We start from the raw sequence: 56,936 nt of genomic DNA on the forward strand, positions 1-56,936 counted from the left end.
CCCCTCATGGGAACGGCGCCTACCGCCAGCGACCGGTTTCCATCCAGCGCAGCATCGCCCGCATCGGCAGTACCCACAACCACGCGATCCCGGCGACAAGATAGAAGCCAAGCTGCACCAGCCAATGCCAGCCGCCGATCGTGCCGGACAGCATCGCCACCGCCACCGCCCACAGCATCAGCAGGACGAGAATGGCGAGCACGCCCACCGGTTTGCGCCAACTCGGCTCGTTCACAATATATCTCCAAAAATCCGAACGTCGCATTCGGTGACGATCGCGTGCAGCGGCACGTCCCACGGATCGGCCGGCAACACCGCCACCGCCTGTACCTCCCACGCGATACCGATTCGCCGCGCGTGCGGATATTCGGCGAATGCCCGGTCGTAATGCCCCGCCCCCTGGCCCAGCCGGTTGCCGACCGCGTCGAACCCGACCAGCGGCGTCAGGATGATGTCGGGCACCACGCTTGCCGCATCGGCCGGCGGCTGGCGCAGCCCGAACGGACCGGCGACCAGGGTCGCCGCCACCGCGAACCGGATTGGAGAGGTGCGGTCGATCACCACCGGCAGCGCCAGCGTAGCGCTGGCCGCCCGCACCGCATCGTCGAACGCCGCCGGATCGGCTTCGCTCCCGATCGGCACATAGCTGGCGACGACCAGCCCGGGCCGCAGCGCATCGAGGAACAGGGCAGGGGGCAGGATCGCACCGCCACCACTGGCGACGAACGTGTCGCGCAAACCACGCAACCGCGCGCGCAGAGCACGCTTGTCGTTCATGACTGCATGGGGTGGCGGGACCACCATGGGCCGTTTGCCGGAGTATCCACCGACGCACAGTACGTCAGGTGGGGATCATGTACGTCAGACCAGGATCTGCGCAGGGACAACCCCCTTGGATGAAGAGATAGCCTCAGGGATAGTTCAAGGCTCGCACCGGGCAGTACCCGCCGACCCCTATGTAGGACGCGCGGCGGGGCAGGGCAATGGCATGTGTATAGCTCTCCCTCGCCCCTGAAAGGGGAGAGGGATGCGCAGACTTGGCGTTTGCGAAGCAAATGCTTAGTCGAAGCTGGGAGAGGGGTAAGCGCTTGCGAAAGCAAGCGCGCGAGCCTTCAGAGCACTCGGCTCGCTCTAACCTGCACTACCGTTCCTCACTCCCCCGCCGGCTCCTCCAGCGCCGCCGCCACCGCTTCCAGACGTTCGGCGATTCGCTCCAGCACCGCCGGGGGCAGCCCCGCCGCCGGGTTCGCCTCGCGCTCCGACAACTGGTCCGCCAGCATCAGCGCGATATACAGCAAGGTCCGCTCGGACGATCCGCCCGACGCGCGCTGCGCGGTGGCGGCATGCCGTTCCAGCATCGCGCCGAGTGCGCGCAGCGATGATTCCTCGCCGTCGCGACATGCCACCAGATGCGGCCGCCCGGCGACCGTCAACGTCACCTGTGCCATCAGTCCGCTCCCGCTTCCTTGGCGATCAGCGCGTCGATCGCGCCGATCGCATCGGCCATCCGCGCCTTCAGCACAGTATGGCGCCGTTCGAGCGAATCGGTGGCGAAGGCACTCACCTGCCCGGCGCGTTCGATGCGCGCCAGCGCACGTTCGATCCGCTCGATCGCGGCGGTGTGGGGATCGTCGGTCATACCAGGAAGCTGGGTTTGCTAAACATGTTAAACAAGATGCTACCTTGCCGGTTGACGGATCGTCGCCACGGTTCCAAAGGCTCGCGCGACACCGTTGTTTCCAGCGCCCAACAGGAGTGCGCGTGACCATTTCCCAGCTCGAACTCGCCAACGCCATCCGCATCCTGTCGATGGACGGTGTCGAAGCCGCCAATTCGGGGCATCCCGGCATGCCGATGGGCATGGCCGACGTCGCGACGGTCCTGTGGTCGAAATTCCTGAAATTCGATCCCGCCGACCCGCATTGGGCCGACCGCGACCGGTTCGTCCTGTCGGCGGGGCATGGATCGATGCTGATCTACTCGCTGCTCCACCTGACCGGCTATGCCCGGCCGACGATCGGCGACATCGCCTCGTTCCGCCAGCTCGGCAGCCCGTGCGCCGGCCACCCGGAGAATTTCGAGCTGCCCGGCATCGAATGCACTACCGGCCCGCTGGGGCAGGGCCTCGCGATGGCGGTCGGCATGGCCACCGCCGAACGCCACCTCAACACCGTGTTCGGGGACGACCTGGTCGATCACCGCACGTGGGTGGTGGCCGGCGACGGCTGCCTGATGGAAGGCATCAACCACGAGGCGATCGGCCTTGCCGGGCATCTCGGCCTCGGTCGCCTGAACGTGCTGTGGGACGATAACCGCATCACCATCGACGGGTCGACCGACCTGTCGACCAGCGAGGATATTCCCGCCCGCTACGCCGCGACCGGCTGGCACGTCGTCGCCTGCGACGGCCACGACTTCGCCGACATTGAACGCGCGCTGGCCGAGGCGCTGGCCGATCCGCGCCCGTCGCTGGTCGCCTGCCGCACGGTCATCGGCAAGGGCGCGCCGAACAAGGGGGGCAGCCACAAGGTCCATGGCTCGCCGCTGGGGGCCGAGGAAATTCTGGCGACCCGCGCCGCCTTGCTGTGGGAACATGAACCCTTCCATCTGCCCGAGCCATTGACCGATGCGTGGAAGGCGATCGGCGCGCAAGGACAGGGCCTTCATGCGGCATGGAACGATCGGCTGGCAAGCCGTTCGGATCGTGCCGAATTCGAACGCCGCATGGCCAACCGCCTGCCTGACGGCTGGTCGCTCGGCGATCACATCGCGTCGCTGATCGCCGAGCCGAAGAAGATCGCCACCCGCGTCGCCTCGTCGCTGGCACTCGAAGCGATCAACGCCGCGCTGCCCGAAACCATCGGCGGCTCGGCCGACCTGACCCCGTCGAACAATACCCAGACCAAGGCGCTCGTACCGCTGACCGCAACCGATTATGCGGGCCGTTACATCCATTACGGCATCCGCGAATTCGGCATGTCGGCGGCGATGAACGGCATGGCGCTGCACGGCGGCGTGCTGCCCTATGGTGGCACCTTCCTCGTGTTCGCCGATTATGCCCGCCCCGCGATCCGCCTCTCGGCGTTGCAGAATGCCGGCGTCGTCTATGTCATGACCCACGACTCGATCGGTCTGGGCGAGGACGGCCCGACCCATCAGCCGATCGAGCATGTGATGAGCCTGCGCCTCATTCCCGGCCTCGACGTGTATCGCCCGGCCGACGCGGTCGAGACGGCGGAATGCTGGGAACTGGCGGTGCAGCGCCGCGACGGCCCGTCGCTGCTCGCGCTGTCGCGTCAGAACCTGCCGCAACTGCGTGACGACGCGAGCGAGAACCGCTCGGCAAAGGGTGCCTATCGCCTCAAGGCCGCGCAGGCCGACCGCCGCGTCATCCTGATCGCCAGCGGTTCGGAGGTCGAGATCGCGACCAACGTAGCCGCCGCCCTCGAAGCGCAGGGCGTCGGCGCCGACGTCGTGTCGATGCCCTGCTGGTCGCGCTTCGACGCGCAGGACGCCGCCTATCGCGAGGACGTGCTGCCCCACGCCCGCCCGAGCGAAATCCTCCGCGTCTCGATCGAGGCGGGAACGACGATCGGCTGGGAACGCTACACGATGGTCGACGGCTTGCGCTTCGGCATCGACCGGTTCGGCGCATCGGCCCCGGCGGACAAGCTCTACGATTATTTCGGCCTTACCGCCGATGCCATCACCGCAAAGGTGCTGGCGCGGCTCGCGAACTGAGGGAGACGAGGATATGACGAAGGTAGCGATCAACGGGTTCGGACGCATCGGCCGTCTGGTGGCGCGCGCGATCCTCGAGCGCCCCGACAGCGGCCTCGACCTGGTGGCGATCAACGATCTGGCCGACGCCACGTCGAACGCCTGGCTGTTCAGCCGCGATTCGATCCACGGCAAATATCCGGGCGAGGTGTCGGCCGACGGTGACGATCTGGTCGTCGACGGCAAGCGCATCCGCGTGACCGCCGAGCGCGATCCCGCCAATTTGCCGCACGGCGAACTGGGCGTCGAGCTGGTGCTCGAATGCACCGGCTTCTTCACCGATCGCGCATCGTGCCAGAAGCATATCGACGCCGGCGCGCGCCGCGTGCTGATCTCGGCACCGGGCAAGAACGTCGACCTGACCGTCGTCTACGGCGTCAACCACGACAAGCTGGAGGCGGGCCACACGATCGTCTCGAACGCATCGTGCACCACCAACTGCCTCGCGCCGGTCGCCAAGGTGCTGAACGACAGCATCGGCATCGAACGCGGGCTGATGACCACGGTCCACGCCTATACCAACGACCAGAAGATCCTCGACCAGATCCACCCCGATCTGCGTCGTGCCCGCGCCGCCGCGCTGTCGATCATCCCGACGACCACCGGCGCCGCCCGTGCGGTCGGCGAAGTGCTGCCCGAACTCAAGGGCAAGCTCGATGGTTCGGCGGTGCGCGTGCCGGTGCCGACCGGCAGCCTCATCGACCTGACCTTCACGCCGAAGCGCGACACGACGAAGGAAGAGGTCAACCAGTTGCTCAAGGACGCCGCCGAGGGTGCGCTCAAGGGCGTGCTGGAATATTCGACCGACCCGCTGGTGTCGGCCGACATCGTCCACACCCCCGCCTCGTCGACGGTCGACAGCCTCGAAACCGCCGTGCTCGACGGCAAGCTGGTCCGCGTCGTGTCGTGGTACGACAATGAATGGGGCTTCTCGAACCGCATGGTCGACACCGCGACCGCGATGGCGAAGCTGGGCTGAGCGCGATGGCGGGCGGTATCCTCAAGGGCATCGCCCGCCACGCCTTCTCGCGCGGGCCGATCGAGCTTGTCCCGTCGGTCCGCGTGACCTGTGAGGGCGGGCTCGACGGCGATTTTCGCGGCAGCCTGAAACCCGGTCGCAACAAACGGCAGGTGTCGCTGATGGAAGTTGGCGACTGGGCGCAGGCAATGACGCTGATCGGCCACGACCTGCCGTGGTGGGAACGCCGCGCCAATTTGCTGGTCGAGGGGTTCGACCTGCCGCAAACGCTGGGCGCGCGCATCCGCGTCGGCGCGGTGCTGCTCGAAATTACCAAGGAATGCGATCCGTGCAGCCGCATGGAGACGATCGCCGAGGGCCTGCGCGCCGCGCTCACCCCCGACTGGCGCGGCGGTGCGCTGGCGCAGGTGGTCGAGGGCGGCACCATCGCCGTCGGCGATACGATCGAACTGGAATAACCCCGTCAGGGCATCGCCCGGGAGTAACATAATGAGCCGTAATTTCAAGACGCTCGACGACATGGGCGACCTGACGGGCAAGCGCGTGCTGGTCCGCGAGGATCTGAACGTGCCGATGGCCGATGGCGCGGTCAGCGACGACACCCGCCTGCGCGCGACCGTCGGCACCGTCGGCGAACTGGCCGATCGCGGCGCGATCGTGCTGATCCTCGCCCATTTCGGCCGGCCCAAGGGGCAGCCGAACCCTACCATGTCACTCGCCCCGGTCACGAAGCCATTGGCGGAGGTGCTGGGTCGCGAAGTCCGCTTCGTCGACTGGGACGGCGCGGCGGACGCGATCGCGACGATGCAGCCGGGCGATATTGCCGTGCTGGAGAATACCCGCTTCTTCGCCGGCGAAGAGAAGAACGATCCGCAACTCGTTGAGAAGATGGCCGTGCTCGGCGACTATTACGTCAACGACGCCTTCTCGGCGGCGCACCGTGCCCATGCCTCGACCGAGGGGCTGGCGCACCGGCTCCCCGCCTTTGCCGGGCGGCAGATGGAAGCCGAGCTGGACGCGCTCGACAAGGCGCTGGGCAACCCGCAGCACCCGGTCGCGGCGGTCGTCGGCGGCGCCAAGGTGTCGTCGAAGCTCGACGTGCTGAAGCATCTGGTCGGGCAGGTCGATCACCTCATCATCGGTGGCGGCATGGCCAACACCTTCCTCGCGGCGCGCGGCGTCGATGTCGGCAAGTCGCTGTGCGAGCATGACCTGACGGGCACGGCGGACGAGATTTTCGACGCGGCGGAAAAGGCCGGCTGCACCATCCACCTGCCCTATGACGTCGTCGTCGCGACCGAATTCCGTCCGAACCCGGCGACCCGCACCGTCAACGTCCACGAAGTCGCCGCCGACGAGATGATCCTCGACGTTGGTCCCGCCGCCACCGAGGCGCTGGGCGATGTGCTGAAGAACTGTCGCACGCTGGTATGGAACGGCCCGATGGGCGCTTTCGAGACGCCGCCGTTCGACGTCGCGACGGTCGCGCTCGCCCGCACGGCGGCGGCGCTGACCACCGACGGTTCGCTGGTGTCGGTTGCTGGCGGCGGCGATACCGTCGCCGCGCTTAACCAAGCGGGCGTCTCGGGGCAGTTCAGCTTCATCTCGACGGCAGGCGGCGCCTTCCTCGAATGGATGGAAGGCAAGGAACTCCCCGGCGTGGCGGCGTTGGCCCGCTGATCCCGACCGCCAAGGCTGATCGTCGCATCCGCCTTGGCGGCCCACCGCCAAAACCACCCACGATCGTCATTCCGGCGAAGGCCGGAATCCATACACGCTGACTTGTCGCCTCCAGCGAGGGCGGCAGTTGCGCCAGAAAATCTGGTTCACGCGGAGGTGCGGAGGAGTTACGCCAGCGGTGACGCCCCCCCCCCCCGCCAGCGGCTTCAACGTCCGTGGCAACCGGACGCGGCGTCTCCCGATCGCGCACCACGCGCCCGGAACGAACCTCCTCCGCGTCTCCGCGCCTCCGCGTGAACCCCATATTCTTTCTCTCGAACCGCCCGTCCCAAAGCGCACCCGCTCTGCGCCTTTGCGCCTCTGCGCGAACAACTCCTTCTTCAAAGCCCCCAGCAACCTCTAACAATCCGCTTGATCCCGCCTCCGACCCCCGCTACCCGTTCAACACGTTAAACGGAAGGCGGCCCCCGCGTGCTCGGCGTACGACTCGATACCGAACTGGAAGAACGGCTGGCGAATGTCGCCCGCTCGCAGGGCCGCTCGAAGAGCGACATCGCCCGCGACGCGGTGCGCCGCTACGTCGAACTGCATGACGAGGCGTTCCGCGCCGAAGCCCGCCGCCAGTCCGAACGCGCCGCCGCGCGCGACGACGGCGCCGACTGGGCCTTTTTCGACCGGGTGGAAGCGGAGGACGGCCGGTGGAAATAAGACGCGGCATGATCGTGCTGGTCGAGGGGCCCGAAGCACTGGCGGTCAAGCGTCGCCCGTTCCTCGTCGTCCAGTCGGACCTGTTCAACGAGGCCCATGCCTCGGTCACGCTGGTCCCGATGACCAGCCTGACCGGTGGCGAAACGCTGTTCCGCGTACCCTTTGCGCCCTCCGACACGACCGGCATCACCGTCGAGAGCGAGGCGCAGGTCGACAAGATCAAGACGCTGCGCCGCAGCCGCATCGTGCGCGTGCTGGGGCAGGCGACCGCCACATCCATGGAACAGGTCGACCAGGCGCTGCGGCGCTGGCTGGCCCTCTAAAGCAAGGGGACCGACATGAACACGGCCGAAATGACCGCGAAGATTGCCGACGGACAGGGTTTCATCGCCGCGCTCGACCAGAGCGGCGGATCGACGCCCAAGGCGCTGAAAGGGTACGGCGTCGAGGATGGTGCATGGGAAACCGACGAACAGATGTTCGGCCTGATCCATGACATGCGCGCCCGCATCATCACCTCCGACGCCTTCACCGGTGACAAGGTGATCGGCGCGATCCTGTTCGAACGCACGATGGACGGGCAGGCGGGCGGCAAGCCCGTACCGCAGGCGCTGGCGGACAAGGGTGTCGTACCCTTCCTCAAGATCGACAAGGGGCTGGAGGATGAGGCGAACGGCGTCCAGTTGATGAAGCCAATGCCCGAACTCGACACGCTGCTCGCCCGCGCTGCGACGCTCGGCATCTTCGGCACCAAGGAACGCTCGGTCGTCAATCTCGCCAACGAAGCCGGTATCGCCGCGATCGTCAGGCAGCAGTTCGAGGTGGCGCAGCAGGTCATCGCCCATGGCCTGATGCCGATCATCGAACCCGAAGTGAACATCAAGAGCCCCGAGCGCGCCGCCGCCGACGCGATTCTGCTCGCCGAACTGGTGAAGGCGCTCGATGCGCTGGACGGCGACGACAGGGTGATGCTGAAACTGTCGCTGCCCGAACAGGCCGGCCTGTTCCAGCCGCTGGTCGACCATCCCCGCGTGCTGCGTGTCGTGGCGCTGTCGGGCGGGTTCGCCCGCACCGAGGCTTGCGCCGAACTGGCGAAGAACCCCGGCATCATCGCCAGCTTCAGCCGCGCGCTCCTCTCCGACCTGCGCGCGCCGATGACCGACGCGGAGTTCGACGCGGCACTGGGCGAAGCGATCGACGAGATTCACTGCGCCTCGACCGAAAAGACGCTGGTCGCGGCGTGATCGCGATGCGGGCCGGGATCACCATGGCGGCGCTGCTGCTGGCGACGATTTCGGTCCGCCCGGCTGCCGCCTGTTCGATGATGCGTGGGTACAAGGTGCCGACCAACCTCGAACTGGCGGCAACGGCGGATACGATCGTCATCGCGCAAGTCGATGGCGAGCGGAAGGGCAAGGACGCCTTTGGCGGCGTGGTGCTGGCGACACCGGTGACGTTGCTCAAAGGGGCGGTGCTCCCGCCGAGAATAGAGATTGACGGTGCGCATCTGTCCGACAGCCCGGACATGATTTTCCGCAACGACCCGCGCGAGTTGCGCCGCCCTAATCCCGGCGCACTGATCGGCGGATGCGTCCGCTATATCTTTCCGACCGATGCCCGGTTGCTGCTGTTCCTGAAGCATGACGATGCGGGCAAGCTGGTGCCCTATCGGTCGTCGTTCTCGCGCGATGCGGAGGATGTCACTGGCCCGGAGGCGCTCTGGGCGAAGGCGGTGCGCGAGTATGTCGCCATCGCTGCCCTGCCCAAGCCGAAGCAGCGCAAGGCGATGGAGGCGCGGGTCGCAGCGCTGAATGCCACCGGCGATGTGGATGATGCGGCGATCGCCGCCGACCTGAAGGTCGAGCTGTCGCACCGACGCCTGCCGCCGTTCGACTGATTTCCCGCTTCCCTCCGCGCCGCCGCCGGGGCAGGGAAGCATGATGACCCAAGACGAAGATCCGCTCGGCGCGCTTTCCCCCGATTTTGCGCAACAGTTCGTCCGCGATGTGCGCCGTCCGCCGTGCCAGCTTTACCTCGTCTCGCCGCTCGACGTGACCGGCACCTTCCCCGACCGGCTGCGCAGCGCACTGGATGCCGGCCCGGTCGCCGCCTTCCAGTTCCGGGTGAAGGATGTCGACCAGCATGCCGCCGCGCGGCTCGCCGAACCGCTCCAGCGCATCTGCGCCGATCACGACGTCGCCTTTCTGGTCAACGACAGCATCAGCCTGACCAAGCGGCTCGGCGCGGACGGCGTCCATCTCGGGCAGGACGACGGCGATCCGCGTGAGGCCCGCGACGTGCTGGGGCCGAACGCGCAGATCGGCGTCACCGTCCACGACAGCCGCCACCTCGCGATGGAAGCGGGGGAGGCGGGGGCGGACTATGTCGCCTTCGGTGCCTTTTACCCGACCACGACCAAGGCGGTGCGCCATGTCGCCGAACCAGTCCTCCTGTCCTGGTGGTCGGCGGTGTTCGAACTGCCGTGCGTCGCGATCGGCGGCATCACCCCGGCCAATGCCCGCCCGCTGGTGACGGCGGGGGCCGACTTCCTCGCCGTGTCGGGTGCGGTGTGGAACGGTGACGAGGCTGCCGCGATTCGTGCTTTCGGCGAGGCGCTGGCGCGCTGACGAAACCGCGGCGGTCGTCGATCGTTATCCTGCCTCAACGAAATAGGTTTGGGGCAGCGTATGAAGCGATTGGCACTGGCGGCGATCCTCCTTGGGGGGGCAGCCGTGGCGCAGGCCCCTGCGCCCAAGCCCGCGTTCGATCCGAACGTCCTGCATGCCGAGGTGCTGCTCGACCGTCACGGCTTTCCCACCGGCGTGATCGAGGGGAAGGCCAACGCCGCCTTCGCCAAGGCGCTGCGCGGGTTTCAGACGGCGAAGGGCCTGCCCGTCACCGGCAAGCTCGACGCGCGCACCACCGCTGCGCTCAATCCGGCGATGCGCCCCGCCACGGTGACGCTGACCCTGTCCGAGCGCGCGCTGGCCGGGCCGTACACCAACCCCATCCCGAAGGAATATGCCGATCAGGCGAAGCTGACGACGATCGGCTATCGCTCGCCGCTCGAAAAGCTGGCGGAGATGTTCCACACCACGCCCGAAACGCTGGTCGCGCTCAACAGCCGCGAAACCCTGCTGCGGCCGGGCACGCGGGTGGTGTTCCCCAACGTCCTGCCGGCGTCGCGCAGCTACCCCGGCAACCTGTCCGACCAGTTTCGCCAGACGCTGGCGACGCTGAACGTCGACGCCACCCAGCCGCAGGCCGACCGGGTGGTGGTCGACAAGTCCGAAGGCTGGCTGCGCGCCTATGCCGGCGATCGCATCCTCGCCCAGTTCCCCGCGACGATGGGGTCGGCGCACGATCCGCTGCCGATCGGCGAATGGACGATCAAGGGCGTCGCCGCCAATCCCGACTGGCAGTATAACCCGGCGATCCTGCGCACCGCCGACAAGTCAGACTCCAAGCAGATCGTGCCGCCGGGGCCGAACAATCCGGTCGGCGTCGTCTGGATCGATCTGTCGAAGGAGCATTACGGCATCCACGGCACCCCCGAACCGCAGAACATCGGCAAGACCGAGAGCAACGGCTGCATCCGCCTGACCAACTGGGACGCCGCCCGGCTGTCGCTGATGGTCAAGCCGGGCACCCCGGCAGTCTTCCAGCCATAAGGGTAGGGGAGGGGCGGTATGAACCGGATCGGCTGGGCCTTCCTCGGCTTCTTCGGCGTGGCCATCCTGCTGGCGGCGTTTCTGATCGACACCGACGACGAACGTCCGCCGGCGTTTGCCGCGCCCGCCGTCGTCGCCCCCGCCGCCCCTTTGCCCGCCGGCGTCCTGACCGTACCGGTGGAGGGCGCGCCATGGCGGGCGATCCGCGATAGCTGGGGCGAAGCGCGCGGCGACGGTACGCGCGGCCATACCGGCACCGACATCATGGCGCCGAGCGGAACTCCGGTGCTGGCGGCGGCCGACGGCGTGGTGGAGAAGCGGTTCTTCAGTGCGGGCGGCGGCGGGATCACGCTGTACCTGCGCTCCCCCGACCGGCGGCTGTCCTATTATTACGCGCATCTGGCGGGGTATGCGGCGGGCATCGCGGAGGGCGCGCGTATCCGTGCCGGACAGGTGATCGGCTATGTCGGCGACAGCGGCAACGCCGGGCGTGGCAACACCCATCTGCACTTCGGGATCGAACGGATCGACCCTGCCCAGCCATGGTATCGCGGGCAGGCGATCGATCCCTATCCGCTGCTTGCCCGTGGCCGGCGCTCGGAGTAAGGGCGCGGCTTCGCTTTTTCCAACAGGTATGGTTCTCCATGAAGATCAGCGGCGTCGACATTCGCCCCGGCAACATCATCGAATATGAAGGCGGCATCTGGCGTGCGGTGAAGATCCAGCACACCCAGCCGGGCAAGGGTGGCGCCTATATGCAGGTCGAATTGAAGAACCTGCGCGATGGCCGCAAGAACAATGTCCGCTTCCGCTCCGCCGAAAGCGTCGAGCGTATCCGCCTCGATACCAAGGATTTCCAGTTCCTGTATCCCGAAGGCGACATGCTGGTGTTCATGGACAAGATCACCTACGATCAGGTGTCGCTGCCGCGCGACCTGCTGGGCGATGCCGCCGCGTTCCTGCAGGACGGCATGGATGTCGTCATGGAAATGTACGACGAGGAAGCGATCAGCGTCCAGTTGCCCGACACGATCGAGGCGACGATCGTCGAGGCCGATGCGGTGGTGAAGGGCCAGACGGCATCGTCGTCGTACAAGCCCGCCGTGCTCGACAACGGCGTGCGCGTGATGGTGCCGCCGCATATCTCGTCGGGCACGCGCATCGTGGTCGATGTGTACGAGCAGACATATGTGAGGCGGGCGGATTGAGCCGAGCGGACGGACGGAATAGCGAGCGCTATTCCGCCGCTCCGCCGGCTCGGCCGGCGCGCGTAGCGCGACCGACGACGCGGGCTTGGCCCGCGGCGCGACCAGTATTCCACGGGAAGTAAGATCATGTCCGCCCAATCCGGCCTCATCACCGTCATCGAACGCGCCGTCCGCAAGACCGGCCCGCGCCTGCGCCGCGATTTCGGCGAGGTCCAGCATCTCCAGGTCAGCCGCAAGGGGCCGGCGGACTTCGTCTCGATCGCCGACAAGCGCGCCGAGGAAACGCTGGTCGAGGAACTGCGCAAGGCCCGGCCCGACTGGGGCATGCTGCTGGAGGAAGGTGGCGAGATTCAGGGCGATCCCACCAAGCCGCGCTGGATCGTCGATCCGCTCGACGGCACCACCAACTTCCTCCACGGCCTGCCCCATTTCGCGATCTCGGTCGCGGTCGAGGAGCCGAACGGTGCGGGCGGCAAGCCCGAGATCACCTGCGCGATGGTCTATAACCCGATCACCGACGAGGGCTTCTGGGCGGAGAAGGGCCGGGGGGCATGGTTGCAGGGGCAGCGGCTGCGCGTCTCGTCGCGCCGCGACCTGTCCGAAGCGCTGATCGCCACCGGCATCCCGTTCCTCGGCCATGGCAATTTCGCCGAATGGACCCGCATCTTTGGCGCGGTCGCGCCCGAGGTCGCCGGCATCCGCCGTTTCGGTTCGGCGGCGCTCGATCTTGCCTATGTTGCCGCCGGTCGGTTCGACGGTTTCTGGGAGTCGGGCTTGAGCAAGTGGGACATCGCCGCCGGCATGCTGCTGGTGCGCGAGGCGGGTGGCTTCGTCACCGACTACCGCGGCGCTGACCGCGCCTATGAAAAGGGTGAGGTGCTGGCGAGCAACGAGCAGATGCAGACCCGCCTGCACAAGTTGGTCGCCGGCGCGCTGCGCTGAGGCGCTATCTGGCCTGACAACCATCATCGTCATTCCCGCGAAGGCGGGAATCCATAGACGCTGACGCATCGTGCTGAGCCGCGACGTTTGCGGTTATGGATTCCCGCCTTCGCGGGAATGACGATTGTGGAGCAAATGGCCCATCGTGAACTGCGAATGATTCTCACCCTGTTCCGCCCTTGATGCCCCGCGCCCATCGGCCTAAAGCCGGGCGCAATCCTTACCGCAACCGCGAGAGACCCTGCCTTGGTCGACCTGTCGCAATATCTGCCGATCCTGATGTTCCTGGGCATAGCCCTGGTGCTGTCGACGGCGTTCGTCGTCCTGCCGATGGTGGCCTCGCGCTTCACCGGCTCGCACAAGCCCACGCCGGAAAAGCTCAGCGAATATGAATGCGGCTTCCCCGCGTTCGAGGATTCGCGCAGCCAGTATGACGTGCGCTTTTATCTGGTGGCGATCCTGTTCATCATCTTCGATCTCGAAGCGGCCTTCCTATATCCTTGGGCAGTCTCGGTTTTCGACCTCGGCTGGACCGCGTGGTTCTCGATGATGATCTTCATCGGCGAACTGGCGCTGGGCCTCGTATATGCTTGGAAGATGGGAGCTCTCGAATGGGAGTAGAACTCACGACGCCGCCGCACGGCTTCGGCGCGGGTAACGCCGCCGGCGTGCCGGCGCAGGCCCCCGATCAGGGTTTCTTCAACGACCTGAACGGTGAACTGACCGACAAGGGCTTCCTCGTCACCTCGACCGAAGACCTGTTCACCTGGGCGCGGACCGGATCGCTGTGGTGGATGACGTTCGGGCTGGCGTGCTGCGCGGTCGAGATGATCCACGTCAACATGCCGCGCTATGACATGGAGCGGTTCGGCGCCGCGCCGCGCGCGTCCCCGCGCCAGTCGGACGTGATGATCGTCGCCGGCACGCTGTGCAACAAGATGGCCCCGGCGCTGCGCCGCGTCTATGACCAGATGTCGGAGCCGAAATACGTCATCTCGATGGGAAGCTGCGCCAACGGTGGCGGCTATTACCACTATAGCTACAGCGTCGTGCGCGGATGCGACCGGGTGGTGCCGGTCGACATCTACGTCCCCGGCTGCCCGCCGACCGCCGAGGCGCTGCTGTACGGCGTGATGCAGTTGCAGCGGAAGATTCGCCGTTCGGGGAGCATCGAACGGTGAGGGCACCCGCACCCCGCTATGCCGCCAACGACGGCGTGATCGATGCGGCGAAAGCGGTGCTCGGCGATCTGCTCGTCGAGGCACAGGACCTCGTCGGCGAAGTGTCGCTGACCGTCGACCGCGACCGGCTCGTCATGGCGATGGAATTGCTGCGCGAGACGCCGGGCCTCAAGTACGAGATGCTGGCCGAGATCGCCGGCGTCGACTATCCGGAGCGGCCTGAGCGGTTCGACGTCGTCTACCATTTGCTGTCGATGACGCGGAACCATCGCATCCGCATCCGGGTGACGACCGACGAGGATCATCCGGTGCCGTCGGTAACGGCGATCTGGTACAACGCCGGCTGGCTCGAGCGCGAAGTGTACGACATGTACGGCGTGCTCTTCACCGGTAATGCCGATCTGCGCCGCATCCTGACCGATTACGGCTTTCGCGGCCATCCGCTGCGCAAGGACTTCCCGCTGACCGGCTATGTCGAGATGCGCTATTCGGAAGAGGCCAAGCGCGTGGTCTATGAGCCGGTGCAACTGGCGCAGGATTTCCGCACGTTCGACTTCATGAGTCCGTGGGAAGGGGCAGAATACGTCCTGCCGGGCGACGAAAAGGCCGCCGAACCCAAGCCCGCCGTCGGGCAGGCGCCCGGCGCACAATCGCCCGCAACCGCCGATCAGGTGAAGCGCGCCGACGAACGGGCCAAGGATGCGACGCCGCAGGTCGACAAGCCGAAAGTGACCGAAAGCGCGGCCGATACCGGTGCGGGCAAACCGCATCCCGGCAACCGGCCCGACAGCAAGCCCGTCGATCCCGACGTACCTTCGCCCGATGCGAAGGCTTCGTCGGCGGAGAACAAGTGATGGCCGATTACGATCAGCACATCGACGCCGCCAACCCGACGCCGGGCGATGTCGAGATCCAGAACTACACGATCAACTTCGGGCCGCAGCATCCTGCGGCGCACGGCGTGTTGCGGCTCGTCACCGAACTGGACGGCGAGATCATCGAACGGATCGATCCGCACGTCGGCCTGCTCCACCGCGGCACTGAAAAGCTGATCGAGTACAAGACGTACGCGCAGGCGCTGCCGTACATGGACCGGCTCGATTACTGCTCGCCGATGTGCATGGAACATAGCTACGTCCTCGCGGTCGAGAAGCTGCTCGACATCGAGGTGCCGCTGCGCGCCCAGTATCTGCGTGTGTTCTTCGCCGAATTGACCCGCATCATGAACCACATGCTGAACCTCGGTTCGCATGTCATGGACGTGGGCGCGATGACGCCGAACCTGTGGATGTTCGAGCTGCGCGAAGACACGATGAACTTCTACGAGCGGGCGTCGGGTGCGCGGATGCACGCGAATTTCCTGCGCGTGGGTGGCGTGCGGCAGGACGTGCCGCTCAAGCTGCTGACCGATATTGCCGAGTGGCTCGACACCCGTCTGCCGCGTCTGTTCGGCGATGCGATCAGCCTCGTCGCCGAGAACCGCATCTTCAAGCAGCGCAACGTCGACATCGCGATCGTCAGCCGCGAGGATGCGGTGCGCTGGGGCTTTTCCGGCCCGATGATCCGTGGTGCGGGCATCCCGTGGGATATTCGCAAGGCGCAGCCGTACGACGCCTATGACAAGGTCGACTTCGACGTGCCGGTCGGCACGCACGGCGACTGTTACGACCGGTTCATGGTCCGCGTCGAGGAAGTGTATCAGTCGGCGCGCATCATGAAACAGTGTCTCGCGCAGATGCCCGAGGGACCGGTTGGCAGCCTCGATCGCAAGGTCGTCCCGCCCAAGCGCGGCGAGATGAAGCAGTCGATGGAAGCGCTGATCCATCACTTCAAGCTGTACACCGAGGGCTATCACGTTCCGGCGGGCGAGGTCTATGTCGCGACCGAAAGCCCCAAGGGCGAATTCGGCATCTACATGGTGTCGGACGGCAGCAACAAGCCGTACCGCGTGAAGATCCGCCCGACGGCGTTCAGCCACCTGCAGGCGATGGACTTCATGTCGAAGGGCCATATGCTTGCCGACATCACCGCCATTCTGGGTGCGATGGACATCGTGTTCGGGGAGTGCGACCGGTGAGCCGGATCGATACGGTAACGGCGATGATGGAGCGCTACAACGCGCGCGACGCGGCGGGATATGCCGCGTTCTTTGCCGACGATGGCTGCGAGGCACTGTATCGCGGTGACGTAGTGCGCGATGGTCGCGAGGGCGTCGAGAGCGGCATGGCGGCGGTGTTCGCCGAGTTTCCGCAGAACCATGCCGAAGTGTTGCAGTCGTTCGAACTGGGTGAGCGTGTCGTGCTGCACGAACGGGTCCGCCGTTCGCCCGATGCCACCCCGTTCGACGTGATGACCGTCTATTCGTTCAGCGGCGACAAGGTCGACCGCGTGGAGTTTATTCGCTGATGGCCGACGCCCCCACCATTCCCGATGAGGCCGAAGTCCGCGCCCGCTGGAGTTCGTTCGCCTGGAACCCGGCGAACGCCGAAAAGGCACGCGAGATCGTCGGCCGCTATCCCGCCGGTCGCCAGCAGTCCTGCACCATCCCGTTCCTCGACCTCGCCCAGCGGCAGGTCGGCGCGGAGACGCAGACGCAAGGGTGGCTGCCGGTTCCGGTGATCGAATATATCGCTCGCGAACTGGGCATGCCCTACATGCGCGTCTACGAGGTCGCGACCTTCTACACGATGTTCAATCTCGCGCCGGTCGGTCGCTATCACGTGCAGGTGTGCGGCACGACGCCTTGCATGCTGCGCGGGTCGGACGACGTGTTCGCCGCGTGCAAGAACCGTGGACTGGTCAAGGGCAAGACGACGCCGGACGGCCTGTTCACGCTGACCGAGGTCGAGTGCATGGGCAATTGCGCCTCCGCACCGATGGTCCAGATCAACGACGACAATTACGAAGACCTCGATTACGATCGCACCACCGCGATCATCGAGGCGCTGGCGAAGGGCGAGACGCCGAAGCCCGGCACGCAGGAGCCCGGCCGCCACACCGTCGAGCCGGTCGGCGAGCCGACCAATCTTGCCGCGATGATGGCCGGAAACCATGATTACCGGCCCGAATGGGGCAACGGCCAGGGGCCTGTGGCATGAAGGCGCTGGGCAGCCTGTTGCTGGCGATCCTCGTCGGGATCGTCGTGTTGTGGATCGCGCTCGAACTGTTCGTCGGCGCGCTCAAGCTGCTCGGCATCGCGATCGGCATCGGCGCGATGGTTGCCGTGTATTTCATCGCCGAGAAGGCGATCGGGAAGGGACGATAAGGATGCTGGCCGACAAGGATCGCATCTTCACCAACGTCTATGGGTTCCAGCCATGGAACCTCGACGCCGCGCAGAAGCGGGGTGACTGGGACAATACGAAGGCGTTGCTGGCGCTGGGGCAGGACAACATCATCGACCGCATCAAGGCGTCCGGCCTGCGCGGGCGTGGTGGTGCGGGCTTCCCGACCGGCACCAAATGGTCGTTCATGCCCAAGGCGCCGAAGCCCGACCGGCCGAACTTCCTCGTCATCAACGCCGATGAATCCGAACCCGGTTCATGCAAGGACCGCGAGATCATCCGCCACGATCCGCACAAGCTGATCGAAGGCGCGCTGGTTGCCGGTTTCGCGATGCGCGCGCGTGCGGCGTACATCTACATTCGCGGCGAATATATCCGCGAGGCCGAGGTGCTGTTCGCGGCGATCGCCGAGGCCTATGCGAAGGGCCTGCTCGGCAAAAACGCCTGCGGGTCAGGCTATGACTTCGACGTGTTCGCCCACCGCGGTGCCGGCGCGTACATCTGCGGTGAAGAAACCGCGATGCTCGAATCGCTCGAAGGCAAGAAGGGCCAGCCCCGGCTCAAGCCGCCGTTCCCGGCGGGCGCGGGCCTGTATGGCTGCCCGACGACGGTCAACAACGTCGAATCGATCGCGGTCGTGCCGACGATCCTGCGGCGTGGCGCGGAGTGGTTTTCCAGCTTCGGCGCGGAGAATAATCGCGGCACCAAGCTGTTCCAGATCAGCGGCCATGTGAACCGTCCGTGCGTGGTCGAGGAAGCGATGAGCATCCCGTTCCGCGAACTGATCGAGAAGCATTGCGGCGGCATCCGGGGTGGCTGGGATAATCTGCTGTGCGTCATCCCCGGCGGATCGTCGGTGCCGCTGGTGAAGGCCGAGCACATCATCGACGCGCCGATGGACTTCGACGGGCTGAAGGCAGTCGGGTCGGGCCTGGGCACGGCGGCGGTGATCGTCATGGACAAGTCGACCGACGTGGTACGCGCGATCAGCCGCTTGTCGTACTTCTACAAGCACGAGAGCTGTGGCCAATGCACGCCGTGCCGCGAAGGCACCGGCTGGATGTGGCGGGTGATGGAGCGGCTGCGGACCGGCGATGCCGATTTGTCGGAAATCGACACGCTGCACCAAGTGACGAAGCAGGTCGAGGGCCACACCATCTGCGCGCTCGGCGACGCGGCGGCATGGCCGATCCAGGGCCTCATCAAGAACTTCCGCCCCGAACTGGAGCGGCGGATCAACGAGAAGCGCGGCGGTGGCTCGCTGCCGATGCAGGAAGCGGCGGAATAATGCCTAAGGTCAAGGTAGACGGGGTCGAGGTCGAGGTGCCGCAGGGTGCCACCGTCCTCCAGGCATGCGAAGCGGCGGGGAAGGAGATTCCCCGGTTCTGCTATCATGAACGGCTGTCGATCGCCGGCAATTGCCGGATGTGTCTGGTCGAGGTGAAGCCGGGGCCGCCCAAGCCGCAGGCATCGTGCGCGCTGCCCGCGGCCGACAATCAGGAAATCCGCACCGACAGCGCGATGGTGAAGGCCGCGCGCGAAGGCGTGATGGAATTCCTGCTCATCAACCACCCGCTCGACTGCCCGATCTGCGACCAGGGCGGCGAATGCGATCTGCAGGACCAGTCGGTTGCCTATGGCCGTGGCCATTCGCGCTATGACGAGAACAAGCGGGCCGTCACCGAGAAGTACATGGGTCCGATCGTCAAGACGGTCATGACCCGCTGTATCCAGTGCACCCGCTGCATCCGCTTTGCCGAAGAGGTCGCGGGCGTCGAGGAGATCGGCGCGATCTATCGCGGCGAGAACATGCAGATCACCAGCTATCTCGAACAGGCGGTGACGAGCGAATTGTCGGGCAATGTCGTCGACCTGTGCCCGGTGGGTGCGCTGACGTCGAAGCCCTATGCGTTCGAGGCACGGCCGTGGGAGCTGAAAAAGACGCTCGCGATCGACGTGATGGACGCGGTCGGCACCAATATCCGCCTCGACGCACGCGGGCGGCAGGTGCTGCGCTGCGTGCCGCGCATCAACGAGGACGTGAACGAGGAGTGGGCGCACGACAAGACGCGCCATGCCGTCGATGGCCTCGTCCGCCGTCGCCTCGACAAGCCCTACGTCCGCAAGGGCGGCAAGCTGGTCGCGGCGGAGTGGGACGAAGCATTCGCGGCGATTGCGGCGGTCAATGCCGGGTCGTCGGTTGCGGCGATCGCGGGCGATCTGCTCGATTGCGAGACGATGTTCGCTGCCAAGGCGCTGGTGAATGCGCTCGGCTCGTCGCTGCTCGAAGGGCGGCAGACGGGCATGGCCTATGACGTCACCAACCTCGGCGCGGTCGCGTTCAACACGACGATCGCCGGGGTCGAGGACGCCGACGCGATCCTGCTCATCGGCAGCGACCTGCGCCACGAAGCACCGCTCATCAACACCCGCGTGCGCAAGGCGATCAAGAAAGGCGCGCGCGTCTTTGCGATCGGGCCCGAAGTCGACCTGACCTACAAGGCCGAATGGCTCGGCGATGATCTGGGCCTGCTGAACGGTCTGCCCGATCGTGCCGCCGAGGCGCTCGATGCGGCCAAGCGGCCGATGGTCATCGTCGGGCCGGGCGCGCTGAAGAAGGGCCATGGTGCCGCGCTCAAGCTGGCGCAGGACGGCAATCTCGTCCGCACGCTGGAGGACGGCACGTCGTGGAACGGCTTCAACGTCGTTCATCTGGCCGCCGCACGAATGGGCGCGCTGATGCTCGGCTATGCGCAGGCGGGGGGTATCGCCGATATTGTCGCGGCGAACCCGAAACTCGTGTTTTTTCTTGGCGCGGACGAAGTCGACTTCGCCCAGTTCGCGAACAGCACCAAGGTCTATATCGGTCATCATGGCGACAAGGGCGCGGCGGCGGCCGACATCGTCCTGCCGGGGGCCAGCTATGCCGAAAAGCCCGGCACCTATGTCAACATGGAGGGCCGGGTGCAGCGCGGCGACCGCGCGGTCTTCGCACCGGGCGATGCGCGCGACGACTGGACCATCCTGCGGGCGCTTGGCGAATTCCTCGGCGTGACGTTGCCGTTCGACGATTTCGCCGGGCTGCGTGCGGCTATGGCGGCGGCGGTTCCCGACCTCGGCCGTGAAGCTTTGGTTCGGTATGACTGGAACCCGCCGGTACTCGACGCTAAGGCATCGGGCGCGGTGACCTATCCGGTCGCCGACTTCTATCTGACCAACGCCATCTGCCGGGCCAGCCCGACAATGCAGCGTTGTTCGGCCGAACTTGTCCATGGCCAGGATTTCGCGGAGGCCGCCGAGTGAGCTTCTTTTCCAGCCCGACGACCGCGATGGTCGGTTGGGGTATGAACCCGAGCGTGGCGTGGACTCTCGCCACGCTGATCGGCATCCTCATCATCGCGCTGCCGCTGATGCTGGCGGTGGCGATGATAATCTACGCCGATCGCAAGATCTGGGCGGCGATGGCGCTGCGCCGCGGACCGAACGTGGTCGGGCCGTTCGGCCTGCTCCAGTCGTTCGCCGACGGGTTGAAGGTGTTCCTCCAGGAAACGATCGTGCCGTCGTCGGCCAATCGCGGGCTGTTCCTGCTGGCGCCGATCATCACCTTCACCGTCGCGCTGATCGTCTGGGCGGTGATCCCGTTCGACGTCGGCATGGTCGTGGCGGACATCAACGTCGGGCTGCTCTATATCCTCGCGGCATCGTCGCTCGGGGTATATGGCGTCATCATTTCGGGCTGGGCGTCGAACTCGAAATATCCCTTCTACTCGGCGCTGCGTGCCGCCGCGCAGATGGTGAGTTACGAAGTCGCGATCGGGTTCGTCCTCATCGCCGTCGTGCTGTGGGCTGGGTCGTTCAACCTGACGACGATCGTCCTCGAACAGCGCGGGCATATCTTCGGCTTCATCAACGGTTTTGGCTTCAATCCGCTGCTGTTCCCGATGGCGGTCGTGTTCCTGATCTCGTCGCTCGCCGAAACCGCGCGTGCGCCATTCGATCTGACCGAAGCGGAGTCGGAACTGGTTGCTGGCTATCAGACCGAATATTCGTCGATGGCCTTCGCGCTGTTCTGGCTTGGTGAATATGCCAACGTTATCCTGATGTGCGCGCTCAACGCGCTGCTGTTCTGGGGTGGCTGGTTGCCGCCGGTCGACTGGGCACCGCTTTATTATGTCCCCGGCATTATCTGGTTCCTCGGCAAGACGTTCTTCTTCTTCTTCGTCTTTAGCTGGATCAAGGCGACGGTGCCGCGTTACCGTTATGACCAGTTGATGCGGCTGGGCTGGAAGGTGTTCCTGCCGATGTCGCTGATCTTCGTCTTCCTCGTCTCGGGCTGGCTGATGATCCAGCGCGTGGGAGTGCCCGCATGAATATCGCCCAGACCATCCGATCGTTCACCCTGTGGGAGTTCGTGAAGGCGCACGCGCTGACGCTGCGGTATTTCTTCAAGCCCAAGGCGACGATCAACTACCCGTACGAGAAGAACCCGATCAGCCCGCGTTTCCGTGGCGAACATGCGTTGCGCCGCTATCCCAACGGGGAAGAACGCTGCATCGCGTGCAAGCTGTGCGAGGCAGTGTGTCCGGCGCTGGCGATCACGATCGAGGCCGAGCCGCGTCAGGACGGCAGCCGTCGCACGACGCGCTACGACATCGACATGACGAAGTGCATCTATTGCGGGCTGTGCCAGGAAGCGTGCCCGGTCGATGCCATCGTCGAGGGGCCGAATTTCGAGTTCGCGACCGAGACGCGCGAGGAGTTGATCTATCACAAGGATAAGCTGCTCGCGAACGGCGACCGTTGGGAACGCGCCATCGCCGCGAACCTTGCGAGCGACGCGCCCTATCGGTAAGGGCGCCGGTGTTCCGTAACGGCGGGGACCGGGTGTTCCGCTCCGCCGATCTAATGACAAGCGTATCGTCCCGCAGCCAGCGGGGCGAACAGGGGGAAGAGCAGCGCTCGTGATCCAGACACTCGCCTTCTATCTGTTCGCCACGATCGTGGTGGCATCGGCTGCGCTGACGATCACGTCGCGCAATCCGGTCCATTCGGTGTTGTGGCTGATCCTCGCCTTCTTCAACGCCGCCGGGCTGATGGTGCTGGCCGGCGCCGAGTTCATCGCGATGCTCCTCGTCATCGTCTATGTCGGTGCGGTCGCGGTGCTGTTCCTGTTCGTCGTCATGATGCTGAACATCGACTTCACCGAGATGCGCGCCGGTTTCGTCCGTTACCTGCCGGCCGGCCTCGCGCTCGCGGTGCTGCTCGCGGTCGAGCTCATCATCGGCGCGTACGCATGGACCGCCGGACGGATCGATCTGGCGCGGCGTGTCGCGCCGGTCGATGTCGCGGTGCCGAATATCGAGGCGATCGGGCGGCTGCTCTATACCCGCTACCTCTATGTGTTCGAGGGCGTCGGCTTGGTCCTGCTGGTCGCGATGATCGGGGCGATCGTGCTGACCCAGCGCGTGCGGGTCGACTCGCGGCGGCAGAATATCCATCGCCAGGTCAGTCGGCGGTCGAAGGATGCGACGCGCAACGTCAATCAGCCCATCGGGCAGGGGGTCGAGTTGTGATCGGGATCACCCATTATCTGGTCGTTGCGGCGATCCTGTTCACGCTCGGCGTGCTCGGCATCTTCCTCAACCGGAAGAACCTGATCGTCATCCTGATGTCGATCGAGCTGATCCTGCTGGCGGTGAACATCAATTTCGTCGCCTTCTCGGCGCAGCTTGGCGATCTGGTCGGTCAGATTTTCGCGATGTTCGTGCTGGCGGTCGCCGCCGGCGAGAGCGCGATCGGGCTGGCCATCATGGTCATCTATTTCCGTGGTCGCGGTTCCATCGCGGTCGACGACGTCAACCGGATGAAGGGGTGATGCCGGTGATTGGGATTTCGGAGGCGTTCGCATGAGCGCCATCCATATCGTCGTGTTCCTGCCGCTGTTGGCGTCGGTCGTCGCGGGACTGTCGAACCGGGCGTTCGGCATTGCGTTCCCGAAGATCGTGACCACGGTGGGGCTGCTGGTCGCTGCCGCGCTGTCGTGGAGCATCTTCGTACCGTTCCTCGCCGGAACCGCGATCGCCGGCGTCGCGCCGGTGTCGACGTGGATCGTGTCGGGCGGAATGGACATCGCATGGGAACTGCGGGTCGATGCGCTGACCGCGGTCATGCTGGTCGTCATCACCAGCGTCTCGGCGCTCGTCCACCTCTATAGCTGGGGCTATATGAGCGAGGACCCCGATCAGCCGCGGTTCTTCGCCTATCTGTCGCTGTTCACCTTCGCCATGCTGATGCTGGTGACGGCCAACAACCTCGTCCAGATGTTCTTCGGCTGGGAAGGCGTCGGTCTGGCGTCGTACCTGCTGATCGGTTTCTGGTTCCGCAAGCCATCGGCCAATGCCGCCGCGATCAAGGCGTTCGTCGTCAACCGCGTCGGTGATCTGGGCTTTATGCTCGGCATCTTCGGCACCTATCTGGTGTTCGGGACGATCTCGATCCCCGCGATCCTCGAAGCTGCGCCGTCGATGGCCGGTTCGACGATCGGCTTCCTGTGGTTCCGCGCCGACACGATGACGGTGTTGTGTCTGCTGCTGTTCATCGGCGCGATGGGCAAGTCGGCGCAGCTCGGCCTCCACACGTGGTTGCCGGACGCGATGGAAGGCCCGACCCCGGTGTCGGCGCTGATCCACGCCGCGACGATGGTGACGGCGGGCGTGTTCATGGTGTGCCGCCTGTCGCCGATGTTCGAAGTGTCGCCGACCGCGCTGTCGGTCGTGACCGCCGTCGGTGCCGCGACCTGCCTGTTCGCCGCCACGATCGGACTGGTACAAACCGACATCAAGCGGGTCATCGCCTATTCGACCTGTTCGCAGCTTGGTTACATGTTCTTCGCGGCGGGCGTCGGTGCCTATGGCGCGGCGATGTTCCACCTGTTCACCCACGCCTTCTTCAAGGCGTTGCTGTTCCTGGGGGCCGGTTCGGTCATCCACGCGATGCACCACGAACAGGACATGCGCTATTACGGTGGCCTGCGGAAGCATATCCCGCTCACCTTCTGGGCGATGATGGCGGGTACGCTGGCGATCACCGGTGTCGGTATTTACGGCATTGGCGGCTTCGCGGGCTATCACTCGAAGGATGCGATCCTCGAGGCGGCATGGGCATCGGGTCCGAACGGCTATGGCGCGTTCTACGTCGGCACGTTCGCCGCGCTGCTGACCAGCTTCTATTCATGGCGGCTGATGTTCCTGACCTTCTTCGGCAAACCACGCTGGGCCGGGTCGGAGCATATCCAGCATGCGGTGCATGATGCCCACGGCTACCACGGTCATGACGACCACGCTCATCATGGTCACGATCAGGAAGCGCATCCGGCGGCGGAAGATGCCGGCCATGCGCCGTCGACGCACGACGCGCATGCTACCGATGTTGTCGAAGGCACGGCGGGCTATCATCCGCACGAAAGCCCGTTGCCGATGCTGATCCCGCTGATCGTGCTGACGGTCGGCGCGGTTGCCGCCGGCTATGTCTTCCATCACTGGTTCATCGAACCGGAGGCGGGTGAGACGTTCTGGAAGGGCAGCCTGTTCTTCAACGAGCATCTGATGCACGCGATGCACGAAGTGCCGTTGATGGTGAAGCTGGCCGCGACGATCGTGATGCTGATCGGGTTCGTGAGCGCGTTCTACGTCTACATCGCCCGGCCGGGCACGGCGGCAGCGATCGCGGAGACGTTCCGCGTGCTGCACCGCTTCCTGCTCAAGAAGTGGTATTTCGACGAGCTGTATCATCTGCTCTTCATCCGACCCTCCTTCGCGCTGGGACGTTTCTTCTGGAAGCGCGGCGACGAGCAGACGATCAACCGCTTCGGCCCCGACGGGTCGGCGGCGCTGGTCGGCCTGTCGAGCCGCTTGGCGGTGCGGATGCAGACCGGTTATCTTTATACCTATGCTTTCGTCATGCTTATCGGCCTGACGGCGGCTGTTACCTGGGCGATCGCGTCGTGATGCGCGGTTCGAAGCAAATGGTTCGGGGGAATAACAAGTGAACGGCTTCCCGATCCTGTCGGCGATGCTGGTCGTACCGGCGGTCGCGGCGGTATTGTGCCTGTTCGTGTCGGCCAACGCCGCACGCTGGACCGCACTGATCGCCACGCTGATCGACTTCGCGCTCGGCATCGTGCTGTGGACCAGTTTCGACGTGGGCGGCGCGCAGTGGCAGTTCGTCGAACATGCCGATGTGTTCGGCCGCTTCGCATGGGCGCTCGGCATCGACGGGTTCGCGCTGATGCTCATCATGCTCAGCGCGTTCCTGATGCCGATCTGCATCGGCGCGTCGTGGCGTTCAGTGACGACCCGCGTGCCCGAATATATGGCGCTGTTCCTCGGCGTCGAAGTGCTGATGATCGGCACCTTCGCGGCGCAGGACCTGCTGCTGTTCTATGTCTTCTTTGAAGGCGGCCTGATTCCGATGTACCTCATCATCGGCATCTGGGGCGGGGCGAACCGCATCTACGCTTCGTACAAGTTCTTCCTGTACACGCTGCTCGGCTCGGTGCTGATGCTGATCGCGATGATCTACATGGTCAATGTCGCGGGCACGTCGGACATTCCGACGCTGATGGCGTATGATTTCCCGGCGCATGTCCAGACATGGCTGTGGCTCGCGTTCTTCGCGTCGTTCGCGGTCAAGATGCCGATGTGGCCGGTCCACACCTGGTTGCCCGACGCGCACGTCCAGGCACCAACCGCAGGGTCGGTCATCCTTGCCGGCGTGTTGCTGAAGCTCGGCGGCTACGGCTTCCTGCGCTTCTCGATCCCGATGTTCCCCGAAGCGACCGGCGAGTTCACCTGGCTGATCTTCGCGCTGTCGGCGGTCGCGGTGGTTTATACCTCGCTCGTCGCGCTGGTGCAGAACGACATGAAGAAGCTGATCGCCTATTCATCGGTCGCGCATATGGCGATCGTGACGATCGGCCTGTTCGCCTTCAACCAGCAGGGCATCGAAGGCGCGATGATCGTGATGCTCAGCCACGGGCTGGTATCGGGCGCGCTGTTCCTGTGCGTCGGCATCATCTACGACCGGCTGCACACCCGCGAGATTTCGCGCTACGGCGGTCTGGCGATCAACATGCCGCGCTATGCGGTATTCTTCCTGTTGTTCACCATGGCGTCGATCGGTCTGCCGGGCACGTCGGGGTTCGTCGGCGAGTTCCTGAGCCTTGCCGGCACCTATCAGGTGTCGACGTGGGCGGCGCTGATCTGCACCACCGGCATCATCCTCGGCGCGGCCTATTCGCTCTATCTCTATCGTCGCATCGCACTGGGCGATCTGGTGCATGACGATGTGAAGGCGATGCAGGACGTCAATCCGCGCGAACTGCTCCTGCTCGCGCCGATCGCGGCGGTGGTGCTGTGGATGGGCGTGTATCCCGAAAGCTTCCTGAAACCCATGCGCGGCGACGTCGCGCTGCTGATCGAACGGATCGAGCGGGCGAACCCGGGGTCGGATTCGCGTCCGACGGCCGGCAATCCGGCGGCTGCGGCCGCGCAACATCACACGAGCGGCGGCGAAGCGGCGCACGGGGAATCGCACTGATGAGCTACGCCCAACAATTGACGATGACGCTGCCCGAGCTGGTGCTCGCGGTGGGGGCGATCGTGCTCATGCTGGTGGCGGCATGGGGTAAGGAGGCGGCGACGCGCGGTGTCAGCATCGCGGCGGTGGTGATCCTTGCCGGTGCGTCGGTCGCGCTCGTCGGCAACGGATCGTCGGGCGGCACCGCGTTCGGCGGCATGTACCGCGCCGATGCCTTCGCCGGTTTCGCCAAGATCCTGATCTTCCTCGCCTCGGCGGTTGCGATCATCGTCGCGCCGCGCTTCTTCGCGCGGACCACGGGTGACGACCTCAAGCCCGAATATCCGATCCTCATCCTGTTGTCGGCCTGCGGCATGGGCATGATGGTGTCGGCGTCGGACCTGCTGCTGCTCTACGTCGGGCTCGAATTGCAGAGCCTTGCCGCCTATGTCCTCGCCAGCTTCATGCGGCGCGACACGCGCTCGGCTGAAGCGGGCCTTAAATATTTCGTGTTGGGCGCGCTGGCATCGGGCATTCTGCTCTATGGCATCAGCCTGGTTTATGGCTTCTCCGGCACGACACTGTTCGACGATATTGCCGCCGCCTATGCTGCCGGGACCAACACCGGGCTGCTGTTCGGGCTGGTGTTCGTGTTCGCGGGGATCGCGTTCAAGCTGGCGGCCGTACCGTTCCATATGTGGACGCCCGACGTGTACGAAGGCGCGCCGACCCCGGTGACGGCGTTCTTCGCATCGGCACCCAAGGTCGCGGCGATGGCCATGGCATTGCGCGTGGCGATCGAGGCGATGGGGCCAGCGGTCGACCAGTGGCGGCAAATCGTGGTGTTCGCCGCGCTCGCTTCGATCGTGCTCGGCGCGGTCGGCGCGATCGGGCAGGGCAATATCAAGCGGCTGCTCGCCTATTCGTCGATCAACAACGTCGGCTTCGCGCTGATCGGTCTCGCGGCCGGCACGCAGGCGGGTGTCGCGGGCGTGCTGTTCTATCTCGCCATCTATATCGTGATGACGCTCGGTTCGTTCCTGATCGTGCTCCAGATGCGTGGCGAAGACGGGCAGCCGGTCGAGAGCGTCGCGAGCCTTGCCGGTCTGTCGCGCACGCGACCGGCGCTGGCGCTGGCGCTGGCGATCTTCATGTTCGCGCTGGCCGGTATCCCGCCGCTGTTCGGCTTCTGGGCGAAGTACGCCGTGTTCGATGCCGCGGTGCAGGCCGGGCTGTTCCCGCTGGCGGTGATCGGTATCGCCGCATCGGTCATTGGTGCCTATTATTACCTGCGCGTCGTCAAGACGATGTACTTCGACGATCCGGCCCCGGCGTTCTCGCGGGAACCGGCCCTCATCGAAGGTGGTCTGATCGCGGCGGCGGCGGTCGTGATCTCGCCAGTTGGCATGTTCCTGATCCCGGCGCTGACCGGGTGGACGATGACGGCGGCGCGGGCACTGTTCTGAGCGTCCGCACCGTCGCCGAAACCGGGTCGACCAACGCCGACCTGCTGGCGGCGTCGACCGAGGGCGCACCCGAGGGCGCATGGCTCAGGGCGGAGCGGCAGACCGCCGGACGTGGTCGCATGGGCCGCACTTGGGCCGATGCGACCGGTAATCTGTTCGCCAGCACCATCGTTCGCCTGCGGTTGGACGATCCGGTCGCACCGTCGCTGGCGCTGGTCGCAGCGGTTGCGCTGCACGCCGCGATCGATAGCGTCCTGCCGGGGCGCGCCGCGATCAAATGGCCGAACGACCTGATGATCGACGGGGCGAAACTTTCCGGCATCCTGCTCGAACGTAGTGGCGAGGCGGTCGTGGTCGGCTTCGGGGTGAACCTTGCCATGGCACCGGTCGTACCCGGTCGGCGGACGATCTGCCTTGCCGATCAGGGGGTACGGATGGCCCCGGACGACATGCTCGACCGGTTGCGTGCATCGTTCGCCCATTGGCTGGCCGAATGGCGTCGTGCAGGGGCTAACGGCATTTGCGATGCGTGGATGCGGGCAGCGCATCCGGTCGGGGCGTCGCTTCGGGTTTCGTTGCCTGACGGGACCCGGACCGAAGGGACGTTTGCCGGTCTGGACCCGTCCGGGGCGCTGCTGCTGGCGCAGGGCGGCGGCGCGGTCCGCACGATCCATGCCGGGGATGTCGACGCCTGAACCGGGACGCTTGTCGAGGGGCAGGCGGGATGCTAGCCGATCGTTCATGTCCGTCGAACCTCACACCGTAAAGCGCGTGGCCGGCCTTGCCCGGATCGCGATCACCGACGCCGAAGCCGATCGGCTTGCCCCCGAACTGGGCAATATCCTTGGCTGGATCGAGCAACTGGGCGAAGTCGATACCAGCGGCGTCGCGCCGATGACGGCGGTGATTCCCAACCATCTGCGCCTGCGTGCCGATGCCGTCACCGACGGCGACGTGCGCGACCGGGTGCTGGCGAATGCGCCGCAGGCCGAACATGGCTTCTTCACCGTGCCCAAGGTCATCGAATGATCCGTCGCCGTATCCCGACCGACCCGACCTGCCGCGCAAGGATTGCCGAATGACCGACCTTACCGACCTTGGCGTCGCCGCGATCCGTGACGGCGTGCGCGACGGCAGCTTTTCCGCGCGCGACGTCGCCGATGCGTTCGTAGGCGCCGTAGCCGCCGCCAAGCCGCTCAATGCTTTTCTCGTCGAAACGCCCGACCATGCGCGCGCTGCCGCCGATGCCGCCGATGCCGCGCGCGCGGCGGGCGAGACGCTGAAGCCGCTGGCCGGCGTGCCGATCGGCATGAAGGACCTGTTTTGCACCAAGGGTGTCGAGACGACGGCGGCGAGCGGTATCCTGAAGGGCTTCGTGCCGCAGTATGAATCGACCGTCTCGGGCAAGCTGTGGGCGGCGGGCGCGGGGATGCTCGGCAAGCTGAACCTCGACCAGTTCGCGATGGGATCGTCGAACGAAACCAGTGCGTTCGGCAACGTCGTCTCGCCGTGGCGGCGGCCGGGCGATACTGCGCCGATGGCCCCGGGCGGATCGTCGGGCGGATCGTCGTCGGCGATCGCGGCGCGGCTGTGCCCGGCGGCCACCGGCACCGATACCGGGGGGTCGATCCGTCAGCCGGCCGCGTTCACCGGCATCACCGGGATCAAGCCGACCTACGGCCGTTGCTCGCGCTACGGTGTCGTCGCCTTCGCCTCGTCGCTCGATCAGGCGGGGCCGATGGCGCGCGATACCCGCGATTGCGCGATCATGCTGGAGGCGATGGCCGGGTTCGACCCGAAGGACGCGACCTCGCTCGACCTGCCGGTTCCGGCATGGGAAGCGGGACTGAACGCCGATCTTCGCGGCAAGCGCGTGGGTATCCCGAAGGAATATCGCGTCGACGGCATGCCGGCGGAGATCGAGGCGTTGTGGCAGCAGGGGATCGACTGGCTGCGCGATGCGGGGGCGGAGATCGTCGAGGTGTCGCTGCCGCATACCCGTTATGCGCTGCCGGCCTATTATATCATCGCCCCCGCCGAAGCGTCGTCGAACCTCGCGCGCTATGACGGCGTGCGCTACGGCCAGCGGGTGCTGCCCGATGGCGCGGGATTGCAGGACATGTATGCCGCCACGCGCGCCGCCGGGTTCGGTGACGAGGTGAAGCGGCGCATCCTGATCGGTACCTATGTGCTGTCGGCGGGCTTCTACGACGCCTATTATACCCAGGCGCAGAAGGTACGGACGCTGATCGCGCGCGATTTCGAGAAGGCGTGGGAGAGTTGCGACGTGCTGCTGACTCCGACCGCACCGTCGGCGGCGTTCGCGCTCGGTGAGAAGTCGGCCGATCCGATCGCGATGTATCTCAACGACGTGTTCACCGTGCCGTCGTCGTTGGCCGGGCTGCCGGCGATGAGCGTGCCGGGCGGCGTCGACAAGGACGGGCTGCCGCTGGGGTTGCAGATTATCGGCAAGCCGCTCGACGAACAGGGCGTGCTGAACGCAGGTCTTGCGATCGAGCAGCGCGCCGGGTTCGTCGCGCGCGCGGACAAGTGGTGGTAGACCTGTTCGACCTGCTGGAATTTCTCGGCGACTTGTTGCCGTTTGATTTTGGCGGGTCGAACAAGCGGCAGGGTGATCGTCCTGCCAAGCGTCGTCGGATCGACCGGAAGACCGGGTCGGTAAAAACGAAGCGGCACGTACGTCACACGTTGCTACGTCGCCCGAAGCACGGATTGAACGAGAATGACTGAATCCACCTATCGCATCCGTGGCGCGACCGGCGACTGGGAGGTCGTGATCGGCCTCGAGGTCCATGCCCAGATCACGTCGAACGCCAAGCTGTTCTCGGGCGCGGCGACCGCGTTCGGTGCCGAGCCGAACACGCAGGTCAGTCTGGTCGATGCGGCGATGCCGGGCATGCTGCCGACGCCGAACCGCGAGTGCATCCGTCAGGCGGTGCGGACCGGCATGGCGATCGACGCGGTCATCAACAAATGGTCGCGGTTCGACCGCAAGAATTATTTCTATGCCGATCTGCCGCAGGGCTATCAGATCAGCCAGCTCTACCATCCGCTGGTGGGGGAAGGCTCGGTCACGATCGTCCTCGACGAGAAGGATCCGAACAGCCCGGGCAAGAGGATCGGCGTCGAGCGTATTCACGTCGAGCAGGATGCCGGCAAGCTGATGCACGATCAGCACCCGACGCGGTCCTATGTCGATCTCAACCGGTCGGGCGTGGCGTTGATGGAAATCGTCAGCCGCCCCGACATGCGCTCGCCCGCCGAGGCCGGGGCCTATTTGTCGAAGCTGCGGTCGGTGCTGCGCTATGTCGGGTCGTGCGACGGCAACATGGACCAGGGGTCGATGCGTGCCGACGTCAACGTCTCGGTCCGGCGGCCGGGCGAGGAACTGGGGACGCGGACCGAGACGAAGAACGTCAATTCGGTCCGCTTCGTGATGGCGGCGATCGAGCATGAGGCGAACCGGCAGGTCGCGGTGCTGGAGGATGGTGGTCGCATCGTTCAGGAAACGCGGCTGTTCGATCCCGACAAGGGCGTGACCCGGTCGATGCGGTCGAAGGAAGACGCGCACGACTATCGTTATTTCCCCGATCCCGATCTGCTGCCGCTCGAACTCGATGATGCGTTTCTGGACGAGTGTCGCGCGTCGCTGCCCGAACTGCCCGATGCCAAGCGGGCGCGGTACGAGAATGATCTCGGGCTGTCGCGCTACAATGCGGCAGTGCTGACCGCCGAGGTGGAAACGGCCCGCTGGTTCGAGGCGCTGCTGGGCGAGGGTGGTTCGGACGTGTCGGCAAAGTCGGCGGCCAACTGGTTGATTTCCGACCTGTTCGGTGCGCTCAACCGCCTTGGCAAAAGCGTTGCCGACAGCCCGGTGTCGCCCGCGCAGGGGGCCGAACTGCTGCGGCTCGTCGCCGATGGCACGCTGTCGGGCACGCTGTCGAAGCAGGTGTTCGAGATCATGCTCGAAACCGGGCAGGGGGCGAACGCCATCGTCGAGGAGCGCGGGCTCAAGCAGACCAGCGACACCGGCGCGATCGAGGCGGTGATCGCCGACGTCATGGCGAAGAACGCCGACAAGGTCGCCGATTATCGCGGCGGCAAGGACAAGCTGTTCGGCTTCTTCGTCGGACAGACGATGAAGGCGATGGGCGGCAAGGCCAACCCCGGCGTCGTCAACGACTTGCTCAAGAAGGCGCTCGGCTGATGCGTCTCGCGCGGCGGATGGTGCTGGCGGCACTGGTCGTCGTGGCGAGCGTGCCGGGTTCCGCGCAGACGCCGGAGCCGCTGCCGCGTGTCGCGATCGTCACGACGGCAGGCACGCTGACCGTCGAGGTGGAGACGAAGCGCGCGCCGATCAGCGCGGCGAATTTCCTGCGTTACGTCGACCAGAAGCGACTGGACGGCGTCAGCTTCTACCGGATCGTCAAGGTCGGGCCGGAGTTCGGTTTCGTCCAGTTCGGCCCGCATACCGATGCGAAAAAGTATCTGCCGCCGATCCAGCACGAATCGACCACGCAGACGGGCCTGTCGCACACCGACGGCACGCTCTCGATCGCGCGACTGGGCCTTGGCACGGCGCGTGGCGAGTTCACCATCTCGGTCGGCGATCAGCGTCGCGCGCTGGATGCCGCGCCGGGCGTCCCGGCGGACGGGCAGGGCTATGCCGCGTTCGCAAGGATCGTCGGCGGGCGTGAGGTGCTGTTGAAGATTCTCGACACACCGGTCGATCCCGCCAAATCCACCAGCGGCGCGTTCAAGGGGGAAATGCCCGCCGCGCCGGTCAAGGTCCTGACGGCACGGCGGGTCACGACTGGCTGACGCTTACTGCGCGTCGGCGCCCTGATTGCGAACGACACCGCCCGATCCGCCGGCGGTGTCGGGTGACACGGTGGATTCGGTGGGCGAGGTCTGGCCAACCGTCGTGTCGCCGCGTTCGACATCGCCATTGGCGGTGTCGACCGCTTTTTCGATGTCGCTGCGACGGTCGGTGTCGTCCTGCGGCGCGCTATCGGGGTGCGGGCTGCGGTCGCGGTCGCTCATTTCAATGCTCCATCACGGGTTGGCCGGGGACCGGCGTTACGCCGGGATCGCCACCGGGCATTGGGCTTGGCACGTCAATATCGGGACCGGGCACGTCGATCTCGGGCGGCGGTGCGACGGGTTGGCCCGGTTCGGTCTGCGGTACCGGATATTCGGGCGGCGGCGTGATCGGCGCGACGCCGGGATCGGGGGCGGGCGTCTCGGCGGGGATCGGGGGCTCGACGGGCATGGCATCAGTCTCCTTCGCATGGCTCAACGCGACGGCGAGGGCAGGGTTGCGGCTATCGTTACGATCTGCGAAGCGTGGCGACTTGCCCCGGCGTGCATGGCTGCTATAGACGCGCCCGTGCCGGCGGCGTCCGCTCGGCGGGCGTGGCGGAACTGGTAGACGCGCTGGATTTAGGTTCCAGTATCGAAAGATGTGGGGGTTCGACTCCCTTCGCCCGCACCAGTGACGCCGCCGCCCGGTCGAGGCTGGAGCCGCCCCGAATCGATTCCTTTGACGAAAGCTTCGAGAATGCAGACTGTCGAGACGTTGAACGAGGGCCTCAAGCGCGCCTACACGCTGACCATCACCGCCGCCGAAATCGACGCGAAGGTCGATGTCGAGGTGAAGCGCGTTGCGCCGACGGTGAAGATGCCCGGTTTCCGCCCCGGCAAGGTTCCCGCGAACCTGATCCGCAAGATGCACGGTGATGCGTTGTCGCAGGACGCGCTGAACAGCTCGATCCAGGACGGCATCCAGTCGCTGCTCGCCGAGCAGAAGCTGCGTCCGGCGACCGCGCCGCAGGTGTCGCTGGAAGGCGACTATGCCCGTGGTCAGGACGCAGCGGTCACGGTGTCGCTCGAAGTGCTGCCCGACGTGCCGGCCCCGGCGATCGACGGGCTGAAGCTCGAACGGCTGACCGTTCCCGCCGACGAGTCGGTCGTCGACGCACAGGTCGAGCAGCTTGCCGCCAGCAACAAGCGTCACGACGACGCGCCCGAGGGGCATGAAGCCGCCACCGGCGACCTGGTCGTGATGGATTTCGTCGGGAAGGTCGACGACGTCGCATTCGATGGCGGCACCGGTGAGGGCATGTCGGTCGAGATCGGCTCGGGTCGTCTGATTCCCGGCTTCGAGGATCAGTTGGTCGGCGTGAAGCAGGGCGACGAGAAGACGATCAACGTTACTTTCCCCGACGACTATCAGGCCGAGAATCTGAAGGGCAAGGCCGCGACCTTCGACCTGAAGATCACCGACGTGAAGGTCCCGGCCGAAGGCGGCCCGGACGACGAGTTCGCCAAGTCGCTGGGCCTCGAAAGCCTCGAGCAGCTTCGTGGGCTCATCAAGGGGCAGGTCGAGCAGGAACTGAACGGCCTGACCCGCACCCATATGAAGCGCAAGCTGCTCGATCAGCTCGCCGCCGGTCATGATTTCGACGTGCCGCCGTCGATGGTCGAAGCCGAATTCGAGCAGATTTGGGCGCAGCTCCAGCATGAAGCCGGCCACGAATCGGACCCGGAAGCGGCACGCGCCGAGCTGGAAGCCGAGCGTGACGACTATCGCCAGATCGCGGTCCGCCGCGTCCGCCTCGGCCTGCTCCTGTCGGAAATCGGCCAGGCCAACGGCATCGAAGTGACGCAGCAGGAAATGCAGCGCCTCATCATGCAGGCCGCGCAGCAGTACGGCCCGGAAGACCGCCAGCGCTTCATGCAGTATGTCCAGCAGGAGCCGATGGCGGCGGCGCAGCTTCGCGCACCGCTGTACGAGGACAAGGTCGTCGACTTCCTGTTCGGCAAGGCCGAGATCACCGACCGCGAAGTGACGCGCGAGGAACTCGAAGCCGAGATCGAGAGCGAGGAAGGTGCGGTGCCGCACGTTCATGGCCCTGACTGCAACCACGATCATGACCATGGTCACGACCACGCGCATGACCATGCGACGCCGGTGAGCGACAAGGACATGGAACCGGCGGCTGCCAATGCCCCGGCCGAGGCCGAGGCTCCCAAGAAGAAGGCAGCGACGCGCAAGGCTCCGGCGAAGAAGGCCGCCGAAGGCGATGCGCCGGCAGAGGGCGAGGTAGCGGACGCTGCCGAGGCCGCGCCGAAGAAGCCGCGCGCCAAGAAGAAGGTCGAGGCCGCTTCGGACGAGACTGCCGAGGGCTGATCCGTTCGATCGGTTGCGACGACGAAGGGGCGGTATCGATCTTGCGGTCGGTGCCGCCCCTTCGTTGTGGGGCGGCGCGGAACGCTTTCCGCTTTTCCGCCATGCCGAATCCGAATAGCGGATGCGCGTGACCGAGCATTCCTCCCGCATCGCCGTCCTGCTGCCCTGTTACAACGAGGAAGCGGCGATCGCCGCCACGGTGGCGGGGTTTCGTGCCGCGTTGCCCGATGCGACGGTCTATGTGTACGACAACAACTCGACCGACCGCACCATCGAGGTCGCGCGGGGGGCCGGCGCGGTGGTCCGCAGCGAACGTATCCAGGGCAAGGGCGCGGTGGTGCGGCGGATGTTCGCCGACATTGATGCCGACGTCTATGTCATGGCCGATGGCGATGCGACCTATGACGCCGAGGCCGCGCCCGCGCTGGTCGCGCGATTGTTCGACGAGCAGTTGGACATGGTGGTCGGACAGCGGGTGAGCGAGGCGCTGCTCGCCTATCGGCGCGGGCACCGGTTCGGCAATGCGATGCTGACGGGTATGCTGGCGCGGCTGTTCGGACGGAGTTTTACCGATATTCTGTCGGGCTACCGCGTCTTTTCGCGCCGGTTCGTGAAGAGCTTTCCCTCGCTGTCCGCCGGGTTCGAGATCGAAACCGAGATCAGCGTCCACGCGCTTGAACTGCGCATGCCGGTCGCGGAAGTCACGACGCGCTATTTCGCGCGGCCGGAAGGGTCGGCGTCGAAGCTGTCGACCTATGGCGACGGTTTCCGTATCGCGCGGACGATCGCGACGCTGTACCGGATCGAGCGGCCACTGTGGTTCTTCGGTGCGATCGGGCTGGTGCTGGCGCTGACCGCGCTGATCCTCGCGATCCCGCTGGTGATTACCTATGCGAACACCGGGCTGGTGCCGCGGTTCCCGACCGCGATTCTTGCGACCGGGCTCGTGATCCTCGCCTCGCTATGCCTGTTCAGCGGGCTGATTCTCGACACGGTGGTGCGCGGTCGCCGCGAGGTACGCCGCCTTGCCTATCTCGCCTATCCGGCGCCCGGCAGGGTATAGGGGCGGGACCGCCGGAGAGGCGGCGACGGTCTGGACGAGATAGCGTTAGCGTATCGTCGGCTGGACGGGCGACGATCCAGCGCTCGACGGATTGTTACGGGAATCGATCGCGGAACAGCGCTCGACGAACATATGGGGCGGCCAGTCGATGCGACGGCGGCGGACGCCACGCTTCGCCCCTTGCGCCGCCTTCGCGCAGCGCCGATGTAGGGCACCGAAACCTACTGAGCGGGAACCCAATGCAGGATATTCACGACGGCCTCGTCCCCATGGTCATCGAACAGTCGAGCCGTGGCGAGCGCAGCTTCGACATTTATTCGCGCCTGCTGCGCGAGCGCATCATCTTCGTCACCGGCGGCGTCGAGGACCATATGGCCTCGCTCATCACCGCGCAGTTGCTGTTCCTCGAATCGGAAAATCCGAAGAAGGACATCTGGATGTACATCAACTCGCCGGGCGGCGTCGTCACGGCGGGCATGGCGATCCACGATACCATGCAGTACATCCGTCCCCGCGTCGGCACCGTCTGCATCGGCCAGGCCGCGTCGATGGGCAGCTTCCTGCTGGCATCGGGCGAGCCGGGCATGCGTGTCGCGCTCACCAACGCGCGCATCATGGTTCACCAGCCGTCGGGCGGCGCGCAGGGCATGGCATCGGACATCGAGATCCAGGCGAAGGAAATCCTGCGCATCCGTCGCCGGATGAACGACCTCTACGCGAAGTACACCGGCAAGCCGCTGGAGGAGATCGAACGGGCGATGGACCGCGACACCTTCCTCGAAGCCGATGAGGCAAAGGTATTCGGGCTGGTCGATCAGGTGTTCGACAAGCGCCCGGGCGTATCGGAAGACGCGACGTCGGCCTAAGATCGAGCAGGGCCGGCATAGTGCCGGCCCTGCTATCGGTAGCGTGCCTTCAGGCGGGCGCGGACTGGAATGTCCCACCAGCGATAGACTGCCCAGGCGGCGGCGATACAGCCGCCTACCACGAACAGCCCGCCAATCGGCGTCCACGCCGATCCTTTGAGGCCGACCCGCGCCCACGCGCCGCCGAACAGCAACAGCAGCGGCGCATGCATGGCATAAAGCGGATAGGATAGTTCCGCGCCGAAGCGCGTCATCCTCGGCATGTTCATCCTGCTCCCGGCCGCCGCCAGCACCAGCAGCGGAAAGACCCCAGCGGTCAGTACGAAATCATACCAGCGCGGATCGAGCCAAGGCTGCGGCAGGATCGTGATCGACAATGCCAGCGCTGCGATGATCCACGGTCGCCGGCCGCCACGGGTCAACCAGCCGGCACGATGCGCGTGGAGCGACAGGACACCGGCCGCAAACCCTGCCGATGTTCGCAAGCCGCCCAGTGCCCAGCTTTCGCGGGCCGGCCCCATCGGTCCGAACCCGCCGAGCTGCCAACCCAGGATCGCCAGCACCGCGAACGCTACCCCGGCGAAGATTATGAGGTTCCGTATCGTCCACCATCGTATCGTCCGTGCGAAGATCAGGTTGACCACCAGTTCCCAGAAGATCGACCAGATCGGCGGATTGACCGGCCACGGGTCCCCGGCCACCCATGTCGCGGGCCATGGCACGATGGCGGCGGCCATGGCGGCAACCTCGCCCGTTCCGATCGGCAGGCCATTGGCCCTGAGACGGACGACATAGGCGACGATGCCGATGCCGGCACCGGCGACGATCATCGGGTACAGGCGGATCGCCCGATCCCGCACGAACGCCGGCAGCGTGCCGGACCCGACCAGTCGATCGCCATAGGCATGGGCGATCACGAACCCGCTCAGGACGAAGAAGAAGTCGACGGCGACATAGCCGTGCGCGAACCACCATCCCGACCCGAACCACGGCTGGGCATGGTAGAGCAGGACCGCGAACGCAGCGACACCCCGGAGCGCGTCCAATGCCGCATATTGATGGCGGGGGCGGGGCGGGATCACCTCTGCCGAACCACGGATGCGTCACCGCGATGATCGACCCGGTAGAGTTGGGTACGGCCATTGTTCCAGACCAATGTCACCGGATGATCCCGCCGTATCCGGTCGCGGTCGCTGTTCAGGATCCAGAGATAGTCGATGTCGCGCCACGGCACCCGCGCCAGCGAATCGTCGAATACCGGCCATTGTCCGCGCCGGCACCCCTGGCGCGGCACGGCCTGCCCTTGCAGGGTCCACCAGTTCGACCCGGTCCGGTCGCGAACCGAGAGCAACTGGCCCGGAGCCGCGAACAGATCGTTCACCAGCGCGTCCCGGCGGATCGTGGCGACGCTCGGCAGATGCCAGAGCCGTGGCAACTGCCAACGCTGCTCGCAATGTTCGCGCACGAGCGCCATGACCCGGGCGCCGCGCGGCAGGCGATCGAGCGCGGCGATCTGTGTCTGCGCGGTATGTTCGGCCGCCAGTTGCGACGTGGTGACGGAAATCAGCCGCGCAGCGAACAGCGCCAGCGCGACCCAGCCGACCCAGCGCGGAAGCGCGCGCACTTCGCGTACGGCGAGGATCGCCAGCATGACCGCGACGGGGATCAGCCGGGTCGCGGCGAACATCGACCCGAGCAATTCGTTCGGCATTGCAAGCGACAGGATCGCCAATATCACCGCCGGCACGACGATGACCGGCACATAGGCAAAGCGGCGTGATCGCCAGACTGGCAGGGTCGCGGCTGCAAGGACCGCGATGGTCGCGGTCCCATCCAACGCGATCCACCGGTCCCGCAGCATACCGGCCAGCCAGATCAGATCGTTCCTCCAGTCAAACCACAGTCCGATGGCATTGTGGCTGTCGCCGCGCCACGCGATCAGGATCGCCAGCGGCCAGAGCAGCGGCAGGACGGTGCCTCCGCCTTGCCTCACCCATGCCGCAGGACGTGCGCGTTCCTGCCATAGCGTGGCGATCGTCGCGCCACCGATCAGCACACCGAGCACGCCCCATCCGATCGCATGGGTAACGATGAGCAGCGGCGCGGCGACGGCGGCAACAAGTATGCGCCGCCCCTGGCCGGACCGTAGCCACAGCGCGAATACCAGCAACGCCAGCGCCACCGACAGGCAAGAATTCAGAAAGCCGAACTGAAACGGATAGGAATGCGCAAGCGGCAGCGCGAACAGGCTGATCGTCGTGATACGGCCATGAACCGCGCGTACGACCGCGAAGATGCCGAGAACGGTAAGCGCCGGGATCAGCGCGGTTACGATCGTCACCGCTGGCAACAACCCGAACAGCTTGCCAAGCGGAACGACGAGCAGGTCCACGCCCAGATTGGGAATGAGCCGCCACGTGAAATCGAAATGCCCGGCCAGTTCGGGCGACTGTCCGATCGTCTGCTGAATGTGAAACCGGGCGACATGCGCCGGGACGTCGGTCAACCACGGTATCGTTGTCCAGCAGAGCGGAACCGCCGCTGCGACCGCCAGCAACACCGTCGCGCGTTGCGTCTGCCACCAGGCGATCGGCGTGGCGTCCTGCATATTTCCCCCCGGTTTCGCTATTTGCCTATCGCGGCAACGGGAAGCCGGTCAAGCGACGGGTGGCGAGGACTTCGCGGCATCGCGACAGCGTTCAGACGCGGGTTTCCGGCGATATTCTATCGGAATGCAATAGCTCGGCACGGCAATTCCGAATGCGGCAACACCGGCCGGTCCCATATTGTCAGCCGCAGGTCGTCGCTCGCGATCGAAGCCGTGAAGGGTGAATCAACGAGGATGGTCCGGATGAGTCCTTCATCCGTCAGCATGGTGTTCGCACAGAAGCGAGGGCGCCACCCAAGCTCCTTCTGTCGTACTTCGGGGCCATCGAAATCCGTACCGGGCCGGGAATGGCGGGACAAGCGGGGTGGTGTTGCCGTCACATTCCGCTGTTGGCGACTTGTTTCGGGCGCGGGGTGTCGACATATTGCGCACAAAGGCTCGATCGCGTGTATGTGGATCGGGACGGGATTCAGCCCATGGGGCGTCTGGGAATATGGTATGACGAAACTGAGCGGTGGCGACTCCAAAAGCACCCTCTACTGCTCGTTCTGCGGCAAGTCGCAGCACGAGGTGCGCAAGCTGATCGCGGGACCGACCGTGTTCATCTGCGACGAATGCGTCGAACTGTGCAACGACATCATCCGTGAGGAGACGAAGTCGGCACTCGTCGCCAAGAAGGACGGCGGCGTGCCGGCGCCGCAGGAAATCTGCAACGTGCTCGACGACTATGTCATCGGGCAGAAGCAGGCGAAGCGCGTGCTGTCGGTCGCGGTCCACAACCACTACAAGCGGTTGAACCACGGTCAGAAGGGTGCCGACGTCGAACTGGCGAAGTCGAACATCCTGCTGGTCGGCCCGACCGGCTGCGGCAAGACGCTGCTGGCGCAGACGCTGGCGCGCATTCTCGACGTGCCGTTCACCATGGCCGATGCGACGACGCTGACCGAGGCGGGCTATGTCGGCGAGGATGTCGAGAACATCATCCTCAAGCTACTCCAGGCATCGGACTATAACGTCGAGCGGGCGCAGCGCGGGATCGTCTATATCGACGAGATCGACAAGATCAGCCGCAAGGCGGAGAATCCGTCGATCACCCGCGACGTGTCGGGCGAAGGCGTGCAGCAGGCGCTGCTCAAGCTGATGGAGGGCACCACCGCGTCGGTGCCGCCGCAGGGCGGGCGCAAGCATCCGCAGCAGGAATTCCTGCAGGTCGACACGACCAACATCCTGTTCATCTGCGGCGGGGCGTTCTCGGGCCTCGAGAAGATCATCGCCGACCGGTTGCAGGGCAAGTCGATCGGCTTCGGTGCCTATGTCGCGGCGCCCGAAGAGCGTCGCACCGGCGAAGTGTTGCGCCAGACCGAGCCAGAGGATCTGCTCAAGTTCGGACTGATCCCCGAATTCGTCGGTCGTCTGCCGGTGATCGCGACGCTCGAGGATCTCGACGTCACTGCGCTCATCAAGATCCTGACCGAGCCGAAGAACGCGCTCGTCAAACAGTATCAGAAGCTGTTCGACATGGAGGGCGTGAAGCTCGGCTTCAACGAAGAGGCGCTGGTCGCCGTTTCGAAGAAGGCGATCGAACGTAAGACCGGCGCACGCGGGCTTCGCTCGATCCTCGAGGGTATCCTGCTCGATACGATGTTCGACCTGCCGTCGATGGACGGCGTGGACGAGGTCGTGGTCGACAAGGACGTGATCGACGGCCGCAAGGAACCGGTCCGCGTCTATGCCGAGAAGAAGAAGGCCGGCGACGCGGCGTAATCACGACCTTTCCCGAATGAATGGCGGGTGTCGGGCGACCGGCACCCGTTTTTCGTCGCGGTATACCCCCGTCCTTTCGGTGAAGGCCGAACAAGCGGACGGCTTTTCCGATCGACGCCCTCGCGCTATTCCACCGATCATGCCGATCGATCTTATCTGCCTCGATGCCGACGACACGCTGTGGCACAATATGCGGCATTTCGAGGAGGCGCATGATGCCTTTACCGCGATGCTCGAACCGTTCGCGGCGGCGCAGGTGGCGCGCGAAACGCTGGATGCCTGCGAAGCGCGGAACCTGAAACTCTATGGCTATGGTGCCAAGGGATTCACCCTGTCGATGATCGAAACCGCGATTCAACTGGGCGGGCCGGATTTACCTGGATCGGTCGTCGCCGATCTGCTCGCCGCCGGCCGGCGCCTGCTCGCGCATCCGGTCGAACTGTTGCACGATATTGAGCTGACGCTCGACCGGCTGGCACAGCGTGGCCGGCTGGTGCTGGTGACGAAGGGCGATCTGCTCCATCAGGAAGCGAAACTGGCAGCGTCGGGACTGGGCGACCGGTTCGCCGGGATCGAGATCGTCAGCGACAAGACCGAGGCGACGTTCACCCGGTTGTTCGCGCGCTACGGCGTCGCTCCCGACCGCGCGGTCATGGCCGGCGATTCGATGCGCTCCGATGTGTTGCCGGCACTCGCGGCGGGGGCATGGGCGGCATTCGTGCCGCAACCACTGGCATGGGGCCATGAGACGGCGGTCGCGCCGGACGATCATCCCCGTTTTCGACGACTCGCCGATCTGGCCGAACTACCCGACTGGATCGACGCGATCGTATAAAATCCGGCCGGGACGGATACATCGCGCACTACTGTGCATTGCTTTACCGTAACGATTCAAAGGGGGCATGATGGCAGGGGCGACCGATCGGGAAGCAGCGTTGGCGGCGGAACGGGAAGAAGTGGTGGTGACTCCCGCCACCAAACGGGCGCTGCGCGACCGTGCGGCGTTGCCGTTGTGGTCGCTGATTATTCCGGCGCTGGGGCCAGTCGCCATCCTCCTCAATCTGGCTAAGACCAGCGGAATCGGCGTGCTCGTCGCCGCGATCATCATGTTCGGTTGCGTGATCGCCGCCGTCCATCATGCCGAGGTCGTCGCGCACAAGGTCGGCGAGCCGTTCGGCACGCTGGTGCTGGCGGTCGCGGTGACGGTGATCGAGGTGTCGCTGATCGTCTCGCTGATGCTCTCCGGTTCGGGCGACGTCGCCACACTGGCGCGCGACACGGTGTTCGCGGCGATCATGATTATCCTGAACTTCATCGTCGGCATCTGTCTGCTGGTCGGCGGCATCCGCCATCACGAACAACGGTTCGTGTTGCGGGGGGTGAGCGCCGCGCTATCGGTGCTGGCGGCGATGGCGGTCCTGTCGCTGGTGCTGCCGAACTATACCTCGACCGTGCCGGGACCGACGCTCTCGTCGTCGCAGCTTACGTTCGTGGCGATCGTATCTTTGATCCTCTATGCGACCTTCGTGATGGTCCAGACAGTGCGGCACCGCGATTATTTCCTGCCGGCGGCCGATGGCGCGCTGCCCAAGGATGCCCATGCCGAACCGCCGAGCGTGAAGACGGCGTGGATCGCGTTCGGCGTGTTGCTGGTCGCGCTGGTCGGCGTGGTGTTGCTCGCCAAGGACCTGTCGCCGACGATCGAGGCGGCGGTGCTGGGCGCCGGGTTGCCGCTGACGGTGGTCGGCATCCTGATCGCCGGGCTGGTGCTGGCACCCGAAAGCCTGGCAGCGGTCAAGGCTGCGCGCAAGGACCGGCTCCAGACGAGCCTCAATCTTGCCATGGGCTCGGCGCTGGCCACGATCGGGTTGACGATCCCGAGCGTCGCGGTCGTCTCGCTGGTGATGGGCTGGCCGCTGTCGCTGGGGATCGACGCGAAGTCGATGGTGCTGTTCGCGCTGTCGATGCTGGTGTCGACGTTGACGCTGGGCAATGGGCGGACGACGGTGCTAGCGGGGATCGTCCATCTGACGATCTTTGCCGCCTATCTCTTCACCACCGTCATCCCCTGATCGGCTATCGGCGCTGCCGGGCGGCCAACGCCAGCCCGGCAGCGATCTGGACCATCGCATACAGCCGCCGTCGCCCCGGCCGGTTCACGAACGGGCGGACGAGCAGTTCGGCCCCGCCGGCGTCGCTGCGCCACAGGTCGACGTGGCGCTCCGGCTGGAGCAGGCCCAGCAGACCGTCGCCAATCATGAAGGTGGCGGCCATTTCGGCCGCGCGTTTGGACAGATCACGCATCCGTCCTCAACGCGCGGTGGCAGGTGATGGTGCCTGCATCCGTTCGAGCGCCGCCGATCGGCGCAGCACCCGCGCCATGGGGTCGAGGACGACATGCGCCCCCGCCGGCACCGGCAGGACCGCCACGCCCCCGGTCATCGGCACCTGCTGCACCACGCCATCGACGGCAATCTCGACCGGCAGCGGAAAAGGACGGTTGCCCGGCACCGCCCAGCGGAGCGTCAGCGTGTTGCCGCCGCGCCGCTCGACCAAGTCGGGCAGCGCCGCCTCGCGCAGATAGACGTCGAAGAACCACCCGAGATCGCGGCCGCTTTCCTGCGCGACGGCGGCGGTGAAGTCCTGCGTCGTGCCGAACCGGGGGTGGAAGTTGCCGGGCCGGGGGTCGGGGCGGCCATAGACCAGCCGCCGGGTCGCCGCGAGGAACGCCCGGTCGCCGATCAGGTGGCGCAGGGTGTGGAGCATCCACGCGCCCTTGAAATACACATCCGCCCCCGGACCCGCCGCCGTCTCGCCGGTCGATTGCGGCTTGCCGGCAATCAGCGGTGCCCTGGCCACGATCCGCTGCTGCTGCGTGAGCAGCATCGCGGTGTAGCGGGCATCGCCTTCGCGCCACCGGGCATAGAGTGGCTGCATATATTGGGCGAAGGCTTCGTGCAGCCAGAAGTCGTCCCAGTCGGCCGCCGTCATCTGGTTGCCGAACCATTCGTGGCTGAATTCATGCTGGAGCAGCCAGTCGAACCCCTCGGGCGCGGGCTTGTAGCCGTTGCCATAGGCGTTGATCGTCTGATGCTCCATGCCGAGATACGGCGTCTCCACCACGCCCATCTTCTCCGCCCCGAAAGGGTAGGGACCGATCGCGGTTTCGAGGAAGTCGAGCATCGGCGGGAATTCAGCGAACAGCCGCGCGGCCTTGGCGTCGTTTCCCTCCAGATACCAGAAGGACAGCGGGATGACGTTGCCGTAGCGGCTGCGATAGCGGCCGGTCAGTTCGCGATACGGCCCGACCGAGATGGCGAGCGCATAGGGGTTCACCGGCCCCGATTTCCAATGCCAGGTCGATCGCCCGTCGCGCAGGCGATCGATACCGGTCAACACGCCGTTGGCCGGCGCGGACAGTCCCGCCGGAAGGGTCAGGTGCAGCGTGACCCCGCCCGGCTCGCCTTGCGGAAAGTCGAGGCAGGGCCACCACAGGTCGCATCCCATGCCCTGTGCGGTGCTGGCGAACCATGGCTTGCCGTTCGATTCGGCCCAGACGAAGCCGTCGTCCCATGGCGCGCGCCGGGCGACGCGCGGCGGCCCGGCATAGGTCACGCGCACCACCGCCGTTCCGCCGGCGGCGATCGGGCGATCGATCCGTATCTGCCCATCCACCTGCCGCCATGCCTCGCGCGGGAGCGGGACGCTGCCCAGCGCAACGTCGGAGACGGTCAGCACCCCGTCGAGATCGAGCGTGATCCGTGGCACCGCCGCCATGGCGACGATCGTCAGCGTCGCCCGCCCGGACAGCCGTCGCCTGGCCGGCAGCGCCTCGATCGCAATGTCGGCCTGTTCCAGCCGGAGCGCCGCGCGTTCGGGAGCGATCGCACCGCCCGACCGCGCCGTCATCGGTGGAACAGGGGCGGGGAGGGACGCCGGCGCCTGTGCCGCCAGCAGCAATGCGGCGAGCGATAGCGTCATGATACGTCTCGGTGATTGATGGCGTCGCCCAAGCCACCATATAGTGTCATGGATCCGGCAGGGTGGCCGGGTCGTGGAGTCTGCATGTCGAAGATCGATCCTGTTCCTGCCCCATCACTGACGCTGCCGGTGTTGCCGCTGCGCGACATCGTCGTCTTTCCGCACATGATCGTGCCGTTGTTCGTCGGTCGCGACAAGTCGGTCGCTGCGCTCGAAGCGGCGATGGCGGGATCGAAGGAGATTTTCCTCGTCGCCCAGCTCGATCCGGGCGAGGACGATCCGGCGCGCGAGGACCTGTACGATGTCGGCGTGTCGGCCGAGGTCATGCAGATGCTTAAGCTGCCCGACGGCACCGTCCGGGTGCTGGTGTCGGGCAAGCGCCGCGCGACGCTGACCTCGCTGGAGACGGTCGACAATCATCTGGTCGCGACGATCGATCTGGCGGCGGACGATGACACGACGCTGGAGGACGCGGCCGAGGGTGTGGACGAGCGTGTCGAAGCGGCCGTCGCCAATCCGAGTGCCGAGCTGAAGGCACTGATGCGCTCGGTCGTCGATCAGTTCGAGAATTACGCCAAGCTCAACAAGAAGCTTCCGGCAGAAACCGCGACGCAACTGGCCGAGCTGGAGGACCCGTCACGGCTGGCCGATGCGGTCGCGGGCAATATCGCGGTCAAGGTGGCGGACAAGCAGGCGCTGCTGGTCGAGGCCGATCCGCACAAGCGGCTGGAAATGGTGTTCGCCTTCATGGAAGGCGAGCTGGGCGTGCTCCAGGTCGAGAAGAAGATCCGCAGCCGCGTGAAGCGGCAGATGGAGAAGACCCAGCGCGAATATTATCTGAACGAGCAGTTGAAGGCGATCCAGCGCGAACTCGGCAACGAGGGCGAGGATGGCGACGGCGACGAGATCGCCGAGCTGACGCAGAAGATCGCGACGCTGAAACTCAGCAAGGAAGCGCGGACCAAGGCGACGTCGGAGCTCAAGAAGCTCAAGACGATGGCGCCGATGAGCGCCGAGGCGACCGTCGTGCGCAACTATCTCGACGTGCTGCTCGGATTGCCATGGGGCAAGAAGTCGAAGCTCAAGAAGGACATCGCCGTCGCGCAGAGCGTGCTCGACGAGGACCATTATGCGCTGGAGAAGGTCAAGGACCGGATCGTCGAATATCTGGCGGTGCAGGCGCGGACCAACAAGCTCAAGGGTCCGATCCTGTGCCTCGTCGGCCCGCCCGGCGTCGGCAAGACCAGTCTGGGCAAGTCGATCGCCAAGGCCACGGGCCGCGAGTTCATCCGCCAGTCGCTGGGCGGCGTGCGCGACGAGGCCGAGATTCGCGGCCATCGCCGGACCTATATCGGGTCGCTGCCGGGCAAGATCGTCACCAATTTGAAGAAGGCCGGCGCGTCCAACCCGCTGTTCCTGCTCGATGAGATCGACAAGCTGGGTCAGGATTTCCGTGGCGATCCGGCATCTGCGCTGCTCGAGGTGCTCGATCCCGAACAGAATGCGAAGTTCAACGATCACTATCTGGAGATCGACATCGATCTGTCGGACGTGATGTTCGTGTGCACCGCGAACACGCTGAACCTTCCGCAGCCGCTGCTCGACCGGATGGAGATCATCCGGCTGGAGGGCTATACCGAGGACGAGAAGGTCGAGATCGCCGAGCGCCATCTGGTCGCCAAGCAGGTCGATGCCCATGGTCTGAAGCCCGGCGAGTTCGAGCTGACCGAGGGGGCGTTGCGCGACCTGTTGCGTTATTACACGCGCGAAGCCGGTGTCCGCACGCTGGAGCGCGAGATCGCCAAGCTGGCGCGCAAGGCGCTGCGGCGTATCCTCGAAGGCAAGGCGACGTCGGTCACGGTGACGCCCGACAACCTCGCCGAGTTCGCCGGGGTGCGGAAGTATCGCTTCGGCGTGGGTGAGGAGGAGCATCAGATCGGCGGCGTCACCGGGCTGGCATGGACCGAGGTCGGTGGCGAACTGCTGACGATCGAGAGCGTGACCGTGCCGGGCAAGGGCGGGGTCAAGACGACCGGCAAGCTCGGCGACGTGATGAAGGAATCGGTCGAGGCGGCGTGGAGCTACGTCAAGGCGCGCTCGCCCGGGTATGGCATCAAGCCCAGCCTGTTCCACCGCAAGGACGTGCATATCCACCTGCCCGAAGGGGCGGTGCCGAAGGATGGTCCGTCGGCGGGCATCGGTCTCGTCACCTCGATCGTCTCGACCTTGACCGGCGTGCCGGTGCGGCGCGAGGTCGCGATGACCGGGGAGGTGACGCTGCGCGGACGGGTGCTGCCGATCGGCGGCTTGAAGGAAAAGCTGCTCGCGGCGCTGCGCGGTGGGATCAAGACGGTGCTGATCCCGGCCGAGAACGAGAAGGATCTGGCCGAGATTCCGGCGAACGTCCTGCGCGGGCTGGAGATCGTGCCGGTCGCGCATGTCGATGAGGTGTTGCGGCTGGCGCTCACCGAACCGCTGGTCGCGATCGATTGGAGCGAAGCCGACGATCTGGCCGCGCAACCGCCGCAGCCGGTGCCCGGGATCGGCGAATCGCGGCCGCATTGACCGGCAGGACGGTGGCAGGGGCGGCGTTCCCTGCCACCGTTCGTCGCATTCGGCGGCCCGTGACTGCGTTGCATTCCTGGTGGTTGCGAAACTCCCGCCATTTTGCTTTGACACCCGGCGGTGAAGCGGCCTTATTGCCGCGTTCGAGTGTACCGGTATTTTTAAATCAAGGGGTTTCGTCGGGATGAACAAGCAGGAGCTGATCGGACAGGTCGCCGACCATTCGGGACTGACCCGTGGCGACGCGATGAAGGCGGTCGAAGCCGTGTTCGACGTCATCTCCGCCGCGCTCAAAAAGGGCGATGAAGTCCGCCTCGTCGGGTTCGGCACCTTTTCGGTGTCGCGGCGCAAGGCATCGACCGGTCGCAACCCGCGCACTGGCGAACCGATGACGATCAAGGCATCGTCGCAGCCGAAGTTCAAGGCCGGCAAGGGCCTCAAGGATTCGGTGAATTAAGCGCTGGACAGCGGTTATCAGTCGGCCTAGAGGGCCGTCCTCCGGGTTTCCGGGCGCGTAGCTCAGCGGTAGAGCACACCCTTCACACGGGTGGGGTCACAGGTTCAATCCCTGTCGCGCCCACCAGATCAACGGCCGTCCGGCCCGCACGACCTTCCAACGAAGGCGGCGGGCGGGGCGGCCGTTTCTGATTCCGGTGCGCTTCGCGGTCGGACACGGCTGGTTGTAATAATTACGCCATCATTTCTACGTCGAACCGTCATCGAAACAGCACGCAAGAGTCATGCGCCGCGCCTAACGGGCGGGTCGTGGGTCGGCCAAAGGGGGAAACCTTGGACGATCGCCGGGTCAAAGAGCCCGCAGCAACGATCAACCACGTTTCGGGAGTTCACGGTGATGGCCAACAGCAAGCGCTTCGGCTTTATTCTTTTGGCGACGACGGCCAGCGCCGCGCTGGCAGGGTGCAGCGGCGCCGACGGCGTTGCCTCGCCGGGTGCGGGCAGCGTGAACATCACCGTTCCGGCACCGGCCCCCACGCCGACGCCGACCCCCGCCGCGACGCCGTCGGCGATCACCGCCGCGCAGTTCGCGACGGCGACGACCGTCAACGGCATCAGCATCACCCCCGACGAACAGCTCGCCATCGTCAACGCCGGCACCAACAACAACGTCAGCGGCATCGGTTCGGTGCTGAATGGCCTGTATCCGGTCGCCAACGCCTCGGCGACGACCGCGACCGACCCGTCGACGATCAACAGCTTCTTCACCAGCACCAACTACGTCGGCGCGCTCAACGGCCCGTCGGACACCGCCTTCCAGGGCTGGACCTGCAACGCGCCGGGCATCGACTTCGGCGGCAGCGCCACGTCGTGCTCGTCGACGACCGCGCTCGCCAACTACATCGGCACCTCGGCCGAGGCATCGGCCGCAGTCTGCCCGACCGGTACGATCGACGACGGTCTGGTGCAGGCGCGCAAGGCGTGCCGCATTCCGCAGACCATCACCAGCAACCTGACCCTGACGCGCGTCCCCGGCGTCTTCTATCGCCTGCGCGGCCAGACCGAAGTCGGCACCGATCTCGGCTCGACTGGCGGCACCGGCGCGACGCTGACGATCGAACCGGGTGTCGTCGTGCTGAACGACGCGAGCGAGGCGACCAACGACCTGCTGCTCGTCAACCGCGGTTCGCGCCTGAACGCGATCGGCACCCGCGCGCTGCCGATCATCTTCTCGGGCCAATTCAACATCGGCGGCAACAACAACTTCGGTGACGGTTCGCAAGGGTTGTGGGGCGGCATCATCCTGCTCGGCCGCGCCGCGACCGGCGTCTGCGCCGCCGGCACCGGTCCGAACAACGCCGACGGGTCGTCGACGACCTGCCAGCAGGCGATCGAGGGCGTGACCGGCCGCTTCTACGGCGGCCCGACCGCGACCGACAGTTCGGGCCAGATGTCCTACGTCCAGATCCGCTATTCGGGCATCGCGATCAGCGACGGCAACGAGTTGCAGGGCCTGACGCTGGGCGGCACCGGCTCGGGCACCGTGCTCGACCATATCCAGAGCCACAATTCGGCCGACGACGGCGTCGAGATCTTCGGCGGCACCACCAATGCGAAGTATATCGCGATCACCGGGGCCGACGACGATGGCTTCGACATCGACAACGGGTATCGCGGCTTCATGCAGTTCATGATCGCGGTGCAGCGCGCGTCGGGCGCGACCAGCGACTCGTTCTCGACCGAGATCGATTCGAACAACAACGAAGACCTGCTGCCGCGTACCTACAGCACCTATGCGAACTTCACCTTCATCCAGACGGCATCGGCCCCGGCCGCCATCCGTCAGCGGGGCGGGTCGGACATGCGCTATGTCAACGGCATCGTGAAGTCGCCGTCGGGCGTGCCCTGCCTCAACCTGATCGCAGGCGAAACCAGCGCGACGGACCGTTCGACGATCCGCGCCGCCGACACGACCAAGCAGGATGCCGGCCCGCCGGTGTTCAGCTCGGTCTATTTCGCCTGCTCGGGCCGCTGATCCGCCCGAGCGTCGCTATCCAGCGATGACACGCCGATGCCGGGGCGGGCCACTACGCCCGCCCCGGCATTCGTCTTTCAAGAATTCCTTGTTGGAGCCCCGGTCATGCAGCACCGTCGCGCCTATGCTACTCTTCTTCTCCTGACGTCGCAGTTGGTCGCGCCGGCCGTGCTCGCGCAGACCGCCGCTCCCAGCGCACCCGCCCCGGCACCGGCGACCGCACCGCCGGTGCAGACCGGCACGCAGCCCGATGCGAACCAGCCGGGGTCTACGATCGACCCGGCGACCGGTGCCGAAACTGCCGTCGAGGTGTCCTCGCCCGGCTTCGATCAGGACACGGCCGAGGAAATCGTCGTCGTCGGCCGCAACATCCCCAACGTCGTGCGCGCCACGCCGCAGGTCGTCTCGGTCCTGTCCGAAGCCGACATCGCCCGCACCGGCGACGGCGATATTGCCGGCGCGCTGACCCGCGTGACCGGCCTGTCGGTCGTCGGCGGCGGTTTCGTCTATGTCCGTGGTCTCGGCGATCGCTACTCGTCGTCGCTGCTTAACGGATCGCCGTTGCCCAGCCCCGAGCCGCTGCGCCGCTCGGTCCCACTCGACATCTTCCCGACCTCGATCGTCGGATCGGCGATGGTCCAGAAGACCTATTCGGTCAATTTCCCCGGCGAATTCGGCGGCGGCGTCATCAACCTGACGTCGAAGGCGATCCCAACCAAGAATTTCGTGTCGATCGGCGGATCGATCAGCGCCGACACGGTCACGACCAGCGAGCTGGGCTATACCTATGCCGGCGGCAAGGCCGACTGGACCGGGTTCGACGACGGCACGCGCGGCGTGCCGGACTTCATCCGCAACGCCGACAAGGGCACCGGCCTGATCCCGGTCGATCAGGTCGCCCGCCTGTCGAACGCGCGTACCACGCTGCTCCAGACCAACAACCAGTTGCCGGCCAACTTCTCGGGCGAAATCTCGGGCGGCTCGGTCTATGACATCGGCAGCGACCGCCTCGGCCTGATCGGGTCGGTCGGCCTGTCGAACACGTTCCGCACCCGCGACGCGATCCAGCAGGACACCGTCAGCGAGAACGGCAACATCCGCAACGATTTCCGCACGGTGCTGACCGACAACCGGGTCGTCGCCAACGCGCTGCTCGGCGTCGGCTATCAGTTCGCCGACAGCACGGTCCGCTGGACCAACGTCTATATTCACGACACGCTGAAGCAGGGCCGCCTGTCGGCCGCCGAACAATATAACAACCCGAGCGGCCTGCGCGTCCAGCAGAACACCAACTGGTTCGAACGCCAGCTCATCGAAACCCAGTTGGTCGGCGAATTCAAGCTGACCGACGCGCTGAAGTTCGATGCGCGCGGGGCCTTCGCCAATTCGAAGCGCAACGCACCCTATGAGCGCCAGTTCGACTATCTGTGTTCGAACCGCACGACCAACGGCCTGTCGATCACCACGCAGGGCGCGCCGGTATCGTCGCGCTTCAACTGCAACGGCGCCTATCAGGTCACGCAGCGTTTCTCGCCGTTCGCCAGCGTCGTGTTCAGCGAGCTGAACGAAGACCTGTACACCGGCCAGGCCGACCTGTCGTACAAGCTCCCGACCGACCGGCCGATCACGCTGTCTACCGGTTATTTCTACTCGGACACCAGCCGCAACTCGCGCCGTCTCCAGTTCAATTACCAGACGAGCCAGGGGGCGGGCACCGCGCCGGGCTTCCCCAACAACCTGCTGCGGCCCGATTATCTGCTGGGTCCCGACTCGCTTTACAATGCGTGCCCGTTGCAGGGGGCAGGGCGCTGCACGATCGAGTTGCAGTTCAACACGCCGCTGGGTGCCTATGCTTATGATGCGGGGCTGCTGATCCATGCCGGCTATGTGCAGGGTGAGGCTGAACTGGCCGACGGCCTGCGCGGCGTCGTCGGCGTGCGGTACGAAACGGCGAAGGAAACGGTGACGCCGGTCGATGTCGCGCCGACGATACTCGATAATGATTACTGGCTGCCGGCGCTCACGCTGACCTACAACTTCACCAACAACATGCAACTTCGCCTGAGCGGCTCCAAGACGATCTCACGCCCCCAGTTCCGCGAACTTGCCGCGCAACAGTTCCGCGATCCCGATTCGGATCGCCTGTTCTTCGGCAACCCGTTCCTGGCCGACACCCAGCTCTATAACGGCGAAGCACGGTACGAATGGTTCTTCGGTCGCGATCAGCGGCTGACGCTGGCCGGCTTCTACAAGCGGATCGACAATCCGATCGAGCAGGTCGGCTTCTACACCGGGTCGGACGACCGGTTGCAGACCGGCTTCACCAATCTGCCCAAGGCGACGCTGTATGGCGGCGAGTTCGAGATGCAGAAATACTTCCCGCTCGATTTCATCGATGGCGGGTTCTTCGCCACGCGCCGCGCACTGGTGCTGGTGAACTATACCTACACCAAATCGTCGATCACCGCCGATGCGACCTGCGTGCCGAACGTGCTGGGCCAGCGTCTCGCGCCCTGCACCGCGGCGGGCTTCGGTCCCGCCGAGTTGCAGTTCCGCGACGGCGCACCGCTGACCGGCCAGTCGGACCATCTGGTCAACGTCCAGCTCGGCCTTGAGGACACGGCGACGCTCTCGCAGCTTACCCTGCTGTTCAACTATGCCAGCGACCGCGTGACCAATCGTGGCCCGGCCAACCTGTCGGGCGTCGGCTTCCAGCCCGACATCATCGAGCGTCCGGGCATCCGCCTCGACATCGTCGGGCGGCAAGGTTTCGAGATCGCCGGCGCCAAGCTGGAGGTGAAGGCCGAAGCGCGCAACCTGACGGGAACGCGCTTCACCGAAGGGCAGACGTTCGACGGCGGGAACATGGTGTATATCAACCGCTACGATCAGGGGCGGATTTTCTCGCTGGGCGTCACGGCGGCGTTCTGAATGATCTACAGGCCGGGAGTCTGATCGCTCCCGGCCTGACGCAGAATGTCCGACAGACGATCGTCGTCGCTGCGCGCCACGTTGAACCGCATGTGATCGCGCCATCCCCCGCCGGTGCTGAACACCGGCCCCGGGGCCAGCACGATCCCCTGCGCCACCGCACGCCGCGCGAGATCGACGGCGTCGACCCCGTCCGGCAACCGTGCCCACAGGAAGATGCCGACGGCCGGTTCGATCCACGGTTCGACGCCGACCGCGCGCAACCGCGTGACTACCCGCGCGGTCGCCCGGGCGAGGCGGGTTCGCACCCCCTCGACATGGCGGCGATAGCTGCCATCGGTCAGCACCGCATGCAGCAGGTCGGCGGCTAGCGGGCTGCCGGCCACCGAGGTGGCGATGCGCAGGTCGGCCAGCCCCTCGATCCAGTCGGGTCGCGCCGCGATATGGCCACAGCGCACCGCCGCCGACAGCGATTTGGAAAAACTGCCGATACGGATCGTCCGGTCGAGCCCGTCGAACGCCGCGAGGCGTGGTGCCGGGGCATGTTCGAAATCGACGAAGATGTCGTCCTCGACGATGACCATGTCGTGCGTCTCGGCGATCTTGAGCAGCCGGTGCGCGGTCGGCGCGCCGAGCGTCGCCCCGGTCGGGTTATGCACGCCCGAGTTGGTCAGGTAGAAACGCGGCCGATGCGTCGCGGCCGCGGCTGCGAAAGCGGTGACGTCCGGCCCGGTCGAGGTCATCGGCACGCCGATCACCGTGGCGCGGTGCGCGCGCAGCAGCGCTAGGAAGTTGAAATAACAGGGATCGTCGACGATCACCGTATCGCCGGGCTGGAGCAGGAAGCGGCAGACCAAGTCGAGCGCGTGCGTGCCACTGTCGGTCAGCAGTATCCGGTCGGGGCCGGCGTCGATCCCCTGATCGGCCATGCGCCGGGCCAGCAGCGCACGCAGCGGGAGCGAGCCGAGCGGCGAGGCATAGCCCGACAGCGCGCCATCGCCACCACCACGGGCGGCACCGCGCATCGCCTTGCGCAGCGCGTCGCCCGCCAGCCAGTCGTCGGGCAGCCAGCCACAGCCGGGCATCGGATCGTGCCGCTGCTCGCCCAGCGACTGGCGCAGCATCCACAGCGGATCGACCTCGCGTTCCGATACGGGGGCGATCCGGCCGAGCGCGAGCGGGGCCAGTGGTGCTGCGACATAGAAGCCCGATCCCGGCCGCGACCGGATCATGCCTTCGGCCGCCAGCCGGTCATAGGCGTCGACCACCGTCGAGCGCGCGACCCCGCTCGCCTCCGCCATCGCCCGGATCGACGGGAGCCGTGCGCCGGGGGTGAGCGTGCGCGCCTCGATCCGATCGCGGATCGTGCGGACCACTCGGCTGGTGCGGGTTTCGTCGGGGGAAATAGTCGCCATTGTGCTGCCGGTGTCGCCAATACAGTTCGACGCGATCGTACCGATGCGTGTCTGTCGACGCCAGTCGGCGCGCGATAGGACGAGCCCGCATCCGCAGGAGATCCACGACCATGACCCGCCCGTTCCATCTCGTCGACGTGTTCGGCACCGGCCCGCTGACCGGCAACCCGCTGGCGGTCATCGCCGATGCCGAAGGGCTGTCGGGCGAGGAGATGCAGGCGATCGCCGGCTGGCTGAACTTTTCGGAGACGACCTTCCTGTTGGCGCCGACCGATCCGGCGGCGGACTATCGCGTCCGCATTTTCACCATGGCGCACGAACTGCCCTTTGCGGGGCATCCCACGCTGGGCAGCGTGCATGCTTGGCTGGCGGCGGGCGGGCGGCGGAAGCAGGAGGGGACGATCGTGCAGCAATGTGGCGTCGGGCTGGTGACGATCCGGCAGGGGGGCGACAGTCTCGCCTTCGCTGCCCCGCCGCTGTTGCGCGGCGGCACTCCGACCGAAGCGGAGATCGCCGAGGTGGCGACGCTGCTGCGGATCGACCGCGCGGCGATCGTCGATGCGGCATGGGCGGACAATGGTCCGGGCTGGATCGCCGTCCTGCTCGAATCGGCCGACGCGGTGCTGGCGGTCGAACCGGCACGCCACCATCCCGAGCATATCGACATCGGTATCGTCGGCCCGCATGCGCCCGGCGCGGAAAGCGCGTTCGAGCTGCGCGCCTTCTTCACCGACGCGCATGGCGGGCTGATCGAGGACCCCGTGACCGGCAGCCTCAACGCCTCGGTCGGGCAGTGGCTGTTCGCCAGCGGCCGGGTGAGCGGCAGCTATATCGCCGCGCAGGGCACACGGCTGGGGCGGACCGGACGCATCCATGTGTCGCAGGACGCCAGCGGACAAGTGTGGGTCGCGGGCACCACGCGGACGCTGTTCACCGGGCGGATGCAGCGCTGATGCAGGTCGCGATCCTGACCTTCGACGGCTTCAACGAACTGGATTCGTTCGTGGCCGCCGCGATCCTCAATCGCCTGCGCCCGCACGGCTGGGCGGCGCACATCACTTCGCCGGACGAAAGCGTGACGTCGATGAACGGCGTCACCGTTCATCGCCAGCGCCCGATCACATTCGTGGAGGAAGCCGATGCGGTGCTGATCGGCAGTGGTATCCGCACCCGTGAGATCGCCGCCGATGCGGGCCTGCTTGCGCGGCTTAGGCTCGATCCGACGCGGCAGTTGATCGCGGCGCAATGTTCGGGGACGCTGCTGCTGGCCAAGCTCGGACTGATCGGCGACCTGCCGGCGTGTACCGATCTGACGACGAAGCCATGGGTGGTGGAGGCGGGCGTCACCGTCATCGACGCGCCGTTCGCCGCGCATGGCAATGTCGCGACGGCGGGCGGCTGCCTTGCCGCACCCTATCTCGCCGCATGGATGATCGCGCGCCTCGGCTCGACCGCCATGGCGCGCGAGGCACTGCACTATGTCGCGCCAGTCGGGGAGAAGGCCCGGTTCGCGGATCACGCCATGGCGGTCATCGGCGCAGCGCGGGCGGGCGATGACCTCGCC

The 56,936-nt window shown here is 65.9% G+C and carries 59 protein-coding genes and 2 tRNA genes (2 of these 61 cut by a window edge); 49 read left to right on the forward strand and 12 right to left on the reverse strand.

What is annotated here, in order from left to right; all coding sequences use genetic code 11:
• Positions 1-19: 19 nt before the first annotated feature.
• From ASE78_RS19445 to ASE78_RS05685, 4 genes are all read right to left on the reverse strand, one after another.
• Positions 20-235, reverse strand: coding sequence for a DUF2842 domain-containing protein (locus ASE78_RS19445; protein WP_268795700.1), 216 nt, complete (start codon positions 233-235; stop codon positions 20-22).
• The gene (locus ASE78_RS05675; RefSeq protein WP_056494381.1) at positions 232-777 is read right to left on the reverse strand and encodes a 5-formyltetrahydrofolate cyclo-ligase; all 546 of its coding nucleotides are present in this window, start codon (positions 775-777) and stop codon (positions 232-234) included. The genes ASE78_RS19445 and ASE78_RS05675 overlap by 4 nt, the downstream gene beginning before the upstream one ends.
• Before the next feature lie 374 nt (positions 778-1,151).
• Positions 1,152-1,448, reverse strand: a complete 297-nt coding sequence (locus tag ASE78_RS05680; RefSeq protein ID WP_055755897.1) for a cell division protein ZapA — start codon at positions 1,446-1,448, stop codon at positions 1,152-1,154.
• Complete coding sequence (locus ASE78_RS05685; protein WP_056494384.1) at positions 1,448-1,639, reverse strand: hypothetical protein; 192 nt, start codon at positions 1,637-1,639, stop codon at positions 1,448-1,450. The genes ASE78_RS05680 and ASE78_RS05685 overlap by 1 nt, the downstream gene beginning before the upstream one ends.
• 122 nt (positions 1,640-1,761) lie before the next feature.
• Here ASE78_RS05685 and tkt point away from each other — a divergent pair, with 122 nt between their 5' ends.
• The 35 genes from tkt (at position 1,762) to ASE78_RS05850 (ending at position 33,317) form a co-directional block, all read left to right on the forward strand.
• Entirely contained in the window at positions 1,762-3,741 is a 1,980-nt protein-coding gene (tkt, locus tag ASE78_RS05690; RefSeq protein WP_056495241.1) for a transketolase, read from the forward strand.
• A gap of 13 nt (positions 3,742-3,754) precedes the next feature.
• A complete protein-coding gene (gap, locus tag ASE78_RS05695; RefSeq protein ID WP_056494386.1) occupies positions 3,755-4,759 on the forward strand; it encodes a type I glyceraldehyde-3-phosphate dehydrogenase in 1,005 nt (334 codons plus the stop codon).
• Between the two features lie 5 nt (positions 4,760-4,764).
• Positions 4,765-5,217 carry an MOSC domain-containing protein gene (locus ASE78_RS05700; RefSeq protein WP_056494390.1) on the forward strand — a complete coding sequence of 151 codons (453 nt, stop codon included), beginning with the start codon at positions 4,765-4,767 and terminating at the stop codon, positions 5,215-5,217.
• Between the two features lie 31 nt (positions 5,218-5,248).
• A complete protein-coding gene (locus tag ASE78_RS05705) occupies positions 5,249-6,439 on the forward strand; it encodes a phosphoglycerate kinase (protein ID WP_056494393.1) in 1,191 nt (396 codons plus the stop codon).
• Between the two features lie 471 nt (positions 6,440-6,910).
• Positions 6,911-7,147 (forward strand): ribbon-helix-helix protein, CopG family, encoded by a 237-nt coding sequence (locus ASE78_RS05710; protein WP_055755911.1) that lies wholly within the window; start codon positions 6,911-6,913, stop codon positions 7,145-7,147.
• A complete protein-coding gene (locus ASE78_RS05715; protein WP_235514888.1) occupies positions 7,138-7,470 on the forward strand; it encodes a type II toxin-antitoxin system PemK/MazF family toxin in 333 nt (110 codons plus the stop codon). The genes ASE78_RS05710 and ASE78_RS05715 overlap by 10 nt, the downstream gene beginning before the upstream one ends.
• A gap of 15 nt (positions 7,471-7,485) precedes the next feature.
• A complete protein-coding gene (locus ASE78_RS05720; protein ID WP_056494397.1) occupies positions 7,486-8,391 on the forward strand; it encodes a fructose bisphosphate aldolase in 906 nt (301 codons plus the stop codon).
• A gap of 5 nt (positions 8,392-8,396) precedes the next feature.
• Entirely contained in the window at positions 8,397-9,044 is a 648-nt protein-coding gene (locus tag ASE78_RS05725) for a hypothetical protein (protein ID WP_156351299.1), read from the forward strand.
• A 43-nt stretch (positions 9,045-9,087) separates the two neighbouring features.
• Entirely contained in the window at positions 9,088-9,774 is a 687-nt protein-coding gene (thiE, locus tag ASE78_RS05730) for a thiamine phosphate synthase (RefSeq protein ID WP_055757239.1), read from the forward strand.
• 105 nt (positions 9,775-9,879) lie between these two features.
• Positions 9,880-10,818, forward strand: a complete 939-nt coding sequence (locus tag ASE78_RS05735) for a L,D-transpeptidase family protein (RefSeq protein ID WP_235514889.1) — start codon at positions 9,880-9,882, stop codon at positions 10,816-10,818.
• A gap of 18 nt (positions 10,819-10,836) precedes the next feature.
• Positions 10,837-11,424 (forward strand): M23 family metallopeptidase, encoded by a 588-nt coding sequence (locus ASE78_RS05740; protein WP_056494407.1) that lies wholly within the window; start codon positions 10,837-10,839, stop codon positions 11,422-11,424.
• Between the two features lie 38 nt (positions 11,425-11,462).
• Positions 11,463-12,026: an elongation factor P gene (gene efp / locus ASE78_RS05745; protein ID WP_055755920.1), complete on the forward strand. Its 564-nt coding sequence runs from the start codon at positions 11,463-11,465 to the stop codon at positions 12,024-12,026.
• A gap of 126 nt (positions 12,027-12,152) precedes the next feature.
• Entirely contained in the window at positions 12,153-12,968 is an 816-nt protein-coding gene (locus ASE78_RS05750) for an inositol monophosphatase family protein (protein WP_056494410.1), read from the forward strand.
• Between the two features lie 246 nt (positions 12,969-13,214).
• Complete coding sequence (locus tag ASE78_RS05755) at positions 13,215-13,589, forward strand: NADH-quinone oxidoreductase subunit A (RefSeq protein ID WP_055755923.1); 375 nt, start codon at positions 13,215-13,217, stop codon at positions 13,587-13,589.
• The gene (locus ASE78_RS05760; RefSeq protein ID WP_055755925.1) at positions 13,580-14,149 is read left to right on the forward strand and encodes a NuoB/complex I 20 kDa subunit family protein; all 570 of its coding nucleotides are present in this window, start codon (positions 13,580-13,582) and stop codon (positions 14,147-14,149) included. Before ASE78_RS05755 ends, ASE78_RS05760 begins: the two co-directional genes overlap by 10 nt.
• Positions 14,146-15,003 carry an NADH-quinone oxidoreductase subunit C gene (locus ASE78_RS05765; protein ID WP_056494412.1) on the forward strand — a complete coding sequence of 286 codons (858 nt, stop codon included), beginning with the start codon at positions 14,146-14,148 and terminating at the stop codon, positions 15,001-15,003. Before ASE78_RS05760 ends, ASE78_RS05765 begins: the two co-directional genes overlap by 4 nt.
• Entirely contained in the window at positions 15,003-16,226 is a 1,224-nt protein-coding gene (locus ASE78_RS05770; RefSeq protein ID WP_056494415.1) for an NADH-quinone oxidoreductase subunit D, read from the forward strand. Before ASE78_RS05765 ends, ASE78_RS05770 begins: the two co-directional genes overlap by 1 nt.
• A 23-nt stretch (positions 16,227-16,249) precedes the next feature.
• Complete coding sequence (locus ASE78_RS05775; RefSeq protein ID WP_056495244.1) at positions 16,250-16,555, forward strand: nuclear transport factor 2 family protein; 306 nt, start codon at positions 16,250-16,252, stop codon at positions 16,553-16,555.
• The gene (locus ASE78_RS05780; protein ID WP_056494418.1) at positions 16,555-17,247 is read left to right on the forward strand and encodes a complex I 24 kDa subunit family protein; all 693 of its coding nucleotides are present in this window, start codon (positions 16,555-16,557) and stop codon (positions 17,245-17,247) included. The genes ASE78_RS05775 and ASE78_RS05780 overlap by 1 nt, the downstream gene beginning before the upstream one ends.
• Positions 17,244-17,414, forward strand: coding sequence for a hypothetical protein (locus ASE78_RS19070; protein WP_164490754.1), 171 nt, complete (start codon positions 17,244-17,246; stop codon positions 17,412-17,414). The genes ASE78_RS05780 and ASE78_RS19070 overlap by 4 nt, the downstream gene beginning before the upstream one ends.
• Before the next feature lie 2 nt (positions 17,415-17,416).
• Positions 17,417-18,721 (forward strand): NADH-quinone oxidoreductase subunit NuoF, encoded by a 1,305-nt coding sequence (gene nuoF, locus ASE78_RS05785; protein WP_055755934.1) that lies wholly within the window; start codon positions 17,417-17,419, stop codon positions 18,719-18,721.
• On the forward strand, positions 18,721-20,736 hold the full coding sequence (gene nuoG, locus ASE78_RS05790) for an NADH-quinone oxidoreductase subunit NuoG (RefSeq protein ID WP_056494421.1): 2,016 nt from the start codon (positions 18,721-18,723) through the stop codon (positions 20,734-20,736). Before nuoF ends, nuoG begins: the two co-directional genes overlap by 1 nt.
• Before the next feature lie 26 nt (positions 20,737-20,762).
• Positions 20,763-21,803, forward strand: a complete 1,041-nt coding sequence (gene nuoH, locus ASE78_RS05795) for an NADH-quinone oxidoreductase subunit NuoH (protein WP_055757243.1) — start codon at positions 20,763-20,765, stop codon at positions 21,801-21,803.
• Positions 21,800-22,285 carry an NADH-quinone oxidoreductase subunit NuoI gene (nuoI, locus tag ASE78_RS05800; RefSeq protein WP_056494424.1) on the forward strand — a complete coding sequence of 162 codons (486 nt, stop codon included), beginning with the start codon at positions 21,800-21,802 and terminating at the stop codon, positions 22,283-22,285. The genes nuoH and nuoI overlap by 4 nt, the downstream gene beginning before the upstream one ends.
• 109 nt (positions 22,286-22,394) lie before the next feature.
• On the forward strand, positions 22,395-23,006 hold the full coding sequence (locus ASE78_RS05805) for an NADH-quinone oxidoreductase subunit J (RefSeq protein ID WP_055755939.1): 612 nt from the start codon (positions 22,395-22,397) through the stop codon (positions 23,004-23,006).
• A complete protein-coding gene (gene nuoK, locus ASE78_RS05810) occupies positions 23,003-23,308 on the forward strand; it encodes an NADH-quinone oxidoreductase subunit NuoK (RefSeq protein WP_056494427.1) in 306 nt (101 codons plus the stop codon). Before ASE78_RS05805 ends, nuoK begins: the two co-directional genes overlap by 4 nt.
• A gap of 31 nt (positions 23,309-23,339) precedes the next feature.
• Positions 23,340-25,439, forward strand: coding sequence for an NADH-quinone oxidoreductase subunit L (gene nuoL / locus ASE78_RS05815; protein ID WP_056494429.1), 2,100 nt, complete (start codon positions 23,340-23,342; stop codon positions 25,437-25,439).
• A gap of 37 nt (positions 25,440-25,476) precedes the next feature.
• Entirely contained in the window at positions 25,477-27,030 is a 1,554-nt protein-coding gene (locus ASE78_RS05820; protein WP_056494433.1) for an NADH-quinone oxidoreductase subunit M, read from the forward strand.
• Positions 27,030-28,475: an NADH-quinone oxidoreductase subunit NuoN gene (nuoN, locus tag ASE78_RS05825; protein ID WP_056494437.1), complete on the forward strand. Its 1,446-nt coding sequence runs from the start codon at positions 27,030-27,032 to the stop codon at positions 28,473-28,475. The genes ASE78_RS05820 and nuoN overlap by 1 nt, the downstream gene beginning before the upstream one ends.
• Positions 28,442-29,170: a biotin--[acetyl-CoA-carboxylase] ligase gene (locus ASE78_RS05830; RefSeq protein WP_235514890.1), complete on the forward strand. Its 729-nt coding sequence runs from the start codon at positions 28,442-28,444 to the stop codon at positions 29,168-29,170. Before nuoN ends, ASE78_RS05830 begins: the two co-directional genes overlap by 34 nt.
• Before the next feature lie 46 nt (positions 29,171-29,216).
• The gene (gene gatC / locus ASE78_RS05835; RefSeq protein ID WP_056494439.1) at positions 29,217-29,504 is read left to right on the forward strand and encodes an Asp-tRNA(Asn)/Glu-tRNA(Gln) amidotransferase subunit GatC; all 288 of its coding nucleotides are present in this window, start codon (positions 29,217-29,219) and stop codon (positions 29,502-29,504) included.
• Between the two features lie 49 nt (positions 29,505-29,553).
• On the forward strand, positions 29,554-31,035 hold the full coding sequence (gene gatA, locus ASE78_RS05840; RefSeq protein ID WP_056494442.1) for an Asp-tRNA(Asn)/Glu-tRNA(Gln) amidotransferase subunit GatA: 1,482 nt from the start codon (positions 29,554-29,556) through the stop codon (positions 31,033-31,035).
• Positions 31,029-31,226 carry a hypothetical protein gene (locus ASE78_RS18580; RefSeq protein WP_156351300.1) on the forward strand — a complete coding sequence of 66 codons (198 nt, stop codon included), beginning with the start codon at positions 31,029-31,031 and terminating at the stop codon, positions 31,224-31,226. The genes gatA and ASE78_RS18580 overlap by 7 nt, the downstream gene beginning before the upstream one ends.
• Positions 31,219-32,703 (forward strand): Asp-tRNA(Asn)/Glu-tRNA(Gln) amidotransferase subunit GatB, encoded by a 1,485-nt coding sequence (gatB, locus tag ASE78_RS05845; protein WP_056494445.1) that lies wholly within the window; start codon positions 31,219-31,221, stop codon positions 32,701-32,703. Before ASE78_RS18580 ends, gatB begins: the two co-directional genes overlap by 8 nt.
• Positions 32,703-33,317, forward strand: coding sequence for a peptidylprolyl isomerase (locus ASE78_RS05850; RefSeq protein WP_082467030.1), 615 nt, complete (start codon positions 32,703-32,705; stop codon positions 33,315-33,317). Before gatB ends, ASE78_RS05850 begins: the two co-directional genes overlap by 1 nt.
• 3 nt (positions 33,318-33,320) lie before the next feature.
• Here ASE78_RS05850 and ASE78_RS05855 read toward each other — a convergent pair whose 3' ends face one another.
• Positions 33,321-33,539 carry a hypothetical protein gene (locus ASE78_RS05855; RefSeq protein WP_056494448.1) on the reverse strand — a complete coding sequence of 73 codons (219 nt, stop codon included), beginning with the start codon at positions 33,537-33,539 and terminating at the stop codon, positions 33,321-33,323.
• Between the two features lies 1 nt (position 33,540).
• Positions 33,541-33,768: a hypothetical protein gene (locus ASE78_RS05860; protein ID WP_055755959.1), complete on the reverse strand. Its 228-nt coding sequence runs from the start codon at positions 33,766-33,768 to the stop codon at positions 33,541-33,543.
• 137 nt (positions 33,769-33,905) lie between these two features.
• Between ASE78_RS05860 and ASE78_RS05865 the strand changes: the two genes are divergently transcribed.
• From ASE78_RS05865 to ASE78_RS05880, 4 genes are all read left to right on the forward strand, one after another.
• Positions 33,906-33,990: transfer RNA gene (locus ASE78_RS05865), tRNA-Leu, on the forward strand.
• A 66-nt stretch (positions 33,991-34,056) separates the two neighbouring features.
• Complete coding sequence (tig, locus tag ASE78_RS05870; RefSeq protein ID WP_056494450.1) at positions 34,057-35,688, forward strand: trigger factor; 1,632 nt, start codon at positions 34,057-34,059, stop codon at positions 35,686-35,688.
• A 127-nt stretch (positions 35,689-35,815) separates the two neighbouring features.
• Entirely contained in the window at positions 35,816-36,751 is a 936-nt protein-coding gene (locus tag ASE78_RS05875) for a glycosyltransferase family 2 protein (RefSeq protein WP_235514891.1), read from the forward strand.
• A 239-nt stretch (positions 36,752-36,990) separates the two neighbouring features.
• Complete coding sequence (locus ASE78_RS05880) at positions 36,991-37,617, forward strand: ATP-dependent Clp protease proteolytic subunit (RefSeq protein WP_055755965.1); 627 nt, start codon at positions 36,991-36,993, stop codon at positions 37,615-37,617.
• Positions 37,618-37,649: 32 nt separating this feature from the next.
• Here the strand turns inward: ASE78_RS05880 and ASE78_RS05885 are convergent, their stop codons facing one another.
• Positions 37,650-38,699, reverse strand: coding sequence for an acyltransferase family protein (locus ASE78_RS05885; RefSeq protein ID WP_162236468.1), 1,050 nt, complete (start codon positions 38,697-38,699; stop codon positions 37,650-37,652).
• A complete protein-coding gene (locus tag ASE78_RS05890; RefSeq protein WP_056494457.1) occupies positions 38,696-40,225 on the reverse strand; it encodes a hypothetical protein in 1,530 nt (509 codons plus the stop codon). Before ASE78_RS05890 ends, ASE78_RS05885 begins: the two co-directional genes overlap by 4 nt.
• A gap of 498 nt (positions 40,226-40,723) precedes the next feature.
• Between ASE78_RS05890 and clpX the strand changes: the two genes are divergently transcribed.
• The 3 genes from clpX to ASE78_RS05905 all read left to right on the forward strand — a co-directional run bounded on the left by clpX (position 40,724) and on the right by ASE78_RS05905 (position 44,061).
• Positions 40,724-41,989, forward strand: coding sequence for an ATP-dependent Clp protease ATP-binding subunit ClpX (gene clpX / locus ASE78_RS05895; RefSeq protein WP_055755972.1), 1,266 nt, complete (start codon positions 40,724-40,726; stop codon positions 41,987-41,989).
• Between the two features lie 139 nt (positions 41,990-42,128).
• A complete protein-coding gene (locus ASE78_RS05900) occupies positions 42,129-42,824 on the forward strand; it encodes an HAD family hydrolase (protein ID WP_056494458.1) in 696 nt (231 codons plus the stop codon).
• A 70-nt stretch (positions 42,825-42,894) separates the two neighbouring features.
• Positions 42,895-44,061 (forward strand): calcium:proton antiporter, encoded by a 1,167-nt coding sequence (locus ASE78_RS05905; RefSeq protein WP_082448013.1) that lies wholly within the window; start codon positions 42,895-42,897, stop codon positions 44,059-44,061.
• Between the two features lie 4 nt (positions 44,062-44,065).
• On the opposite strand, the gene ASE78_RS05910 is transcribed toward ASE78_RS05905, so the two are convergent.
• Positions 44,066-44,293: a hypothetical protein gene (locus tag ASE78_RS05910; protein ID WP_056494461.1), complete on the reverse strand. Its 228-nt coding sequence runs from the start codon at positions 44,291-44,293 to the stop codon at positions 44,066-44,068.
• 6 nt (positions 44,294-44,299) lie between these two features.
• Positions 44,300-45,970: a M1 family metallopeptidase gene (locus ASE78_RS05915; protein ID WP_056494464.1), complete on the reverse strand. Its 1,671-nt coding sequence runs from the start codon at positions 45,968-45,970 to the stop codon at positions 44,300-44,302.
• 84 nt (positions 45,971-46,054) lie between these two features.
• Here ASE78_RS05915 and lon point away from each other — a divergent pair, with 84 nt between their 5' ends.
• From lon to ASE78_RS05940, 5 genes are all read left to right on the forward strand, one after another.
• Positions 46,055-48,535, forward strand: a complete 2,481-nt coding sequence (gene lon / locus ASE78_RS05920; RefSeq protein ID WP_055755980.1) for an endopeptidase La — start codon at positions 46,055-46,057, stop codon at positions 48,533-48,535.
• 184 nt (positions 48,536-48,719) lie between these two features.
• Positions 48,720-48,992, forward strand: coding sequence for an HU family DNA-binding protein (locus tag ASE78_RS05925; protein WP_055755983.1), 273 nt, complete (start codon positions 48,720-48,722; stop codon positions 48,990-48,992).
• 51 nt (positions 48,993-49,043) lie between these two features.
• Positions 49,044-49,118, forward strand: a tRNA-Val gene (locus ASE78_RS05930).
• 270 nt (positions 49,119-49,388) lie between these two features.
• Positions 49,389-51,026, forward strand: a complete 1,638-nt coding sequence (locus ASE78_RS05935; RefSeq protein WP_056494467.1) for a hypothetical protein — start codon at positions 49,389-49,391, stop codon at positions 51,024-51,026.
• A gap of 105 nt (positions 51,027-51,131) precedes the next feature.
• On the forward strand, positions 51,132-53,957 hold the full coding sequence (locus ASE78_RS05940; RefSeq protein WP_056494470.1) for a TonB-dependent receptor domain-containing protein: 2,826 nt from the start codon (positions 51,132-51,134) through the stop codon (positions 53,955-53,957).
• Positions 53,958-53,962: 5 nt separating this feature from the next.
• On the opposite strand, the gene ASE78_RS05945 is transcribed toward ASE78_RS05940, so the two are convergent.
• On the reverse strand, positions 53,963-55,372 hold the full coding sequence (locus ASE78_RS05945) for a PLP-dependent aminotransferase family protein (RefSeq protein WP_056494473.1): 1,410 nt from the start codon (positions 55,370-55,372) through the stop codon (positions 53,963-53,965).
• A gap of 110 nt (positions 55,373-55,482) precedes the next feature.
• Between ASE78_RS05945 and ASE78_RS05950 the strand changes: the two genes are divergently transcribed.
• Together ASE78_RS05950 and ASE78_RS05955 are read left to right on the forward strand one after the other, a co-directional pair.
• A complete protein-coding gene (locus ASE78_RS05950) occupies positions 55,483-56,325 on the forward strand; it encodes a PhzF family phenazine biosynthesis protein (RefSeq protein WP_056494477.1) in 843 nt (280 codons plus the stop codon).
• Positions 56,325-56,936, forward strand: partial view of a DJ-1/PfpI family protein gene (locus ASE78_RS05955; RefSeq protein ID WP_056494479.1) — the 5' portion only. It continues 24 nt past the right edge of the window; 612 of the gene's 636 nt are visible here — the first part of the coding sequence; it begins with the start codon at positions 56,325-56,327; the stop codon falls past the right edge of the window. Before ASE78_RS05950 ends, ASE78_RS05955 begins: the two co-directional genes overlap by 1 nt.
• Position 56,936, reverse strand: a 1-nt sliver of a protein-coding gene (locus tag ASE78_RS05960) for a FecR family protein (protein WP_056494482.1). It continues 989 nt past the right edge of the window; only 1 of the gene's 990 nt is visible here; its start codon lies off the right edge, out of view — the gene reads right to left on this strand; only part of the stop codon is in view: it crosses the right edge, with 1 base visible at position 56,936. The genes ASE78_RS05955 and ASE78_RS05960 overlap by 25 nt on opposite strands.

It is taken from the genome of Sphingomonas sp. Leaf25, from assembly GCF_001421635.1.
Taxonomy (GTDB): domain Bacteria; phylum Pseudomonadota; class Alphaproteobacteria; order Sphingomonadales; family Sphingomonadaceae; genus Sphingomonas.

Coding starts and splice junctions, on each gene's coding strand:
- ASE78_RS05855 (WP_056494448.1), bottom strand. CDS start 33,539: ATGAGCGACCGCGACCGCAGCCCGCACCCCGATAGCGCGCCGCAGGAC.
- nuoI (WP_056494424.1), top strand. CDS start 21,800: ATGAATATCGCCCAGACCATCCGATCGTTCACCCTGTGGGAGTTCGTG.
- nuoN (WP_056494437.1), top strand. CDS start 27,030: ATGAGCTACGCCCAACAATTGACGATGACGCTGCCCGAGCTGGTGCTC.
- gatB (WP_056494445.1), top strand. CDS start 31,219: ATGACTGAATCCACCTATCGCATCCGTGGCGCGACCGGCGACTGGGAG.
- ASE78_RS05880 (WP_055755965.1), top strand. CDS start 36,991: ATGCAGGATATTCACGACGGCCTCGTCCCCATGGTCATCGAACAGTCG.
- gap (WP_056494386.1), top strand. CDS start 3,755: ATGACGAAGGTAGCGATCAACGGGTTCGGACGCATCGGCCGTCTGGTG.
- ASE78_RS05950 (WP_056494477.1), top strand. CDS start 55,483: ATGACCCGCCCGTTCCATCTCGTCGACGTGTTCGGCACCGGCCCGCTG.
- ASE78_RS05700 (WP_056494390.1), top strand. CDS start 4,765: ATGGCGGGCGGTATCCTCAAGGGCATCGCCCGCCACGCCTTCTCGCGC.
- ASE78_RS05760 (WP_055755925.1), top strand. CDS start 13,580: ATGGGAGTAGAACTCACGACGCCGCCGCACGGCTTCGGCGCGGGTAAC.
- ASE78_RS05900 (WP_056494458.1), top strand. CDS start 42,129: ATGCCGATCGATCTTATCTGCCTCGATGCCGACGACACGCTGTGGCAC.
- nuoL (WP_056494429.1), top strand. CDS start 23,340: ATGAGCGCCATCCATATCGTCGTGTTCCTGCCGCTGTTGGCGTCGGTC.
- ASE78_RS05860 (WP_055755959.1), bottom strand. CDS start 33,768: ATGCCCGTCGAGCCCCCGATCCCCGCCGAGACGCCCGCCCCCGATCCC.
- ASE78_RS05905 (WP_082448013.1), top strand. CDS start 42,895: ATGGCAGGGGCGACCGATCGGGAAGCAGCGTTGGCGGCGGAACGGGAA.
- nuoF (WP_055755934.1), top strand. CDS start 17,417: ATGCTGGCCGACAAGGATCGCATCTTCACCAACGTCTATGGGTTCCAG.
- ASE78_RS05925 (WP_055755983.1), top strand. CDS start 48,720: ATGAACAAGCAGGAGCTGATCGGACAGGTCGCCGACCATTCGGGACTG.
- gatA (WP_056494442.1), top strand. CDS start 29,554: ATGACCGACCTTACCGACCTTGGCGTCGCCGCGATCCGTGACGGCGTG.
- thiE (WP_055757239.1), top strand. CDS start 9,088: ATGACCCAAGACGAAGATCCGCTCGGCGCGCTTTCCCCCGATTTTGCG.
- ASE78_RS05675 (WP_056494381.1), bottom strand. CDS start 777: ATGAACGACAAGCGTGCTCTGCGCGCGCGGTTGCGTGGTTTGCGCGAC.
- ASE78_RS05770 (WP_056494415.1), top strand. CDS start 15,003: ATGGCCGATTACGATCAGCACATCGACGCCGCCAACCCGACGCCGGGC.
- ASE78_RS05890 (WP_056494457.1), bottom strand. CDS start 40,225: ATGCAGGACGCCACGCCGATCGCCTGGTGGCAGACGCAACGCGCGACG.
- ASE78_RS05780 (WP_056494418.1), top strand. CDS start 16,555: ATGGCCGACGCCCCCACCATTCCCGATGAGGCCGAAGTCCGCGCCCGC.
- ASE78_RS05850 (WP_082467030.1), top strand. CDS start 32,703: ATGCGTCTCGCGCGGCGGATGGTGCTGGCGGCACTGGTCGTCGTGGCG.
- ASE78_RS05940 (WP_056494470.1), top strand. CDS start 51,132: ATGCAGCACCGTCGCGCCTATGCTACTCTTCTTCTCCTGACGTCGCAG.
- lon (WP_055755980.1), top strand. CDS start 46,055: ATGTCGAAGATCGATCCTGTTCCTGCCCCATCACTGACGCTGCCGGTG.
- ASE78_RS05685 (WP_056494384.1), bottom strand. CDS start 1,639: ATGACCGACGATCCCCACACCGCCGCGATCGAGCGGATCGAACGTGCG.
- ASE78_RS05750 (WP_056494410.1), top strand. CDS start 12,153: ATGTCCGCCCAATCCGGCCTCATCACCGTCATCGAACGCGCCGTCCGC.
- ASE78_RS05915 (WP_056494464.1), bottom strand. CDS start 45,970: ATGACGCTATCGCTCGCCGCATTGCTGCTGGCGGCACAGGCGCCGGCG.
- ASE78_RS19070 (WP_164490754.1), top strand. CDS start 17,244: ATGAAGGCGCTGGGCAGCCTGTTGCTGGCGATCCTCGTCGGGATCGTC.
- tig (WP_056494450.1), top strand. CDS start 34,057: ATGCAGACTGTCGAGACGTTGAACGAGGGCCTCAAGCGCGCCTACACG.
- ASE78_RS05935 (WP_056494467.1), top strand. CDS start 49,389: ATGGCCAACAGCAAGCGCTTCGGCTTTATTCTTTTGGCGACGACGGCC.
- ASE78_RS05775 (WP_056495244.1), top strand. CDS start 16,250: ATGATGGAGCGCTACAACGCGCGCGACGCGGCGGGATATGCCGCGTTC.
- efp (WP_055755920.1), top strand. CDS start 11,463: ATGAAGATCAGCGGCGTCGACATTCGCCCCGGCAACATCATCGAATAT.
- clpX (WP_055755972.1), top strand. CDS start 40,724: ATGACGAAACTGAGCGGTGGCGACTCCAAAAGCACCCTCTACTGCTCG.
- ASE78_RS05720 (WP_056494397.1), top strand. CDS start 7,486: ATGAACACGGCCGAAATGACCGCGAAGATTGCCGACGGACAGGGTTTC.
- ASE78_RS05725 (WP_156351299.1), top strand. CDS start 8,397: ATGCGGGCCGGGATCACCATGGCGGCGCTGCTGCTGGCGACGATTTCG.
- gatC (WP_056494439.1), top strand. CDS start 29,217: ATGTCCGTCGAACCTCACACCGTAAAGCGCGTGGCCGGCCTTGCCCGG.
- ASE78_RS05705 (WP_056494393.1), top strand. CDS start 5,249: ATGAGCCGTAATTTCAAGACGCTCGACGACATGGGCGACCTGACGGGC.
- nuoH (WP_055757243.1), top strand. CDS start 20,763: ATGGTCGGTTGGGGTATGAACCCGAGCGTGGCGTGGACTCTCGCCACG.
- ASE78_RS05680 (WP_055755897.1), bottom strand. CDS start 1,448: ATGGCACAGGTGACGTTGACGGTCGCCGGGCGGCCGCATCTGGTGGCA.
- ASE78_RS05945 (WP_056494473.1), bottom strand. CDS start 55,372: ATGGCGACTATTTCCCCCGACGAAACCCGCACCAGCCGAGTGGTCCGC.
- ASE78_RS05910 (WP_056494461.1), bottom strand. CDS start 44,293: ATGCGTGATCTGTCCAAACGCGCGGCCGAAATGGCCGCCACCTTCATG.
- nuoG (WP_056494421.1), top strand. CDS start 18,721: ATGCCTAAGGTCAAGGTAGACGGGGTCGAGGTCGAGGTGCCGCAGGGT.
- ASE78_RS05740 (WP_056494407.1), top strand. CDS start 10,837: ATGAACCGGATCGGCTGGGCCTTCCTCGGCTTCTTCGGCGTGGCCATC.